The following is a 57,671-nucleotide window of genomic DNA, read 5'->3' on the forward strand; positions in this document are numbered from 1 at the left end:
AACCACACTCATTAACATATTTAACAATAACAAAACAACTTTAGATTTAATGTATTTTTATTTTGTTTAAAAAATATAAAAGTGTTAGCTTTTAAATGCGCATAGTAGTAATGATTAATTATATGTTTCCTGAGTACATATAATATCTATTTGCGCGTTCAATGAAGGACACTTTTAATTAAAATAAAGGAATAATCATGAGAACAAAATCAAATATAAAAATATTAACCTTATCCTGTTTAACTGCTTTAGGAGCAACCTCTTACTTTGTGGAAGCTGCTATCCCTAATACTATTCCAAAACTGTCTATGGTAGAGCACGCCGCCCCTGATCTTGATTCACTTAAAAATGATGTTATTTCTAACCCATCGTTTATCAGCTCACTATTCTCCCTAGGTCATCACCTTGGGTATGCTTGGGCTGGTGGTACCGCATCACAGTATGTTGGTCAGGATATAGAAGTAAGAAGAGAATCGGGCAACGAGTATAGTCTCAAAGCACGCTATAATAGCAATGATCCACATGCTGGCGGCTACCGCTCAAGTGAGCGTTTGAAGGTTAATTTACAAAATATACATTTTGTAACTAACCCTCAAGACTTACGGTTAGGTTCTCCTCAAGTTTATGATCGCGAAGCTATTTATACTGCTCCCGTGGTGATTTATAACTGGGGAGACACCGAAGATACCGGTGTAGCCACCCTAAATTATGACTACACCACCAGTTGGGCAAAAACTGATAATTTCTCCTTCTCTGAAAAAATTGGTGTCACCAATAAATACGAAGTGGGTATTCCTGGAATTGGCGGAGCGAGTTCTGAAATCAGCGCCGAATTTTCTGCTAGCCAAGGCTGGAGTGAAACCGACGGCAAAAGTACAACGATTTCTAGCCAAGCACAATATCGAGCAATGATGCCGCCTCGTAGTAAACGTTATATATCAATCACCCTATTTAAACAAAAGGCGGATGTTCCTTATACCTCCAGTTTATTTATGATGTACGATATAAAATATGAGAACTTCTTAAAATGGGGTGGTAATGCGCATATTGATCATCCGACAAATAGACCTAACTTCCCTTATACTTTTGGTGGAGCGAATGCGAATAATCTTAATGGGCCAGAAGCCTTAGTTGATCAATATCTTCATCAGGATATTAACGGTTACGGTGTATGGGATTGGCCTACTGCAGTTAACTCCGCAAACAGTAAAAACAATTTCGAATGGATATTGGCTAATATTAGTAGACAACATGGTGCGCCTATTAGTGGTAAGTTTACCGCTATCGATTCGAGTCAATTTAATATTGATGCTAGTGAAGCATATCCACTAACAGCTGAAGATATCGCTAACCGTCCCGAAAATTTACAAAGATCAGGACTTAATAGCAATATTCAGATGACTGTCGGTGACATCCAAAATGATGACTACGACGGTTTAATCAGAAATCTGAATATTTCGAAATCAAACCAAGTCATGTTAAATAATTAAAGTACCTTATACTTTTACCTAGTCAATGCGTTACAAAAAAGCTACTCATTCGAGTAGCTTTTCTTTAGCAGTTATTCCTGCATAAGTTAGTTATTCAATAAAGTCAGTAAACTTTTATACGATCCGCTTAATATAAAATCAAAGTGATAAGTTAAGCCTAGATAAAAATGATTCGGGCTGAAAGTTACCGACTGAGTATCACTAAGTCCACAACTTTAGGATGACAAATTTGAGAGTAAGCAGGCGACGTTATGTTATTAAGTGTAAAAGATTTCACAAAACGATGCATTTACAACTTATGTATGACGGCATAAAAACTTACTCAACCTAAAGGCTGACAAATTTCAAGCTAACTGAAAAAATTTAACATCAGAATACTAACCCATAATAAGCAATTCATTGTCATTATTGATCTTTTTTGAGTATTTCGTTGCCACCTACTTTTGTACTAAGACTTTTTTTACCGCGTTTATCCTAATAAGGTATTTTAAGCTCGAGATGTAACTAAATAGTTACAATTGATAATCGTTTGTCATTTACTAATCAAACCATTTTTAATAAAAATATGGCTGCATATCCTACTTTTTAGAGGTCTCGTCGTTTATGGAGACTATAAAAAAAATGGAGAATCGTATGGAACACAAACATAAAATAGCCCTCGCAGTATTGGCAGCCCTGAGCACACTTCCAATGCAATCCCAAGCAGCACAATTACTTCCAGTGAACAGTAACAAAGCCATTAAAGATACCTATATAGTGGTCTTTAATACCCCGAGTATTTTAAATCTACAAGATACATCCGCGTTAGCTAATTTTTCCACTCAACAAGCCAACATTCTCGCTAATGATTACAATATTAGCGTGGTGAAAAACTTCGGTAACGCACTAAATGGCGTATTGATTAAAGCCAATGCCAAGCAGATCGCTGAACTTCAAGATGACCCTAAAATTAAATACATAGAACAAGATCAAATGATGTCGATCTCCCCTATTATGTCTGCCAGTAGCGATCAAGGCAGTCCAACGTGGGGCTTAGACAGAATAGATCAGCGAGATCTGCCTTTCGATAACAACTACCATTACGATTATGATGGTACGGGGGTCACCGCCTATATTATCGATACAGGGGTACTCAATAGCCATAATGAATTTGGTGGACGAGCCACCAGTGGATATGACTTTATCGATAACGACTCAGATACCACAGACTGTAATGGCCATGGTACTCATGTTGCGGGCACAATCGGTGGTGCCAGCTATGGGGTTGCAAAAAATGTCAATATTGTTGGGGTACGGGTACTCAGTTGTAGTGGTTCAGGCAGTAACTCTGGAGTGATTGCAGGCATTAATTGGGTCAAAAATAATGCCTCTGGTCCTTCTGTAGCCAACATGAGCCTAGGTGGTGGTGCATCACAAGCAACAGATGATGCCGTTAATGCTGCGGTTGCTGCAGGGATTAGTTTTGTGGTTGCTGCAGGTAATGACAATAGCAATGCTTGTAATTACTCTCCAGCTAGTGCCGCCGATGCGATTACTGTGGGATCAACAACCAGCTCTGATTCACGCTCAAGCTTTTCAAACTATGGTACTTGTCTTGATATTTATGCCCCAGGCTCAAGCATCACCTCGGCTTGGTACACTTCAAACAGTGCAACTAACACCATTAGTGGTACTTCAATGGCCGCGCCACATGTTGCGGGGGTTGCTGCGCTATATCTTAATGAAACCCCCAGTATGACTCCAACACAAGTGACTAACTTGCTGGCGACAAGAGCAAGTAGCGGTAAGGTATCTGATGCAAAAACTGGATCGCCAAATTCACTGCTGTTCTCACTGGATGGCGATGGTGGTTGTGGTGATAACTGTCCGCCGCCGCCTTCTGACACTGAACTTCTTGATGGTCAAGCTATTGCAACAAGCGGGGGCCAGGGCTCAACAAGTTACTATTTCATTGATGTGCCAACCAATGCAACCAGCCTTGCGGTTACCTTAGCTGGTGGTTCTGGTGATGCCGATATGTATGTCAGCCAAGGGGTTAAACCGACCATTAATAGTTATCAATGTCGTCCATTTCAAAATGGTAATAATGAAAGCTGCGACTTCACTAATCCTGCTGCTGGTAAATGGTACGTTATGATCCAAGGTTACTCAGCCTTCGCTAATGCTAACCTTACTGCGGACTACAATCTAGGTGGCGGAAGTAGTTGTACAGACAGTGATTGTCTTGTTAATGGTGTTCCAAGAACAGGATTAAGCGGTGCAAGCAGTTCACAAACCTTTTATAAGGTCGTCGTACCAGCTAATAACACCCTCAATGTGACCATGAGTGGTGGTAGCGGTGATGCCGATATATACGTCAAAGCCGGCACACAACCGACCACAGGCAGTTTTGATTGTCGTCCCTACAAAAATGGTAACAATGAAAGCTGTTCTTTCACCCCAACGGTTGAAACGACTTATCATGTGATGCTAAGAGGTTACACTAACTATTCGGGGGTAAACCTAGTAGCAAACTATGAGTAAATAACCTTAAACGAGAAGTAAAAAATACCGGCTATTTCTGATTGAAGTAGACGGTATTTTTTTCACTAAACATTTGCCGCTTTAGCGCACGTTTATTCGTCACTATAAAAGTCTTTATCCGATTTCACTCTGCACGATTATGCTCAAAATATCGGCTTGAATAACCGATAATCATCCATTTTAACTATTATTCATAGCTGTAATTTAATTGTGGCCAAATACCGCCCAGATGACATTCAGGTGGTATTTATACCGACAATATAGAACAAGCATTCTGATAGACAATGTCGATAATAGTTAGCGAGCAACCGCTCAAATATAGGCTTAATAATTGGCCATAACTGTCGTTATGGCCGATTATTTATCTCAACGCTACGCGCATTAAGTCGATACATCTAGCCAACACTGCCGTTAGCATCAGGCCAAGCCTAAACCACTATTTACGGCAGTAAACTAACGAAATTGCATTGATTAGTTTTAACGTAAATCAACCTGCAGTGCGACTCCTGAACTCTGGGGTTCACTCTGCACTGTGATGTAATACCACCCCACGTTTGGTGCATCGACTGTGATACTTTCTTGAGTGTTAGCAGGCGTGACAGACGCTGCATCGAAGTGTTGAGCATTGGCCCACGTTGTCCCCGAAAACAGGCTCACATCACCACTGCCGTGGGCCGAGTTGATGCTTAACTGACTCGTACCTTCTGGCACCCAAAGATAGTAATCGCTGCGACCATCGGTGGTGCAGATGGCTTTGCCTGAACTCAGCTCACCATGACTCAAGGGTGATTGTGTCGCGCAGGCATTGTCGATTATAGCTGGCGTCGGCGTGTTGCTCGCGCCTGTATTGAGGGTGAGTGTTACGCCGCTAAACTCAGTGGCAGTATCCACTGTGATATAACGCCAGCCGCGATTGGCACTGAAGCTAAGCGACTCTTGATTACCCACTTGAGTGCTCTTGGCATCGGCATTATCGGCGTCGGCCCACTGGCTGGCATTGAAGTAAAGATTGGCATCCCCAGAACCGCCCTTAGTGGTGACGGTGAACTGAGTATTATCTTCCTCAACCCAGAAGTAGAAGCTGTTGCGTCCACCACTGATACACTCGTTTTTGCCCAGTGTGAGCTGGCCGTAATCTAAGGTCACTGCACCGCAATTTGCTGGTGGCTCAGGATCTACGCCGCCATCTCCCAGATCGGGATCAACATCAGCGAACAGCTCAGTGGTGCTAACTTGCATATCGACGCCGCCAAAATCCCCCGACAAGGTAATGTAGTGCCAATATTCGTCAGGGTTTAACTGCACTTTAATAACTTGATAGTTACCGTTGCCGATCCCCGCGCCTTGGTTTTGTTCTGGGCTTGCCCAACTTTTAGAATTGAAATAAATGTCGGCATCACCCCAACCGCCGCCAATCTTGATCCACAGATCTTGGGCCGAGCGCTCGGTATTAGTGAAACTGAAACTGGCGCGGCCGAGTTTGGAATCAATACATTCCATCGGCACATCGATTTTAAGGCTGGCCGATTCTGTGTAACGGTAGGCTTCGTTCGTCACTTGGCAAGGGGAGTAATCTTTACTGATAGTGCCCGCAGGACCAGTCCAGTTACCTTCACGGCCACTGGGCTCAGCATCGACATCACTTGGGCCTTTATCGACAATGCCATTGTCAGCCGTGCTCAAGCCGCTGGCGAGCCAACCTTTCCACTCGTTGTCGTAACGTGTACCGATACCATCCATAAAGGTTTGATATTCCGCGTATTGGTCGTTACGTAGGTAGGCGAGAATCTGTCTTACATCGTCCCTGTGATGCTCAAACATAAAGCGCACCGCAAGATAACCCCAACGGTAGATACGGTCTTGGCCCGATTCATAGTTGTTTTTGAATATGGTCGACAACATAAACTCACCGGTTTCGCCCATGGCAATCGCCGCGGTATTGGCATCACGGTAAGAAATGTATTCCGCTAGACCTTCAATCCACCAAATGGTATTGGCCGACGTGCCGCGACTAAAGTCACCAAACAGGTTATAGCGCCCGTCTAGGTAGTGCACATATTCGTGTTGCAGGTTCCAGACATGGAAATCCGGCGTGCGCCATTCGGCTTCATAGGCGATAAAACGCGCCTGATTTTTGAATCCGGCGGGCGAGCCTTCAAGGTACATGCCGCCGTTGTCGGTATTGATACCAAAGATACTGTTGGCTAAGGATTTATACTCAGACGAGCTGCCAAATATCACTAGCTCTAAATCATCGTTGTTATCTTGCCCTACAGGTTGCATGCCCGTTTCAAGTTTGCTGTGGAAATAGCTTTCTTGGCTGGTCAACACATCACAGGCCCACTTGGCTTGATCTTGATAGAGATCTTGGGCGCGGATCTTGAGACTGTCGGAGCATTTCCAGTTGAAAGGTAGGGTATCGGCCTCTAACTGCGCCTTAAAACCACAGATATTGTAATCGTTACAATGGCTGCGATCGTAATAGTCGGCCATTTCTGCCGTCGCGTACCAAAGCACTTTGCTCGGTTCGCTTTTACTGGTGCTGCTGAGGATGTTTTTAACTAGCTGAGTCACTCGCGGGCGCATGGCATCAATGTAATACAGCCGAGATAACTCTTTGACTGAGTTGACTAACAGATACTCTGCACTGGTGCCTAACAAGTCGCGGTGTTCGAGTTGAAAGTTATTTAGCGCATCTAAAATGCCTTGGTCACGTGCGAACAGCGCCTGCATGTCATCATTCCACTGGGCGCGGAATAAGGTGGTAAACACTGAGTTTGCTGCGGCGTTCATGGCGAAACTGGCTTGCCAGTTAGCGTCGTAGTCCGTTAGCACTTTTATGGTGACATGATTAAAATCGGCGCCGATCTCGGCAGAGTCAATCAGGATTAAGGCTTCTTTCAACACGCCAGCATTGTCATCGGAAACAGTCCAAATCGCAGCGTTCGCAAATAAAGCGTTGAGGGCCGATTTTAAGCTGGCCTTAGCGGCGCTGCTGTAAGCGGGTACATCATTTGGGCTGTAAAACTGCACATAGAGGGCTGCGCGGACAAAGTAAATATGCGATTCAAGATGCTGAACATCGACCCCAGTGTAGTCCTTGGCTTTAGTGGCAATGGCGTTGGCGACACTGATCACATTGGCCTCGCTAAATAGCGCGGTCGCAGCACTGCCTTTGAGGCTATAGAGCTTACCGACGCATTCGGGTGTCGATTGGCTCAATTGATCCACTAGGGCTTGGCCCGATTTACCGACAAAGTCACTGCAGTCATTGCTCTGCACTGCGGCGCTGCGACTCTGTAACTTAAGTGGCAGTTGCTCCGAGACATCTATATGACGTTTTTGACGCGAATGTACCTCAAGTGAATCTATTGGGGTGGGCTCATTTGGTGATGCCATCAATGGCGTCTCCCGCAGCAGCGCTCTATGGGATTCAATTTGGCTAATGGGCGCCGAAGGCGGTAGTGGCAAAGGTTGAGCTTGTGGTGGGTTTAGGTTTAGTTTGTTAGTGGCTAAGGGGTTATTTGTATGATTGTCATGGGCAATAGCGGGAATCGAAACGGCTAAACTAATAGTCGCGAAGAGTAATATCTTTTTCATTGTGTATCCATTTTTATCTTGTCTGCAATGCAGATCTTCCTTGGGCGTTATTTGATGCGTGTAATATAAGCTTGCATCAAACCTCATTGGCCTTTTTACTGAATAAACAATGCTATAACTTGGTTAAACCGTAAAAAGTACCCAGAAATAATGGCGGTAATTGGTCAAAACATCCAGTGTTTGCCAGACTATTTTCTGCTTCGCTCCATTTTATCGCCCTACTAGGGTTTGCTCTATCTGCACGTTGCTCCAACATAATGACGCCTTAGGCGGCATGGAATAACCAATGACGTTGCTAACCTCACCGGACAGTAAAGTGACAGAAACAGACATGTATCTAGGCATCAGCATTGAATCTCAATTGGATAGCATTTTATGTAAACAAATTGCTGCTGACATATTTTCAAGTAAAAAAGGTTTCCACTTGGTAATATGTAGCTTGATAAGAATAATCATTCATTTTACTGCGAGAGCATTATGATCAATCAACTACAGCAAAAATATCAACTGTCATTATTTTTGCTACTGGGTACTGTGGCTATAATGGGTGTTTTTCCATTTGTAGTAATACGTTACCTCGATGGTAACTTTATTGCTGCTAGTATTGATATAACGCTCATACTAGGCATAGTCGCATTGGTCGCTTATGCATATTTCTCTAAAAAAATCCGCATAGTAAGCGCAATAGCAGCGGTATTTATTAATACCGGTGTTGTAGCCATAGTGATAGCGAATGGAATCGACAGTTTTTTGTGGGTTTATCCTGTCTTCGCAAGTACTTTTATTCTAGTCAGACCGCTTGAGGCCTTATGTATTAATTTCGTCGCTGGCGTTGCTATGGTGGCCTTGTCTGATATTTTTAATACAATTTCATTAAACTCCTTTGTTATAACAATCTTGATGTTATCAATGAGTGCATTTATTCATGCCAGTCATGGCGTGAAGCAGTTTCTCTTACTAAAAAAGCTCAACACTATTGATGAACTCACTGGCGCATTTAATCGCCGCGCCATGAGCTCAGATATAAAAGCGGCTTTATCTAATGCAGAAAATAATGGTATTGAGCAATTATTGGCTATTCTAGATTTAGATTACTTTAAAACAGTCAATGACAAGTTCGGCCATGCTGTTGGAGACCAAGTACTAAAAGATTTTGTAACTATCACCACCTCACATATTGGTAAATACGATCGACTTTATCGGTTCGGGGGCGAAGAGTTTGTATTACTAATTCCCAATATGAGTGATCAACATATGTTTATTGATAATCTTAAAACGGCGATTAAGCAAGAGTTGAAAACACCAGATGGCAAAGAAATAACCGTGTCATTTGGCGTTGCCCCATGGGTACCGGGTACAACGGCTGATACTTGGCTACAACGCGCAGACGAGGCACTTTATCTCGCAAAGGGACAAGGTCGTGACTGTGCTGTGTTCAGCAATAAGTAGCTTTTGCTAGACTTAGCGATTAATAGCAATCTGTAACAGTATGCTTGTGACCGCAAGCTACAGTAATGGATAAATATCAATTTATCCTGATAAACAGATTTAAAGCCTTTTTAGTATAAATACACTAGATGTGAATACTTTAAACAAAAAAAATACAAGTTGGATTTATATGTCTTTTTTATATTTACATTAATAGAATTTTAAATTAAAAATTAACATTCAGAATCAGTGAATATTTTATAAACATGACAAAAGCGACATTAATATTGTTATACATTGATTTTAATTTTGTTGCTTTATTATGTGTGCGAAAATAAAAGCAAGATTGAGATGACTCTCCCTTATCTCAATTCATATTCTAAATTCAGCAACCACAAAGCTGCATTTATTTTCGTATCTCAATTTAAATAAACAGTATTAACATCCCATATGAAGTCATATTCACTAAAGCAAAAGATATTACTATCGGTTGTCCTCGCCCTTGCGGTTGTCATTGGACTATTATCGTGGCACAGCTATTCAACCCAAAAAAGCTCGTTACTACAAAGTAGTGTTAATCAGGTAAGTGAATCTGGTAAACAACAGGCAAAACTAATTGAAGGATGGTTGGCTGATCGTAAACGGATCATCAGCTCAGTTGCCACTAAGGTCGAAGGTGATACGCTTAATGCATTGCAACAAGCAAAAATCTCCGGCGATTTTCAGCTAACCTATTTCGGTAACAATAATGGCATAATGATTGATTCAGACCCGAGTATTGATCGTACCGGCTATGATCCTAGATCGCGTCCTTGGTACCATCAATCACAACAAGCACGTAAAACAATTATTACCAAACCTTACGTAGATGTCGCCTTTAATGTATTGGTCGTCACTATCGCTAAACCGACCAACAATGGCGTAGTTGCTGGCGATGTTTCAATTGCTAGCTTAGTCGATAGCGTCAACAGCATGTCCCTGCCAGCCAATGGTTATGCCATCATGATGCATAAAGACGGCACTGTGATTGCTTATAAAGACACAAATAAATTGATGGGCAAAATTACGTCTATTGATAATAAGTTAAGCGGTCAATTGATCCAATCAAGTCGTCAAACAGGCAAATTAGTACCTGTCTATTTTGATACTGAAGGCAGAGATAAATTACTCTGGAGCGAAGAGATACCGAATACTGATTGGCAATTGATTTTTGTACTCGACCAACAAACCCTAGAAGCACCACTTGCCAGTTTAATGTTTACCCAACTAGGATTGGCTGTATTAGTACTGATTATCAGTGTGTTATCAATTTCATGGTTATTAAGCCTGTTACTTGCACCATTAAGCCGTGTATCACAAGCATTATCCCGCATCGCTGACGGCAATGGTGATTTAACCCAACGCATCACTGTCGACAGTCAGGATGAAGTCGGGGTGCTAGCCGATAACTTTAACCGCTTTGTGAGTAGTCAACATCAGCTGATCAGCCATATTCGTCATCTGGCGCACGAACTGCATTTAGATGCAGAGCAGAGTTTACTTACAAATCAAACAAGTGTTGATGAGCTACAACGCCAACAGCAAGAAGTCGCAATGGTTGCGACTGCAGTGACGGAAATGTCATGCGCAACCCATGAAATTGCAGCCAATGCTGAAAGTACTGCTGCGGCGGCACAACAGTCAACCCAAAGCAGTATTCAAGGTAAAGGTTTAGTTGATAAAACTCGCACGACCATTAATTCGTTGGCATCAGAAATAGATGAAACCACTACCGTCATTGGTAAATTAAGCCTACATGCACAAGCCATCTCTAGCATTTTGACAACAATTCAAGGGATTGCTGAGCAAACTAACTTATTGGCATTAAATGCAGCCATTGAGGCTGCTCGTGCGGGTGAACAAGGTCGTGGTTTTGCCGTAGTGGCTGATGAAGTGCGAGTATTATCTCGTCGGACTCAAGACTCAACGGCAGAGATTTATACCACTATCGAAACCTTACAAAGCACAACCAAACAAGCTGTTTGCTTGATGGACAGTAGTAAAACATTAGCCAATAACAGTGTTGATGATGTTAACGCTGCGGCAAACGCTCTGGAAGAAATCACTGAAGCGGTCAATATGATTTCTGATATGGCGGGTCAAATAGCCATAGCAGCAGAAGAGCAAACACAGGTGACGAACGAAATAACTAAGAATACTGTCGCGATAAAAGATGTCACCGATGAGATCACCTCATCGGCGATGACTCATTTAGACCAAGCGACAATGCTCAAAGACCGTGCGACAGATTTGAGTAACAAAGTCGCCACCTTTATTTTGTAACCATGATTTATTAGTCTGGTGCAGGCATATTGCTAAGCAAGAATATCCTACCGAGTTCCAACGACATTGGGATGAGTCTTTTGAGGTAAAAGCCAGTTAGCTTTCCTCAAAGGCTCAACAAAATCAAGATTCGTAATCTAAAGCCAATAGTAATAACCTAAAACACTAATATTCGATGTTCGACTTGATGCTATTTCATCGCGGATTTGATGTATAAATCGAAGCGATTTTTTTTAGTTTCAATCACAGAATGCGGCTTTACACCGTCTAAATCCTCCGCGTAATCAGGGCGTTTTACAACGACACGCTTGGTGGCTAATGCGATAGCAGGTGCCAGTAATCCATCGGCATCAAGATCAGCCCCAACTAAGGTTTGGAATACTCGCATTTCTTTTTTTACCAGCGCTGACTTTTCACGGTGTGGGTACATGGGATCAAGGTAAACCACATCAATCTCGCTGACGTTAGTGCTCGTTTTCACCGCATCGGCTAATGCATTGAGGCTGGAACCATGGAACAAGCTCATACGCTCATGCATCCATTGGCCAATTTCAGCATCATCATACGCGCGGCGTAAACCGTCTTCGAGTAGCGCGGCAACCACGGGGTTTCGTTCAACCATAATGACTTTACAACCTAGGCTGGCCAATACAAATGCATCACGGCCTAAGCCGGCAGTTCCATCCACAACCGTTGGCGTTAAGCCTTGTTTTAATCCAACCGCTTTGGCGATAGATTGACCTCGCCCGCCACCAAACTTACGCCGATGAGCAACCGCACCAGAAACAAAATCAACACTAATGCCGTCTAGTTTAGGCTCATCTCGTTTATGCAAACTTAGGCAGTTTTGCTCAAAGCGCAATTCAAAAGCAGCATGCTGGTCCCACACAAGCTGCCAGCGCTGGGCAATATCGACTAATGAAGGATACTGCTGATTAAAGAAGATAGGTGTCTGCAACAAGATGATTACCATGCCAATATAAGAAACTACGCCATTATGCCAAAAGCCATCACCAGTGAACACCTATACCTCGCGCGCTAGAAAACTTATAATGTCGTTATTACACAGTTTTTGCTGTCTCATTTAGTAAATGGAAATGCCCATGCTCAGTTATCGCCACGGTTATCATGCAGGCAATTATGCCGATGTGCTTAAGCACTCAATGCTTATTCAAGTATTAAAAGCGATGCAGAAAAAAGATAAACCTTATGTGTATATCGATACTCATGCAGGTGCCGGCGCCTACTCATTGACCGATGAGTTTGCTCAGAAAACGGGCGAGTATTTAGACGGCGTGGCTAAATTATGGGACCACGCAAATTTACCTACTGCATTGGCTGATTACGTTGAGACAGTAAAGCACTTTAACGCTGAGTTTGATGGTGAATTAACGGTTTACCCTGGTTCACCTGCGATTGTCGATGTCGAACTGCGTCCGCAAGATCGTATGGTATTGCACGAACTGCATGTTACTGACCACGAGTTACTGGAAAATTATTTCATTGACGACAAGCAAGTAAAAGTCATTCGAGGCGATGGTTTAAAAGGATTAATTGCCGCGGTTCCTCCATTAGAGCGCCGTGGAGTCATATTAATTGATCCCAGCTATGAAATGAAAACTGACTATCAGGATGTGGCTGAAACCATTATTAAAGCTCATAAACGTTTTGCGACTGGAACATTTGTTTTATGGTATCCAGTGGTAAAACGTGAGCAAACAGAAGCTATGTTAACCTTGCTAAAAAACAGCGGAATTAAAAAACAGTTGCGTATTGAGCAAGCCGTTAGCGCTGACAGTGACGAGTTTGGCATGACAGCTGCTGGCTTATGGGTTATTAACCCACCTTGGCAATTAGATGTATTAGCTAAAGAAGCATTAGATTATTTAACCCCATTATTAGGTCATGCCGATGGCCGTACGACTGTGAAATGGGAAGTCGGCGAATAATTTAGCCTCTGCAGGGTTTATGTTGCTGTGGCGTGTAAATGATTAATGATTTAGTGGCTAAGATTATTTAACGCCGTTATTAAATCTAGATCATGCCGATGGCCATACGACTGTGAAGTGGGAAGTCGGTGAATAATTTAGCCTCTGCAGGGTTTATGTTGCGGTCCAATGTGAAGAATGATTACTGATAGTAGATAATAGAAAATGCCCAAACCGCAGCAACGGTTTGGGCATTTTTGTTGGTTATCTTCAAAGCTGTTACTGAGCGTTATTTAAAGAATGCACCTGCTGCACCCGGAAACACTACTGGGCTGACATTGCCATTCGCGGCAACGCTGGCCACGCCATATAAGTAATTATCGATAACCATATTATCCAACGTGAACTGATTAACCTTGCCGACATAGCGACTGTGAGTCCATTGTGGCACTGTGGTTAAACGCCAATAGACGCGATATCCAACAACAGTTTTATCATCACTTTTTGCCCAACTTAAAGTGGTACTTGGTGATACTTGCCCTGCAATGGTAACCTTGGTTGGCGGTGCTGGTGCCCACGCTTGTGACGCTAAGCTCAGTGCATTAAGTGCAGTCAATTTGGCTGTAAAGTCAAAATCGACACCTTCAATCACATCACCATACGCAATGCCATCTTCAACGCGAATATCTTGATGCTGACGATTATAGTTCTCGTTGGTTTCCATAATCCGTACGGCAGGCAAGCCAGCCTGATTAAACGGTAAATGATGTCCACCACGACCAAAACGGTCGAGGCGATACACTAGCATCACCTCTAAATTAGTCATGTACTGGTCTGCTAACGATTTAATTTTACGGGCTAAATTACGTGAAGCAGAATCATTTTCGCCGCCACTAAAATAGCGTTCTTTGGCTTCATCTGCGGTTTCGGCAATACGTACACCTTCAGAAAACACCCGCACACTACTGTTATTCACCACGCCATTAATGCCTGATATATTGCCAATCATGTCATTATTTAATACTGCTTGAACCTGCCAATTTTGCGCTTTAGCATAGTCAGCTAAAATATTACCGCCATACAGGCCTTGCTCTTCGCCCGACAACGCAGCATAAACGATAGTGCCGTTAAATTGATATTTTGATAATACGCGAGCAGCTTCTAGCGCTCCCGCAACCCCCGACGCATTGTCATTAGCGCCAGGAGAAATTGAGCTGGCATCTAATACATCACTGACACGTGAATCAATATCACCGCTCATCATCACTACGCGCTTAGGATCTGTTTGACCACGTTGAATAGCAATAACATTAACCACTTCGGTTGGGTTCGCAATTCGTTTACCTTGAACGGTATCAGCCACAGTCACCACTTCTAAACAGCCGCCACACTCTTTAGATATACGATTAAATTCAGCTTCAATCCAACGTCTTGCAGCACCAATACCCTGGGTATCAGATTGAGTATCAGACAAGGTATGGCGGGTTCCGAAACCGACTAAAGTGCGAATATCTTGCTCAATCCGCTGGGCTTGTGGTGCAGTCGCGATGTCGTATAAACGCACATCTTCTTGCGATGGCGCAGCTGATGATTTATCGGCAGCAACGGCGGGGACAGCTACAGCGCCCAATATCAGTAATCCGGCCATACTAGCAAGGCCATAGCCCTGAGTGCGACGGAACGGGATACGCTTGGAGTGAAGTTTATCAAGTAAATGATTCATTAATAATTACCTTAAATTAACTGGCTAATGCCTTTTGATAGCGTTTTAATAATATTTTTACACGCTTTACATAAGCTTGTGTTTCAGGATAGGGCGGTATGCCGCGGTATTGCATCACAGTAGTCGGGCCAGCATTGTATGCTGCACACGCAAGGTCAATGTCGCCGTTGAATTGGCTGAGTAACTGTGCAAGATAACGACTGCCACCGCGAATATTTTGCTGAGCATTAAAAGGATCATCAACGCCCATATCGCTGGCGGTCGCTGGCATTAACTGCATCAAGCCTTTGGCACCCGCTTTTGATAGTGCACCCATTTTGAAAGCCGACTCAGCATGAATAACGGCCCGAATAAGTGCAGGATCCAGCTGATATTGGCGCGCTGCTAAAGCAACATCGGCAGCAAAAGGTGAAGTAAATAATGGAATTTTATACCAATCGATAACCGAGTCGACACGACATGCAAAACATTCATACAACAGCACTTGGTAGTCATCACCCTGCGGTTGTACATCGCTAAATACCATCACGCCATTGGTTTGCTTATATTGGTAAACTTTACGTTTTTCAACGCCTAAATCACTCACGATACCATTGTCGGAATAACTCGCCTTAATGCGCTGCTTACTCGGTACACTGGCCGACGGCTTTAACGGGTAGTCATTCGTTAAGGTGCGCGGCTGCGGTTTTTCATAGACATAGCCTACTGTTAATGACAATGGATCTTTGATTGAATCAACCTTGCTTCGACTCGTCATCTTATCCATTTCTGATGCCGGAGCGGTGTTTTCTGCAACGGGTGCAGGTTGTGTAGGTTGTAACGATAACTGTTTTTTAACTGCGGCTTGTTCAGGCAAGTACTTAGCTTTGAGTTGTGGCTTGTCAACTTCTTCTACGGCGGGATAAATCACTTGTTTGGCTTGCACCTGCATATGTAAACCAGCGCAAGCCAACAATCCCATGATACCCAATAGCGTCTGTCGATTACCCCATATCATTGGGTTAGTCCTGCACTTGATCGAATATTGGCATCGGCGCGATACGCGCAAATTTAGCCACAGCAGATCCAGGAAAAATTTTAACACCGCTGTTTAACTCGTCGACGGCTTTGCGGTAAAAATCCTCTGCATGGACAAAATCGAGTTCTAACTGTAAATACTCGGCAAGCTGGTCAGCACACAGTTTGTCTTTATTTACCGTTGATAATAACGCCTCTAAACCTTGATCAATCTGTTGCCACGCAGCAATAGATACCGACAAGGAACCGCCCGCTACGTTTGATTCTTCTATGGGTTGTTCCCAATCATGTTGGGGCTGCATTTGTTTAAGTTGCAACAATTGAGCTTGTTGATCATCAGTTAGGGGGTGTTGATACGACTTTTTTTCCTGGCACAGTTCAGTGAACAACATTAATCTTTTATCAATTTTTGCGTCGATCACTTTCAGCGCTTCAATGGCTGAAGTGCGCTTTTTAAGTAAACTGGCATACCAAAGATAAGCCAGAATAGCGGCTAAAGTGAGGCTAATAAATAGCGCCTGCATGGTGACATCCTTTATTATTGTTATTCACTATCATAATCATAATTTAATCAAAAGTTCATCTTTATCGATGATAGCTTAGCTAAAAAATAACCATTAAAGTATCAGTAAAGCACGAATAGATGTTAATAAGCGGTTTTAATTAACATTTTGACTATAACACAACAAATCTGCACATATGTGACCTAAAACTGTACCATTTAAAATTAAATAGCTAACTTTATCAGATACCTAATATAATTTTAACCAGAGTGTTTTTTAAACACATTTTCAGTTTTCTATTGAATATAAATCAAAATACCGTTTAATAATGCCGACTTAATACCTTTTGAGTCAGTTTTCACTCTCTGTATCTTTTAAAAAACAATAGTCATAAAAAAGCCCAGTTAAACTGGGCTTTTTACAATCAATAATGTAAAAAATTAAATATTTTTTCTATCGTTATCGACTTGTTCATCTTCCTCTTCCGTTGGTTTTTCACGCTTACTGAAAATGCGCTCAACCACCACAAAGAATAACGGCACAAAGAAGATACCTAAGAAGGTGGAGGTCATCATACCGCCCAATACCGCAGTACCGATGGCATTTTGACTACCAGAGCCAACTCCAGAACTAATCGCTAATGGCACAACACCTAAACCAAATGCTAATGAAGTCATTAGAATTGGGCGTAAACGCACACGTACCGCATGTAATGTTGCCTCAATTAGCCCAGATCCTTTTTCGTAATATTCCTTGGCAAACTCGACAATTAGAATGGCGTTTTTAGTCGCCAGGCCCACCGTGGTTAACAGACCGACTTGGAAGAATACGTCGTTAGGTAAACCGCGACCATTCATTGCCAATAGCGCCCCAATAATCCCTAGTGGTACCACTAAAATCACCGATAAAGGCACTGACCAGCTTTCATACAGAGCAGCCAATACCAAGAACACAATTAGGATAGATAAAGCATACAAACTAGGTGCTTGATTACCCGACAAACGTTCTTCGTACGACAAACCATTCCACTCTAAGCCGTACCCTGGAGGAAGCTGCTTGGCCATCTCCTCTAATGCATCCATCGCGTCACCAGTGCTATAACCCGGTGCTGTTGAGCCTTGAATATTGACCGCGGGTACACCGTTAAAGCGCTGTAATTGTGGTGAGCCAAATTCCCAAGTACCGGATGCAAATGCCGAAAACGGTACCATTTCACCATTATTGTTACGTACATACCAAGAGTCTAAATCACCAGGTTGCATACGATATTTAGCATCCCCCTGAACATAAACCTTTTTAACTCGGCCACGGTCAATAAAGTCATTCACATATGACCCACCCCATGCGGTACCCAGCACGCTGTTGACGCTATTAATATCAATATCTAAAGCACGCAATTTAGCGTGATCAATATTAATTTTGTATATCGGCGCATCTTCCTGACCATTTGGACGAACCCCAACAAGATTCGAGTTTTGTGAAGCCATGCCTAATAATTGATTACGCGCTTCAATTAACTTGGCGTGTCCTTGACCATTTAAGTCTTTCAGGTAGACATCAAAACCATTTGCAGTACCAAGCTCGATCACTGATGGCGGTACAAAGGCAAACACTAACGCCTCTTTAATTTGCGCAAAGTGACCCATGGCTCGTCCTGCCAATGATTTAACATCTTCACCCGGTGCTTCACGTTCAGACCAATCTTTTAAACCCACAAACGCAAGTCCCATATTTTGCCCAGAACCAGCAAAACTGAAACCTGAAACGGTAAAGACTGACCTCACAATGTCTTTTTCTTCAGTAAGATAATAATTAGAAACGTCTTTTAATACCTTAACCGTGCTTTCTTGGGTGGAGTTAGTTGGCAAAATCGCTTGTGTAAACAAGATACCTTGGTCTTCATCGGGTAAGAATGCCGTTGGCATGCGTAAGAAAATCCAACCCACAGCAATAACTAAACCAACATAAATCAGCATGACTCTAAAAGAACGCTTAAGAATACTGCCGACACTTGATTCATAACGCGATGTCATTGCATCAAACTTACGGTTAAACCAGCCAAAGAACCCTGTATCTGCGTAGGAATGACCTTTTTCGATTGGTTTTAACATGGTGGCACATAATGCCGGCGTTAACACGATGGCGACAAACACCGATAAAGCCATCGCTGAAACAATAGTAATAGAGAACTGACGATAAATGACCCCGGTGGAGCCAGACATAAATGCCATTGGTACGAACACCGCCGACAAGGTCAAACCGATACCGACTAAGGCACTGGTAATTTGATCCATTGATTTTCGGGTTGCCTCAAGCGGACTTAAGCCTTCTTCAGACATTACGCGTTCAACGTTTTCAACCACAACAATCGCATCATCTACTAGCAAACCAATCGCCAATACCATGGCAAACATGGTTAAGGTATTAATGGTAAAACCGGCTGCAGATAACACAGCAAATGTTCCTAATAACACCACAGGCACAGCGATTGTTGGAATAAGTGTTGCTCTAAAATTTTGTAAAAACAGGTACATGATCAAGAACACCAACACTATGGCTTCTATCAATGTATGCACCACACCTTCGATTGATTGCTCAACGAACGGCGTTGTATCATAGGGATAAACCACCTCAAGCCCTTGAGGGAAAAACTCTTTCATCTCATTAACTTTGGCTTTAATACCCTCTGCAGTGTCTAACGCATTCGCACCGGTGGCTAATTTAAACGCTAAACCAGATGCGGGTTTACCATTATAATATGAGTCTACCGCGTAGCTTTCTGCGCCTAATTCCACTCTGGCAACATCGGCTAGAAAAACGTTGGCGCCCGACGAATCAGATTTAACAATAATTTTCTTAAACTGCTCTGGTGTTTGTAAGCGGCTTTGTGCTGATACCGTCGCGTTAAGCTCTTGACCCGCAACCGAAGGCGCACCACCTAATTGACCCGCTGATATCTGAGCATTTTGCTCACGTATTGCAGCAATGACATCAATACTGGTTAGTTTGTATTGGGTTAACTTAAGCGGGTCTAACCAAATACGCATTGCGTACTGCGCACCAAAAAGTGTCAGTTCACCCACACCAGGTACACGGCTCATTGGGTCTTGTACGTTGGCAGCAACATAATCGGCAATATCGCTTTTCCCCATTGAACCATCAGCAGACACAAAGCCAAGCACCATTAAAAAGCCCGAGCTGGACTTGTTAACTTGTACACCTTGTTGCTGAACTTCAGTGGGTAATAACGGAGTAGCCGCTTGCAGCTTATTCTGAACTTGTACTTGAGCAATATCAGGATCGGCCTCAGCATTAAACGTCAGGGTAATCTTCGCATTACCAAAACTGTCACTGGTCGATGAGATATAACGTAAGTGATCCAGCCCGGTCATGCGCTGCTCAATCACCTGAGTAACCGTGTCTTCCATGGTTTTAGCCGAAGCACCAGGATAGAAAGCACTGATCACCACTGTTGGCGGTGCAATACTCGGATACTGTGCAATGGGCAAGCCTTTAATGGCTAACACACCCGCGAGCATAATTAATAATGCAATCACCCAAGCAAAAATAGGGCGATCAATAAAAAAGCGAGCCATAATGATTCCCTATTTTTGTGGTTGGTCAGCCGTTAACGCCTGAGCTGAAACAGGTGCACCAGGACGAATTTTTTGCAATCCTTCGACAATTAATTTATCGCCAACAGACAAACCATCAACAATGCGCCATTGATTACCAATCACTTCAGCTGTTTTTACCACGCGCATTTCAACATTACTGTCTTGATTAACTATCATTGCGACAGCTTCACCTTTAGAGTTACGCGTAATGGCACGTTGTGGCACTAAAATCGCTTGTGGATCTTGGCCAGCATTGAGCAATGCACGAACATACATACCCGGTAACAGTATTCCGTCTGGGTTAGGAAACTCAGCGCGAAGGGTTACAGAGCCAGTCGTTTCATCAACGTTAACTTCAGCAAATTGTAGAATGCCTTGTTGTTCGTAGGTGCTACCATCTTCAAGGATTAAGGTTACTTTAGCATTTTCACTTTCCAGTAACTGCCCAGAACGTAAGTTAGCTTTTAAACGTAACAGCTGCGCACTTGACTGCACTATGTCGATATTAATGGGATCAAGCTGTTGAATTGTCGCTAACGTATTGCTTTGGTTTGCCGTCACCAAGGCGCCGGCAGTCACTGATGATTTGCCAATACGACCAGAAATCGGTGCTTTAACTTCAGTATATTCAGTGTTAATTGTCGCAGTATTAATCGCGGCTTTAGCAACCACAACCGCAGCTTGTGCTTCTTTATATGCCGCTTCAGTCTCGTCAAAATCTTGCTTACTGATCGCATTGGTTTTAACTAACTTGTCATAACGCGCTGCTTTGGCTTTAGCGGAAGCTAAACCAGCATTGGCACTCGCAAGATCGGCTTGCGCACTTACCAGTGCAGCTTTATAGGTTGCGGCGTCAATTTGATACAGTGATTGACCTTGCTTAACTTCAGTCCCTTCAGTAAAGGCACGTTTAGTGATAATACCTGTGACTTGCGGTCGTACTTCGGCTTCTAAATACGCACGACTGCGGCCAGGTAGCTCAACTTGAATCGCTTGCGAAATCGCTTCAACGGTCATCACGCCAACAGGTGTAGGTGGTCGCGGTTGTTGTGACTGGGCATTTTCATCCCCTTTACCACAAGCGGTAATCCATAATGCAGCAGAAATAACTGCGGCGACTTTCAATGCTTTGTGCATGAGTGCTCCTACTCCAATTTATTTTCAATATGCGCCACTCGATCTTGAGTAGCCGATTTGAAAATAGCTAATATTAAACTTTAAAATTTTCTGTGTACTTTATCGCATAGGTATAAAATTCAAACAACTTAGCTGATGCGAATAAATTGTAAATAAATAATAAGCTTACGTTATATATACTTAAAAAGTTAACAAATTGTGCTATTCGAGTGAGTAATAAAACAAGCTCGATCAATTATTTCATTCTTAACACTATTTATTAACATCTCAGCTGGATCAATTTGTGGGTTAACAACCGCACCAATGTTCACCAGTAATACACTAACCTAGTGGTTGTTGATGACAAGCTTATTTAAACCATCAATCTTTTATACTGCAAGCATACTATAGCCAGCATTACTCGCCAGCTTGATAATTAGCCAACCATTTGAGTATCATTAAAAGTCAGCAAGCTCATATTATATTTAGTTAATTGACTGATACGCCCAAAAGACTCAAACCAATCATGTAATGGTAAATTAAACGGGCTATTTTACTGACTTTATCACCTTAGCGTTAACATCAATATGAGTCTGTGAGCATGGCAATGACAACATCTGGATATCGCGTGGTAATTTATTATAGGCGCCCATAGCAAACATGCTGAGTCAAACAGCCAAAAAGAGTTATCAATTTGTAAAAGCCATTAAAATAGCCACTGTTAAACAATACATTATGCCATTAGCCTTACATGCCATCAGGCGATTTAATTTCAATGCCCTTTGTGGCTGACTAAGATGATCCTCTGCCACCACCAATAGCTCAAAGCAGTCTGATTAAAAGTTTGAGGAACATAATGATAGTGTTTATCACCCTTAAATCTGCAACTATTTTTAACTATTGCTTCAAAAAGTAAACTACACAGTGTAGTTTAATAATCCATTGTTGAAAAGTAAACTGCTCAGTGTAAAATATTACAATAAGATCGCTTAGATGAAACCAATGAACTCAGAAAAACAAACACGTAGCCAATTAAAACGTGCTGCGATTATAGAGGCCGCCAGAACAACCTTTAAATCATTAGGGGTTACGGCTACCAGTATGGATAAGTTAGCCGAAGTGGCTGGGGTGTCTAAACGAACAGTCTATAATCACTTTGCGACTAAAGAAGCGTTAGTCATGACTTTAATGACTGATTTGTGGGAGCAAGCATTATCTCAACCCACTGTAGCGTATGACGCGCATCAACCTTTAGAAGCACAATTACAGCAGTTAGTACGTGACGATATGGACTACTTACAATCAAAAGAACACATTGAAGTGTCGCGTATGTTAATTGGTCATTTGTTCTATACCACTGAAATGCAGCAAGAATTACAAAAAGTGATCAAAGAAGAGAATGCCATTTTACGTTGGATTAAAGCGGCCACGCAAGATGAGCGATTAAGCGTGACAGATGTCGAGCAAGCGCAAGCAGAATTGCAGAGTTTGATAAAAGGCCAATGTTTTTGGCCATTAATCTTTCAAGTTGAAGAGCCACTGAACGACGAACAAAAACAACAGATTGCCGCCAATATTACTGCCATGTTTTTATGTCGTTATAAGGTTTAACCGCATCGTTTAAAGCATGAAAAATTAAACGCGATTATCGCCCACGCCCAATGAAATAGTCCGGCTAATTTGCGCCAAGCTCATGCCCGACTCTTGTTGCCAATGATTAAAAGCCGCTTGGGTTTGGCGTAAAGCCGTTTGCGATGTAAAGCCAGCATCAACCACGTTATGGCCAGTTAAATAGGCTTGAACATCTTGGCTTAATAAAAAGGTATCTTTACCAATTGCCCGTAAAAAATAGGGCCCAGTATTACCGCCTAAACGAGTGCCGCGCTTTTTAAGCACTTGCCATAAACCGGTAATATCATCGCTTGGCCAATGAGCAATAAACTCCGCAAAACTTCCATGCTCTTGGTTAATGTGTTGGATCATATAGGCATTATCAACAATCGCCTGTGTTTTCTTTTGATGACGAATAAGCTCAGGGTCGGTTGCACGCTGTTGAATTTGATCGGGTGAAAGCATCAGTACCTTCATCGGCTCAAAACCAAAAAAAGCTTTCTCATAGGCAGGCCATTTGTTATCAACCACTCGCCACACAAATCCACTTTGAAACACCCGCTTGCTCATCACAGACAGCAATTGAGCATCAGTATATTGGCTGATTTCGTCAATATCGAGAGTATCCGGTAACATCGACTTCACTACTGCAGGTCCGCCTTTACGCTCACAGGCTCGAGCCCAAATATCGCTGAATTTTTCTAACCTTGCCACGCTTCACCCTCACTACAATATCAATTATATAAACACTCATCACTGGTACGTAATCTTGTACCATCCAGTTTACTTTAGAATGTTATTCACATAATGATAATTAAATATTACGTTGTTTTTTAAGCTGTAAAAACTGTTTCCATTTAACCACTTCCGCTGGCATCTCTGGCACATCGCCAGTGAAACCGGCTGCCGCAATTAAGGTTTCTATCGGCACTTGTTTACCGCGACACATAAATACACCGCGTACATGAGCAATACAATGTAAGCCGCGCTCGGTGTGCATCCGATGCTCAATATAAAAATACTTTTCATCCCAGCCAACAATTTTGGTGTTTATGGTAAATTTTTCAAATGGCTTAATATCGCGGATATAAGTAAACTCAGCAGCATTCACAATAGGTAACCATCTGTTTTTTAAAAATGCCTTCATCAAGCCCATTTCGGCTATCAAATAAGTGCGGGCTAGATCCATAAAGGCTGGATAGCGGGAGTTAGTCAGGTGTAAATTGATGTCACAATCTAATGGCAACACACGATAATCAATCCGGCTAGTACCTAAAAAACCGATGCGTTTACAATGCCCTATACGCCATATAAACAACCAAATAAAACGAAAATACAAATTCATTAACTGTGACTCCTGATATAAACGCATCAGGCTAACAAAGGTCATACCAGTGAGCAAGCTCGTTCAACTCATTAAACAATAGAGATTTGCATCCAGTGATTAAGATAACTGAACCTAGGTATTGCTGCGCTGTAAAATAAGCATTAGTAATGCTTTATTACATTAATGAGATCGATACCCCTTTTCATCTTAATCTTAACTGATTAACATAGTTGCGTGTTTTGCTGAGCCAGCAGTCTGAGCTTAGATGTTTAACACACACATATTGTTTTTAATTCTCAGGGCGGGGCGCAATTCCCCACCGGCGGTATACTTGAAAAAGTGAGCCCGCGAGCGCTCGATTCGTCGAGGTCAGCAGATCTGGTGACTTAGGTATTTACTCATGAGTAATGTCTAACAGTCCAGAGCCGACGGTTATAGTCCGGATGAGAGAGAATAGAGATACATCAATTAGCCTAGGCTATTGATGCAATTTGTTTTGGATTTAGATCCCTCTTTACAAGCCCTGATTCTGGTCATTTTAGGAGTACAACCATGAATCAGTTATCACTACTTGCCGAATTTGGCGAACCAATCACCCGTGTAGAAAATGCATTAGCAGCGCTAAGAGAAGGCCGAGGCGTATTACTACTCGATGATGAAGACCGCGAAAATGAAGGCGACATTATTTATTCTGTCGAGCACTTAACCACAGCCCAAATGGCATTAATGATCCGCGAATGCAGCGGCATTGTGTGTTTATGCTTAACCGACGAACACGCCAACAAGTTACAATTGCCGCCAATGGTTATCAATAACAACAGCGCCAACCAAACTGCGTTTACCATCTCCATTGAAGCAAAGCATGGAGTGACCACTGGCGTTTCCGCTCAAGATCGTGTTACTACCATTAAAACTGCGGCAAACCGCGATGCCAAAGCATCAGACTTGGCTCATCCTGGACACGTATTCCCATTACGTGCTCGCGCTGGCGGAGTGATGTCTCGTCGTGGTCATACCGAAGGCACCGTCGACTTAATGCAAATGGCAGGCTTAATGCCAGCTGGCGTATTATGCGAACTGGCCAACGAAGATGGCAGCATGGCCAAAACACCAGAAATTATCGCCTTTGGCCTTAAGCACAACATGCCTGTACTCACCATCGAAGACATGGTGATGTACCGCAACCAGTACGATTTAAAACTGGCATAATATGTTACTAATACGTCATTCATAAGCAGACTTGTCTGCAGTGAATGAAGATGAAATAACAAGATTAAGAGGTGCTAAGCACCTCTTTTTTTATGCTTGAAATCATGAAGATTATAGAAAATAAGGCCTTATGAGTTAATCCTCGTATGACTTGTTATTTGCCATCCATAACCTCTCTTCCTCACCCCGAGGACTACCACCGCATAACTCTCATTTGAACTCAACGAGTATGTTTACGCTATGCAACACTTTACATTGCAGACTGAAAAAAGCAGGATAAATAACCTCAAAATATATTGCTCACGGCTACCCTTGAGAGTTAGCCAATATTAAATAAAGGACGCTTATGAGCAAATGGAGCACCACTAGCACACTTTCGCTGTACTTAACGCTAATCGGCTCAATTAGTGTAGCCAGATTTGTGACATATTCGTTGGAAGATAATTTTACCGGGTTATCTGACTTACCCCGTATCGTTGATATCGGTATTTATGCCGCCCTAATGACAGTGTTTTATTATTTTTTCGGCCAATTTTTTAACTGGTTGTACTCTGAAGTTCAAAAAAATAACGACGAAAATTCAACTGAGGATAATAAATTGGAGAGGTAACATTGAATAGTTATACCAAAAATATCACTCCTTACGTGCAAGAGCAGTTATCTAAAGCAGATCAATCCGACCGTTTAGGTAATGTTGCAGATTCATTTGTTTACCTTGAGAATGCTCACGTGCTTGGGCAGGAATCAACCTATTGGCATGTAAAAGTGCATTATTTAATGCTGCGTTGGGCAATAAAACAGCGTGATATGAATGAAGCCATAGGTCAAATGATTCGTATCATTGGGGCGGTTTTATTCACTGCAATAAAAGGCGTACCAACGGGGAACACTGGCGGTAGCAATGTTAGCCTAGTAAAAGTCATGCCCATTAAACCAGAGCATGCCGAGATCATAGCGAAAGTAAAAAAACAACATAACTCAACGAGCGAAAAAGATTAATAGACGCCTAGCTACATCATACTGTAAGCCAATAATGGAATGTTAAATACATTACCGGGTAACACAAAGACATCTCTAAACATGGTACATGGGAGGTTCACATGAAACGAGTCACAGGTATCGGCGGCATATTTTTTAAAGCAAAAGATGAACCTGCATTACAAGCTTGGTACAAGCGTCATCTCGGCATTGATGTTCAGGAATGGGGCGGCACGGCTTTCTCTTGGAGCGACTCAAATAACAAACCCGTAGGTGGAACGACTATCTGGGCGGTGAGTTCAGAGAAAAGCGACCAATTTGCTCCAAGCCAAGCCCCATTTATGATCAATTACCGAGTTGAAGACCTCAAAGCTGTCGTCGCAGCCCTAAAAACTGAAGGCTGTAACGTCCTCGATAAGATAGATGAGTCTGAATTTGGCAAGTTTGCGTGGGTGATCGATCCTGAAGGTAATAAAGTCGAATTATGGCAACCGCCTTTAGGTCAATAATAATGCTGAATGTAGCCATTTGCAGGGTAAAAAATAAATGATGAACATGAAAGCATTTTCGACGTTAGCCGGATTATCTTCTCATACGCTGCGATATTATGAAAAAGTCGGTTTACTCAACAAGATTCAGCGAAACAGCAGTGGCCATCGAGTCTACACAGCTAAAGATTTAGAATGGATTACGTTTATCAAACGCCTCAAAGACACTGGCATGCCTTTAGTAAAAATTCAAGAATACGCCCAATTGCGAGCATTAGGGCAAAGTACAGTGCTAGATCGCCAACAACTACTTGAGCATCACAAAGACCAGTTGCAAGCTCACATTAAACGCCAGCAACAACATTTACTGGCGCTAGAAAACAAAATTAATTTGTATAAAGCTGATAAAGTCAGTTGACTTAGAGTTAACTCTAACTTGTAAGGTGTGACTTCTACTTATCAATAGGAGTACATCAATGTCAAATTCAAGATTCACTTTAGGCATGGAACAGTTGTCAAAAATTGACGGCGAAGCAGGTCATAATGTTATCGAAAGCCTGCAAGATATCTGCCCTGACTTAGCCCGATTTACCATTGAATATCCGTTTGGCGATATATATACCCGACCCGGTTTGGATGTAAAGGCGCGAGAAATAGCCACTGTTGCCGCACTGACCGCATTAGGTAATTGTAAACCTCAGCTCAAGGTTCATCTGAGTGCGGCTTTAAATGTCGGTTGCAGCGCAGAGGAAGTAAAAGAAGTATTATTACAAATGTCAGTATATGCTGGTTTTCCTGCGGCATTAAACGCTATGTTCGCCTTTAAAGAAGTGCTTCAAGAGCGAAAACCAGAATAAACAAGTTGCGATTAATTATGAGTCCATAACAAGGACCAGCTTAAGAGCCGCTTATGCTCCAACACTGACGTTAACGAAATGATTATGCCCAAGACTCTAGCTTATAACTCAATAGAAAGCTGGTTCAATATGGCCCTAACTTGTTCATCATCCTCTGCAAATTGAATACCTACGTTAACTTTTCCGTTCTCAAAGCGACTATTGCACACCTTCGCGGGAATGGTTATTTCAGTATCATTAGGGGAACGCATGATGATGAAAATATCTTTCGGATTGACTTTAACTTTCGAGTTATCAGTTTTGAAAACAAAACCACAGCCTTTGGCAGAAATATCCGAAATAATGCCTTTTAATTGGGATAGTTTTTTTACATCATCATCGTCTCTTGTGACAATAGATGCAGGTATATGAGTCACAAAACGTCGATGAGTGCGAAGCTGACGGTTTTCTATTTTAGCGGGATAACTTAAGAAGATAAATTTTTCAGGGATTTTAGTGATATTTCTAATTGTCGATCGAAATGCATGACACTCGCCTTGCTGGCCCTCCAATAAATAACGAACCACCACAACATTACCTTCCACAAGCACATCACTGTAGTTACTCATATTCTGAGGAGCTGGATGCTTGAGGATAATATATTGACCTAGATCGTACCCGACCAACATTGCTTTAAGACGCAATTTAACGGGATGGTCGATCTGTAAATCAACAATTTTTCCGGGAGTTAACTCGAAAAATATAGCGTTGGGTGTGGTTGTCAATGTTCTGGATCCATGGGAGTTTAATGATAAATTTACAACCGTAAATGTATGCTGTGAATAAAACCAAAACAATAGTTATACACAGTTTAAAACTAAAAAGATGTCGCCAAATTAAATTAATTAATCTTTATTGAATATTCGTTACTCAATAAAGATTAATTAGTCAGTTAATAAGAGGCACGAGTTAAGTACCTCTTATGTTTGAATCCATCCAATTACACCGCAATACCACTGTGACGCAGTAACGCATCAGTGTTTGGTTCGCGGCCCATAAAGCGTTTAAATAACGCCATCGGCTCTTCACTGCCGCCCATCTCAAGAATGTTGTTTAAAAAGCTTCTACCAGTGTCAGCATTAAAAATACCTTCGGCTTCAAAACGCGAAAAAGCATCAGCGGAGAGTACTTCGGCCCATTTATAACTATAGTAACCTGCCGCGTAACCACCAGCAAAAATGTGAGCAAAACCATGTTGAAAACGATTAAAGCTTGGTGGGGTTAATACCGCAATCTGGCTGCGTACTTGGTCTAAAATGCCTTGAATATCGACACCTTTTGCTGGGTCAAATTCGTGATGCATTCTAAAGTCAAATAATGAAAACTCAAGTTGGCGCACCATCATCATGCCAGACTGGAAGTTTTTAGCTGCTAGCATTTTATCCAGCAAGGCTTTTGGTAATGGTTCACCAGTTTCATAATGACCAGAAATTTCCGCTAACGCCTCTTCTTGCCAGCACCAGTTCTCCATAAACTGGCTTGGTAACTCTACTGCATCCCAAGGCACACCATTGATACCAGACACGCCACCAACATCTACCTTGGTGAGCATATGGTGAATGCCGTGGCCAAACTCATGGAACAAAGTGGTTACTTCATCATGGGTAAATAATGCCGGTTTGCCATCCACTGGGCCATTAAAGTTACAAGTTAAATACGCTACCGGTTTTTGCAAACCCGTAGAGGTCATACGGCGACCGCGACAATCATCCATCCATGCGCCGCCACGCTTACCGCTGCGAGCATATAAATCTAAGTAGAAGCTACCGCGGTGGTGTTTTTGATCATCAAAAATATCAAAGAAACGCACGTCTTTATGCCAAGTGTCGACACCTTTCTGCTCACTAATGGTTAAACCGAATAAACGGTTTACAGTATAAAATAAACCTGACAAGACTTTATCTTCAGGGAAGTACGGGCGTAATATTTCTTGTGACACTTGGTATTTATGCTGTTGCAGTTTTTCAGCGTAAAAACTTAAGTCCCATGATGCCATTTCGCTCACGTCATAATGCTCTTTAGCAAACGCACGTAGCTCGGCTAATTCAGTGGCAGCTTGATCTTTAGAACGCTCGCCTAATTCATTTAAAAAGCCCAGTACTTGCGCTGGATTTTCTGCCATTTTAGTGGCTAATGATTTATCAGCGTAGCTAGCAAAGCCGAGTAAATTAGCTAACTCGTGACGCAGTGCGACGATTTCATTCATATTGTTGGTGTTATCAAACTCACCAGCATTAGGGCCTTGATCAGACGCACGAGTCACAAATGCACGGTAACATTCTTCACGTAACTCACGATTTTCGCTGTAGGTCATCACAGGTAAATAAGACGGGAAATCAAGTGTGAATAACCAACCTTTTAGCTCTTTGGCATCCGCCATTGCTTTCGCAGCTGAAATCGCTGATTCCGGTAAACCCGCTAAATCGGCTTGGTCAGTAATCAACTTGGTCCACGCTTCGGTAGCATCTAACAGTTGATTCGAAAAGTGACTAGTTAACTCAGATAAACGTTTAACAATCTCACCATAACGTGCTTTTTGGTTATCGTCTAAGCCGATACCAGACAATTCAAAATCGAGTAAGCTTTGCTCTATGACCATTTTTTGCGCTTGGGTTAACGCAGTAAATTCAGCAGATTGATGGATAGATTTGTACGCTTCGTACAAGCCCTGATGTTGACCAACATAAGTGCCGTAATCAGACAAAAGCGGCAAGCAAGCATCGTGTGCATCGCGTAATTCATCACTACTGATCACTGAGTTCATGTGTGACACAGGTGACCATGCTTTACTTAATTGATCATCGATTTCTTCAAGGGGTGCAATTAGATTATCCCAAGTGTATGAGCTATTTTTAGCTAATAGCTCATCAATGGTTTCACGACATTTGGCAATCGCTTGCTCAACAGCAGGCTGAATGTGCTCAGGTTTGATTTTTGAAAATTCTGGTAATTCTGCGCCACTTAGCAATGGATTGCTCATAAAGATTCCTCGAAATATTTCGCGTGAGTATTTAGCTTATATTGGGTTAAATAATGCCATTTTCAAGCATTGGAGCAATTTATCCTAACAAATATAACCAGCATTTCTAATGCAGCCGATGATATTTCCATTGCCCATTTTCGAGAGTACTCTCGCAGATCCATTACAGCATATGCTTTCTGCTTAACCGATTTATCAAGAGAATAGAATGACCAGGCTCCCACTTTAATTTGCTACTTGAGCAAAATATCTAATATTGAACAGAAGTCTCAAATAAGACTTATTATCATTTAATTAATTTTTAAAAAGGCTAACATACGCGGCATCAACATCTCTCTAGCAACATTGTAACTATGAGCAAGATAAATATGCCCTTTGATTGTTACCTGCCAAGTCAGAAGCATTGTGTCTGCTATTTTTGGGTTGCTCTCTTTATTACAATAACGTTTCCCTTAACATCCGCGCTTGCCATGGCAGACGACCAGCCAATAATGGCGTTCGATGTTGCCTGGAATGATCATTATATTAGCCAAGGACGTAATAACTTAGCCAACGGTGGGATTGTTTGGGGTATCGCCAGTGTTGCACAAGATAACTTAGTCGCTTTCGCTATCGCTGGACGCGCGACTCAAGTTCACTATATTGAATGGAATGCAGGTCTAGAATACACCCTCCAACTTCATGATGAAGTTGATCTATCCCTGGGTTATCAGCGCGTAGAGTGTTATGGCGCTGAACGCACATCTGACAATGAATTTTTCAGTTCATTAACCTATAACGGTATTCGCTGGCTGGTACCAACCATTAACTACACTTTTGCCACAGAAGCGGCGGGCTACTTTGTGGAGCTCAGTTTACACAGTCCATGGGATATTAACGAGCGGCTCACATTAACCCCCTATTTAGTACATGGCGTTGATTTTCAGTACAGCAGCGAACAACACAATGGCGCTAACCATGTACAATTTGGTTTAGAAGCACTGTACCAATTAACAGCTAACCTAACGGTCTCAGCACAACTTAGCCGCACTATTGCTCTAGAGGACATCAAGCTGCAAGCCCGTACCGAAAATCATCAAGGCAGTCTAGATACAACCTATACTGGCGTGCATATAGGCTGGACATTTTGAAGCCTTAGGCTCGCAATTTAATCATCTTCGACTACAATTAATGACCAAGATTAAGCTATGCAAGGAACGCATATGTTTACCCGCCAAGTGCAATTCGCCACCTTATGTGCCGTGCAATGGATAACCTTATTAAGTGCTCCAATATTGTGTGCTGGAGAACTCAGCGAGTTAACTCAAGCATCGACGAATAAAGCCGTATCACTCACTAATGACAATGCCAAAAACTTACCACTGCAATCTGCCAGTGATAGCCAAGGCAATACGATTAGCTTACCCAGCGACACCCGCTCAGCATTAGAATATCGCGCCGATGAAATCTACCTCAAACCTAGCCTACAAGAGCTTATTAAAGCCAACCAACAAACTAATACCACCTCACGCCAAGCTGGCATCAATGTTGTGGACGATCCTAGCTGTCGTTGGCTAAATAACCGTATAAAGCACTTAACCAAACAACAAAGACAAAATCAAAACAGTCAATTTAGTCATTATCAAGATGAAATTGATATTAGAAAAAGTGAATGGACCTGTCTTAAGTGCGCAACGACCGGTCCCAATGACGTTGACCGAGGGGAGTGCCAACATAAACGCTGACTCATTTAGCATAAAGCATTGAGCTAACGACTAGATTGTAAACACAATCCCCCCTACAATGGACGCATTAACCGTAGTGGAGATCATCATGGCTCAAAATTTTGACTATATCGCGCTTGGCGCAGGCAGTGGTGGTATTGCCTCTGCAAACCGTGCAGCAATGCGTGGCGCAAAAGTATTAATTATTGAAGCAAATCAGGTTGGCGGCACTTGCGTAAACCTTGGTTGTGTCCCCAAAAAAGTCATGTGGTATGGCGCTCATATTGCCGAAGCACTTAACCTTTACGCCAAAGACTATGGTTTTGATGTTACCGTCAACAAATTCGATTGGAACATTCTAGTTGATAGCCGTGAAGCATATATTAGGCGCATTCATGATGCCTATGGCCGTGGTTTTGCCAACAATAACGTGACCTTATTAGACGGCTATGGCCGCTTCGTCAATAACAACACCATTGAAGTCAATGGTGAGCATTACACAGCCGACCATATTATGGTTGCTACTGGTGGTGCACCGACGATTCCTGATATTCCAGGCGCCGAATACGGTATCGACTCAGACGGTTTCTTCGCTTTACGCGAGCAACCTAAACGCGTTGCTGTGGTAGGTGCGGGTTATATTGCGGTTGAAGTTGCCGGGGTATTACATGCCCTAGGTAGCGAGACACATTTATTGGTGCGTAAGCATGCTCCACTTCGCAACTTCGATCCTATTCTAGCGGATGCATTAGTTGATGCTATGGCCGCTGATGGTCCAACGCTGCACACCCATAGTGTACCTAAGTCGGTCAGTAAGAATGTCGATGGCAGTGTCACTTTAGAATTAGAAAATGGCGAAAGCTTAACGGTTGATTGCTTAATTTGGGCCATTGGCCGCTCACCATCTACGGGTAATATCGGTCTAGAAAATACCGACGTGCAGTTAGATGCAAAAGGCTACGTCATTACTGATGAACAACAAAATACTACCGCAAAAGGGATTTATTGTGTTGGCGACATTATGGCAGGTGGTGTTGAATTAACCCCTGTTGCCGTTAAAGCGGGTCGTTTATTGTCAGAGCGTTTATTTGGTAACATGCCCGATGCAAAAATGGATTACAGCTTAATTCCTACTGTAGTCTTTAGCCATCCACCCATAGGTACTATGGGCTTAACAGAGCCTGAAGCGGCTGAAAAATATGGCCAAGACAATATTAAGGTTTATACCTCAACATTTACTTCAATGTACTCTGCAGTAACCGCACATCGCCAAGCCTGTAAAATGAAGCTAGTGTGTGCAGGTGATAATGAAGTCGTCGTTGGTATTCACGGTATCGGCTTTGGTATGGACGAAATACTACAAGGCTTTGGCGTGGCCATGAAAATGGGCGCGACTAAAGCAGATTTTGACTCAGTAGTAGCAATACACCCAACGGGTGCTGAAGAATTTGTTACCATGAGATAAGCATCTGATAATTAATTAAAAACCGTGAATACCTTAATCGATATCCACGGTTTTTTTATCTTTATTTAAACCTAAAAAAGAGCTTTAAACCTATTTGAATCTCTTAATATGATGTTCCGATTTTACAATTCAGTCCATGCTACCGCCCAAGAAGCTCCTACGCCCGGCTCATAACTGGTAGCAGAAGCTGACCACTGCATACAGTAGCCGCCGTATGGGAAAGGTTTACATTGATAAACCTTACCTGTCTTAGGTTGCAAAACCTTAGTGCCGGTAACATAACGCGTCACTTCAGCTGGAAACACGAAGTCGGCTTCTGGTACTGGTCGCTCATCCTTTAAAAACACATCAAAGTTCTGCTGGATGACATCCCCTTGCTGAGGTTCACCTTTAACTTGTAAGTGATAATGGCCAACTTTAGGTGCTACAACATCCAGCACTAAACTCGCATTGGTATTATTAACCGCTTGACTCACAAATCCAGATGCAACGCCATCATGATTAAATAAATAAGCTGACACTTGCATAGCGGAATTGGTTGTCACATCAAAACTCACTTGAGCCGCACCATCGTTGATTTGAATTGCATCAGCAAGCGAGGTCACATCGAGTTGATTCCCTGGGGCAGGCGCTAAATCAAACTCGACTTCGACACGCTCAATACCTGAATCAGTTAGGGTAAAAATATCATTTTTACCGTAAACCGGCATGATACTGCCAGCAGCATTCTTTTGTCCTGCTTTGAGTTGTGATTGCTGCGCATTAATAGTGCTGGCAAGAAGGAAAGGCCAATTCTGTTTATTACCTTGAGTCGCATCGGTAATTGTAATCGTGGTTTGCTTAGAGAGCTGCTCGCCATTAGCATCAAATACCCTGGTCATCACTTTGTCACCAGCCTTGAGATCCAGTGACGGATTAATGTCACCCACATCTTGCCATTCGTTAGGGATTCCCGGGCCTGAACTCAAATTGACATCAATAGCATTATAGAAACTATTGCTGGTGTCACCGACTTGCCATACGGCTAAAATAACGTGGTAACCACTTAGTCCCTCTGGCACGTAACAGTCATGAGTAACTAATTTAGGTGGCTGAACCATGCCACCATCGACCACACAAAAAGGCGCTAAATCGAAACTCGCGCGGCTTAAGGCTTGGTTTTGGTCCCAACCCTGGCGAGTAATATAATAGCGCCAGTTACGGGTGACATGGTTAGCGGTAAACTGCCAAGTAAATTGCTGCCATCCGGCGTTGATATCCGTTTTAGACCAACGGACCGGACTCTGAACATCTAGAGGAGAAAAGGCACCATTTGCAGCGCTCGCTAACTTACCATCTTCAGGGCCTGATTCAGGGAATCCCGAAGGCCCTTCAACACTTTGTGGCTCCCACTGAACGGCGCCACAGCTTGCATTATTGCCAGTTTTACAAGCGTATGAGCGTGACTCTGGCGATAGCACATAACCATGCGCTTCAACAGACAGACTGACGAAAGAATTTGCAGCCATGAGTGAGGCTGCGAGTAGGCTTAACTTAGAAACATGAGGTAAAACAGGAAGATTTGCCACTTAAATGCACTCCATTGGTTACCTATTACTTAAAAATAAGTGATAGGCCTCGATATCAATATCAAAGTGGTATTTTGGCAAACAACAGCGTTAAAAAAACGGCTGTTCGTTTCACGCAGAACCTGAGCTCTGCGGCAACTCCGCTATCTTAGTTTCGTAAAAATTAATTTACCACCTTAGACCGGAAGCTTTGCGTCCTAACTTTTCAATTAGTTTGCCAAATACTATGAGTGTTAGCTTGGTGATAACGTTATTTATAACAAGGTATCAACTAACACGACTAACCTAACAACAAACATCAACCGTGTCAAAAAATATAAAAACAATAAATACAAACACTTAAAAAGTACATTCAGTGTTGGCGTGGGCTCAAGGCGACATGATTTTTATCTGCTACTCTCTAGCATTTAGGGACTCAGATTCATGCTGTTGTAAACATAGCATCGATGACATTGCCATATTTTACTGATGTACTAAAACACGATTGTGTGAGTAGATAGGTAGGTGGGCCATTATCGATTTTAGTTTAGAAAACGCTTAAATGACTGCGATTAATAATTGTCCCAAGCTGGCCAAATGCGTTCCAGAGCAAGCCGTTAACTGAAGTTAAGAGATCCATGGCATTTAGGGTTCAAGAGCGAGGATAAATTATTTATGCGGGTTTACCGGCTAGCCACTGCAGGAATGTATTAATCGTGGGCATGCGTTTGTGTGAATGGCCCATGAGCTGGGTCATGGCAAAACTAAACTGGTAGTACATTTCAGCATCGTCGGGATGCTTTTGTGCATCGTCACTGTTGATCATAGCACCGCGTAAATAGTCACAAAGCAACTCGCCACGATTAAAGCCACCAACCTCACCAATCTCTGTCAGGGTTTGTGCATTCCATTGTTGATATTGTTTAAGTACTAGCTCAAAACGGGCACGATAATAATCGCTGGCTTGTATTAGTATTGACTCGTTGGGGATCACTCTAGCAATAACAAATGATTGTTCTGATAAAATACGGTACAAACGTTGGCAATGATGAAAAATAAACCGTAAATAGGGATCACTATATTGCTGTGTATCTTGTTCGGCTTGAATTAACCAATGACGATAATCTGCACTGGCTACGGCCACAATTAAATCGGCCTCTGAGGTAAAGTGATTATAAATAGTGCCCTTGGATATCTGGCTGGCTTGAACTAGATGCGAGCGGCATAAATCAAAGGTTTTATGGCCTTTTAAACAACGTTGTGACACTTCAATCAAGTAGTTCCCACGATCCTCCCAGCTACCCATTCCTTACTCCAAGATATTTTAATTAAATAACCATTAACACCTCACAGTTACACTATAGCAAGCTTTGTGGATAGCCTAAATTGAGTAATACTTATACCACTATGAACTTACTCAATAGCCCATGTTAAAAATTGACTTACTTGAAAGTTTTATCGCTGTTGCTGAATGTGGCAACTTGTCAAAAGCGGCTGATAAAATTTGCCGAACCCAATCAACGTTGAGTCTACAAGTTAAAAAGCTTGAAGAAAGTGTCGGTCAAACTTTGCTGATTAGGGACAACAAAGGCGTCACCTTGACCGAGTCAGGTGAAACCTTGCTGAGCTATGCCTATAAAATGATGCAACTTAACTTACAGGCACTTGATGAGTTAAAAGATTGTCAAAATCGCGAAGTGATCCGCCTTGGTGTGCCAACCGATTTTATCAAGTGCTACCTAAGCAGCTGCTTATTAGAGTTTATTCGTGAATTTACCAATATTGAATTAGTTATCGATACCGATGTAAGTGGCAATTTATATAAACGACTCCATCAAGGCGAGTTTGACGTGATAGTCGCAACTCACTGGCAAGCCCCCGTCAACGGCGAACTGTTATTTACGCGCCGCTTTCATTGGGCCGCAGCAGCTAACGGTAACGCCCATAAAAACAAAACCATCCCCGTGGGCTTATACCCAGAAAACTGCCCTATTCGAGCACAAGTATTCGCCAATCATCAATTGTCTATGCGTCCGATAAGGGTATTACTGTCAACACCATCCCCACAAGCGTTATCGATGGCGGTCGAAAATGATCTTGTGATTGCGCCGGTAGCCGAATTTAGAATAAACGATAAAATGCAAATTTTAGATCCACTTGAACATGGCTTACCGCCACTGCCGATGTTTAACGAATCGCTTTACCTCAACCCAGATACTCAAACCTATGCGACCTTGCAATTAATTAATTTAATAAAAGCCAATGTTGAGCATAAAGGCTATCAAATCAACTAACATCACTACTATACCAAGCCGCATACTGTGAGGTTACAGAATCAAGCTGCCAAACAAAAAGGCCAATAACACACTCGATACTATGGTCACTACGCCTGGGATTAAAAATGGGTGGTTAAACACCGCCTTGCCAATACGAGTGGAGCCAGTGTCATCCATTTCTACCGCCGCCAATAACGTCGGATAAGTCGGTAATACAAATAACGCACTCACCGCCGCAAACGAAGCAACTGCCGTTAATGGACTCACCCCAATTGCCAATGCAGCTGGCATTAACGCTTTAGTGGTCGCACCTTGAGAATAGAGCAACATAGAAGCAAAAAATAATGCCACCGATAATAACCATGGCTGACTTTGAAGCAAGGTTCCCGCAACCGCTTTTATCTCGTCAATATGATTAGACACAAAGGTGTCACCCAACCAAGCTACGCCCAACACACAAATACACGCTGACATGCCCGACTTAAACGTTGATGCATTAGAAATCTTGCTGGCATCTAAACGGCAAAACCAAGTGATCGCCGCTGCGGCAGATAGCATAAACAACATAATCGCCACATCGCGCGACAGCACTGGGTTCACAATTAAGCCCACTTTGTCAGAAATGGCTGTGGCGTAAGACATTACCGCCACTATCGCGACTAGAAAAATAGCCACCGACCTTCTAGCGCCAGGTTGCAAAGTGACTTGGGTTTCACCCCGAATATTGACGAGTCCGCTGGCTAAACGCTGTTGATAAATGGGGTCTTGCGCTAACGGTTTACCGAGCATCGAGGCAACAGCGGCACCAATTAAACAAGCAATAAAGGTTGAGGGGATGCATACGGCTAATAGCACTAAATAATCCACCCCGAACGGTTCTAAAATACCCGAGAAAAACACCACTGCGGCAGAAATAGGAGAGGCCGTGATGGCAACTTGCGAGGCGACAACTGCGATAGATAGAGGCCGAGATGGTCGTATGCCCTGCTCTTTGGCGACTTCGGCTATAACTGGTAATGTCGAGAATGCAGTGTGGCCCGTTCCGGCAAATAAGGTCATAAAATACGTTACCATTGGCGCTAAAAATGTGATGTGCTTAGGGTGTTTACGCAGTAGTTTCTCCGCTATTGACACCAAATACTCCATTCCTCCGGCCTCTTGCATCGCAGCAATCGCGGTGATCACTGACATAATAATCAGCATCACGTCGATAGGGATCGCACCAGGTGTTAATCCTAAACCGACGGTAAGAATTAATACCCCTACGCCACCAGCAAAACCTATCCCTATACAGCCCATTCTTGCACCAAGGTAAATAGACCCAAGCACAATTATTATTTCTATTATCATCATAGTGTTAACTCTATTCAAACCCAAATACGTCAATGAAATAGCAGCGATTGCTACTTTAAAGATCGCGATATTACTCTGTTGAGCTTGGCCGAATGTAGACCTGGATCAATTAACTGCATTGCAATCCAAAAGAGGTGTTTTGTCTGCAGGTTTATTAGTCAGTTAACTGAAAAAAGTGTGATTGCGCTTAGATGTTAATGTGGGTAAAAATAGAAAAAAACCAATCTATGATTGGCATTTAAGAGGGGATAAAAGTGAAGCGTGACTGTCTAGCGATTAAAATATAAAGCCACATTAAATACTTAATATGTGGCTTACTGAACTAATATAAATTTAAATTAGTTTAGCCTTTATGCTTATCAAACTTAAACGTATGACAGTTACTGCATAATGGTTTTTTAGGTGTATGTTCGCCATGACACTCTTGGCAAGGTACATCTTTGCCATAGTGAAGGTTATTGTGTGGGTTCTGCCACTTGTCTTCTTCACTTCGGGCGGTTTTCTTTGCTAAGTCATCAACATCATGACACTGCAAACAGGATTGATCAGATGGAAACTGCTTGATGCCATTGTCATGACAGGTTTTACAGTCTTTACCGATAACCTCTTCATGATAGTCACGGATCTCTGCTGACTGTACTGATAAACTGGTTAATCCAAGTAGTACCAGCCCAAGTATAATATTAAAGTTTTTCATTAATGATTCCTCTTGTTCACTGGTCTAATTAAACTTTCATGAGACTTCTAGCTGCAGTCATACCCATCACCATACATTCTGGAATAGAACAACTCCCTAGACGACTAACACCATGAATACCACCACACACTTCACCAGCGGCATAAAGGCCAGTAATAGACTTACCAGTAAAACTATCTGTTACTTCGGCTTTGGTGTTTACTTTTACACCGCCTTGGCAGTAATGCACTTTTGGCCACAAGCGAACGACAGTAAATGGCGCTTCGATCATTTTATTTTTCGCCAAGGTCATATCTTTACCAAATTGCTTATCTTCACCCGTTTTTACATAGCCATTGTATTCAGCGATTTGTGCTGTTAAGCCCGCTAAAGGCACACCAAAGTGTGTTGCCAACTCTTCAACTGAATCAAACTTCCAGCCGACATTGTACTTAATCACTTTTTCGGTATTTGGATGCGCTTTAGAATCTTTAAAGCTTGAAATCAACAGTGGTGGTACAGGATTACCTTTTTCATCACGGTTGCTTAATTCAGCATCAGCACGTGTTTTGCGATCGGCAATTTCATTCATGAAACGCTTACCGGTTGTCCGGCTAACGGCAATTGAGTGAGGTAAATTGAAAATTGAATAGTTAGACACATAACCAAAGCCACCTTCATCAGGTGAAGCCCAAGGACCAGATTGAATGTGGGCTAAATGCACAGGAATAGCCCCTAAACGGAACATTTCAAACATGCCCTCGCCTGTTGCACCTGGTGCGTTGGTACAACCCACATCTGCAGTTAAGGTTGGATCTTGCGCCATACGTAAATCAACGTTTTGCGCAAAGCCACCAGTAGCCATAATCACACCACGTTTGGCGCGAATATTGAGAACCTTACCAGGCTGGTCTTCGCCAAAGTGATAGTTTTGACGCATTTTAACACCAACAACTTCGCCTTTATTACCGACGAGGAACCCTTCAAATTTTGAACGATTGTGGGTGTTTACACCAATACGTTTGCACTCTTTGTACAATGGCTGAGTAATACCAGCACCACAACTTACTGAGGTTTGGTATGTACGTGCAACCGAGTGACCGCCTAGTTGTTGTAAGTAAGGATGGTATTCAGAACCCGCATCTAAGGTCATTTGTAACGCTTCAACCGCATGAGATGCGACATGGCGTAATAACCCTTCATCGGCAATGCCACGGCCAGACAATAATTGGTCATGAACCATTCTGTCTACTGAGTCTTCAACGCCTTCTTTCTTTTGCATCGGCGTGCCTGGTGCGGCGAAAAGCCCACCGTTAATTGCCGAGTTACCGCCAAAATAGGACATTTTTTCAAATATATGGACGTCTTTTGCACCATGTTTGGTGGCTTCGATTGCGGCAGCTAACCCCGCAAAACCAGAACCAATAATGACGATTTCAACTTCTTTGTCCCATTTAACCCCTTCTGCCTTTTCAGACACAGCCATTGCTGGTGCTACCATCGCTGCACCAGCAGCAATGCCTAGACCTGCAATAAACTTACGGCGCCCTAATAGATCGATATTGCTCATAGGTTATCACCCCTTTTTATATTATTGACGCTTCATCATATCGATGGAATCAATTCCAAAACGGGAACTATTGTTAATGTTTGGTGAAAATAACAACAAATATCGACTTATCAATTATGAGTAGAAATTTTAGCGGGATCTGTTACCAAGCAGAGATATTGGAATGCAGTCCAAACGTTGAACTCATCTGGCTAACATATTTATGGTTGATATCACCGCCCTATGTTTGGCCTAAGTATTGCGCGGCAAGATAGTGCTAAATCAGTTTCACTGTTGGATGAGGAGTCCTTATGAAACCTTTAACCAAAGCATCATCTATTCACACAACGCCGAATGACCTATCACTAAATACTTGGCTTAATAAAGTGCCCGAAATCACACTGATCTTTTGGGTAATAAAAATGATGTCGACCACGGTGGGAGAAACCGCAGCAGATTATCTTAGCTTCCATCTTCATGTAGGCATGATTAATACCAGCATCATCATGGGGATATTATTACTTGTCGCCTTATTGGTGCAGCTTAAGCAAACTCGCTATCGCCCATATGCTTATTGGGGTGTAGTGGTACTTATCAGTATTTTTGGCACCTTAGTCACCGACATTCTCACAGACAAACTTGATGTGCCTTTGCCAGTATCGACTGCGGTGTTTAGCCTATTATTAGCGGCAACATTTGCATACTGGTTTAGCAAAGAACGTACTTTATCGATTCATTCCATTGTCACTCTTAAGCGTGAATTATTTTATTGGCTGGCCATTCTCATTACCTTTGCTTTAGGTACTGCAGTCGGTGATTGGGTATCTGAAGACATGAATGTTGGCTACGGCCTTTCGGCTTTGATATTTGGTGGTTTAATCACCGTCATTAGCGTGGCTTTTTATCGCTTCAAAGCCAATGCAGTATTGTGCTTTTGGTTGGCATATATCTTAACCCGCCCGCTGGGTGCCTCTATCGGTGATTTATTATCACAACCGGTTCGTAAAGGTGGCTTTGGGTTTGGCACCACCAGCACCAGTATTGTTTTTTTAGTGATTATTGTTGCACTTGTAGCTTACCTTTCAGTGCGCGCCAAACAGCAAAAAAGCCAATAATGGATCAACATAAGTGAGTATCGATATGGAAACACTACAACAGCAGGCGCGGGCTAAAGTGCCACAAGTCACCTTAATATTTTGGCTGGTTAAAATACTGGCGACCACCTTAGGCGAAACGGCAGGTGATGCTTTATCGATGTCGCTTAACCTCGGCTATTTAGTGAGCTCAGTTATTTTTATCGGTTTATTCGCGATAGCGGTAGCAATACAAATTCGCAGTAAACATTATTCTTCGAGTATTTATTGGGCCACCATTATCGCCACAACTACTGCAGGTACTACCATGGCAGACTTTGCCGACCGCTCACTAGGCATAGGTTATACCGGCGGCACATTGCTACTAGTGAGCTTGTTGTGTATGTCATTTTCAATTTGGTACGTCAGTGCCGGTAGCCTGTCTAATCAATCGATAAACAATACCAAAACCGAATGCTTTTATTGGGTCACGATTTTACTGTCACAAACCCTAGGTACAGCTTTAGGCGACTGGACAGTGGATAGCGCCGGTTTAGGTTACGATGCCAGCGCGCTTATCTTTGGTAGTATGCTATTAGTATTATTAGCCGCCTATCTTTGGAGCCCAATATCTCGCACACTGTTGTTTTGGCTTAGCTTTATTTTAACCAGACCTTTAGGTGCTGTAGTCGGTGACTTTTTAGATAAACCCATTAGCCATGGTGGATTAGAATTTAGTCGCTTTACTGCATCGGCGGCACTACTCTTTGGTATGGTGTTGTGTTTAATGCTATTTAAGCAGCAAGCTGCAACAAAGAATCATTAATTAAGACTTTTCACTTTGTGTCATTGTGTTCAATTGAGGTGCTATGCGTATTTTATTAGTAGAAGACGATAAAATGATTGGTGATGCCATGCAAAGTGCCTTAAAAGATGTCGCCTATGCGGTTGATTGGATATGCGATGGCGAAGCGGCGCTGCACAGTTTACGTTGCCAGCAATATGATGTGGTGTTGCTCGACCTTGGCTTACCTAAGCTGGATGGCTTGCAAGTGATGCAATATATTCGAGCTCAGCACCCCGCTCTGGCGGTGATCATTATTACCGCCAGAGATAGCTTAGAAGACAGAGTCAAAGGGCTCGATTTAGGTGCCGATGATTATGTCATTAAGCCCTTTGATATGAGCGAACTACAGGCTCGCATCCGTGCGGTAGCAAGGCGCAATGCCAACCAGCATACGCCTGAATTAACCAATAATATTGTGTGGCTAAACCCTGCCACACATGAAGCCAAAACCCTCGATCAAGATAATATCTTACTGTCTAACCGTGAGTTCGCTTTACTGCAAACATTGCTTATCCGACCCGGTTCAATTCATTCAAAAAGTGATTTAGAAGAACGTATTTATGCCTGGGGTGAAGAAGTAGAAAGCAATGCGGTAGAGTTTTTAATCCATTGTTTGCGTAAAAAACTGGGTACAGAAACCATTAAAAATGTCAGAGGTGTAGGATGGATGGTGTCAAAAAATGCCCCCGTAACTCGTTAAAAACGCGATTATCTTATTGGATTTCAGCAGCAATTTTGTCTGTTGCGATCATTGCTGCCAGCTTTACTTTTAGCAGTGCTTTTGAAGAAGCCCATGAGCTACAAGATGATGTATTGCAACAAATGGCTGTGCTATTTGACCGTTACTCGCTGACCCCAAACGACAGCAAACTAACCCCGTTAAGCCAAGATCAGTTGGAGTTTCAAGTTTCGGTGCAGTTATTGGGTGACAATCCAGCAAGCAATCCTATAGCGAAAAATATCCTAGCCTTGCCGAGCAATTTAACTGATGGATTTCACACGGTTAATTTAGCCACACAGTCATGGCGAGTATTTGTGCGCACCTTATCATCCTCGCAGCGAATAGCCGTCGCCCAAGAGACCGCCATTCGTGACAACATCGCCTTTGAAACCGCGCTGCATACCCTAATGCCATTGTTAGTATTAATTCCGATTTTATTATTATTACTCGGCTATATTCTAGGTAAAATTCTGAGTCCAATTAGCATTTTAGCCCACGATGTAGACCGTCAAACTGAGCACGATTTACAGTTAATTCCCACTACTCAATTGCCGAGTGAAATTGTGCCCTTTGTTGAGGCGATTAATCGCTTACTCAGCAAAAACAGCCAGGTTATTACTAGCCAAAAGCGCTTTATTGCCGATGCCGCCCATGAACTCCGATCGCCTATCACGGCGCTGTCGTTACAGGCTCAACGTCTTCAGCAGACAGAGTTAACCGACGATGCGCGTCAGAAACTAAATGCATTACAAGCTGGGATCAGTCGCAGTATTCATCTGCTAGAACAACTATTATCGATGGCGCGTCAACAAGACAACAGCATCCAACAACATCAACGAACCTCACTAAAAACAGTATTCACTGAGGTGATTGAAGAGCTATACCCACTTGTGGAAGCGAAAGAGATTGATTTGGGCTTTAGCCAAGATAGCGACGCCCAGCTCAACGCCAACCCTGTCCGTTTAAAAACCTTAATTCACAACCTGATCGACAATGCTATCCGCTATACACCTAGTGGCGGTAAAATTGATTTGAGTATTATTGAAACCGAGCAAGGCATAGAGATGACCATCAAAGATACGGGCCCAGGTATCGCAAATACTGAAGTTCAAAAAGTGTTTGAACCTTTTTATCGCATATTAGGCAGTAATGAATATGGCTCAGGTTTAGGCTTAGCGATTGTGGCGAGTATTGTGCAGCAGATGGATGCAAAAATTAGCTTAACCCTAACAGATCCTGTAAACAACTGCGGGCTTTGCGTGACGGTAAAGTTTCCCCTTTAGGTGCATCAGATGTTGCTTGAAGCCGCATCAACTTATGTTGATGAGGCATACACCAAGGACGACTTAACCTTGGTTTTCTTCACATAAATTACGCCCGGCGGCATAACAACTTGGCTGACGCGGACAAACGGCACCACGCGAACAAATTAACTGGGCATCTTTTTTAATCCCACGTTCAATCCAATTAATGTTCAGAATTTTTGCCACACTGGTGAGATCTTTTTGGATGTGTTTAGGAATAACGATAGAGCCGCCGCCCGTAGCACAAGCCTGTTTCAAATCATGAGCAATCGACTGAGCGTCTTTGCCTTGCGCTTCAATCGCCGGATTTAAATCTATTCCAGCACATAACACATGTGCATTGCCCGCCGAGTCGTCCACTTTAATCGATTCACAGCAATAAATACGTGGTTCATTACCAACATTTAAAATCGATATTTGTGCAGAGGTACCCTCGACTTGCTCGTTAAGCATCCTAAATACAGCCCAATGCTGACAAGGATCTTCCACTAGGCGCATGTTGCCCCAAGGCAAAGGAATACCATTACCGCGATACACAGCTTTTAACTTACCCGGCGCATAGGCATCAAAATAATGCCAATGAGGATAAGGTGATACCACTGTCATGCGGCGCATAGCCACTGAAGCTGACACCTGCAATTGCTTATGCACACTAATCTCATAGCCATGACGATCCAGTAACTGTCGATACGGCACTTTTGGACACAATAAAGCACCGGCAAAGAAGCTTGATTCAAAATCGCGCCATGCATGTAAAATATCTTGTGCATTCAATGTATTGGATTGAGGGACAAGAGCATCATCAAAGTCATCACGGCGACCCGACATCATCACACTCTTTAAGCCATCTTTGTTGTGTAATACACAATGACCTATGTGCACGGCCAAATCATAGCGCAATCTACTGGGTCTGTTTTTCAACATATTACTAATGTAAATAGTCCCCGGCGGCTCAAAAAATGAAGTCACTAACTGCTTAGCACTGACACCCATTTCGTTGATCACTTCTTGTGGAACCCGGTCGATCCATTTAATTTTTAAGCCCATGCCTTTGGCGATATCGATAATATCTTCAGTGGCAAGCGGCATGCGTTTTAAGCCGACCTCTTCGGCGGCGCGCTCTAAATCAGGAAAATGATTTTGATGATGCTCTTGGTGCGCGCGGATGAGTAAATGAGCAAACTGGCGGCCACTAGTGCCGGTTTGCGACAACATTTCAGGAATAGCAATTTGCAGAATGTCATTTGAAAACAAAAAACTCGGCTCCAGCGGCATACCACTAATGCCACCTTTGTTGCCTTTTTCCGGCGTAATGGCTTCATCTTCTGGCACATCATCAAGAAACCATTCCACTTCTTTTTGAAAAACGACCGCAATAACCGCCAACATATCTGCACTCGGAACACGCTTTCCGCGTTCGATCATCGACAAATATGACACTGATGGCGAATTACCTGAATCAACACGTACACAACGAGCTGACAAGTCTTCCATGGTTAAGTTGTTGCGTTTACGCAAGTTTCTTATCTTTGTGCCCAAAAAATGGGTCTTTCGCATTAGGCTTTTTTCATTTCTCATTTTGTATAATTCACACTGTAAAATTTTTATTGTGAAATTGTTTGTAAAAATAGCATAGACTAAAAATCAAGCTGCTAACAGAGCTTAATGATAAACAATAATGACAAAGGTTTCTGACCGACAACAACACGAAGAGGAATAAGGCGATGAATATGTCTACTCAAGCAAGCGCAACAGCCACCCAAAACCTTAACCGCTTCATTGGTGAGCAATTTGTGGCAACGACCAATCCACAGGATCGCAGCACAAATGCAAAAGACTTTTTGGATGCACAATTTCCATTAGCCGAAGGCTCACACCAAGATGTCAGCAGCTATGTTGTTTACTACACCCACTTATTAGCATTTTTGAAAGATGGTTCTCAGTGTGGTTTACAAAATCCATGTCAATTTGTGGCATTGACGGGTCATAAAAGTGAACCGACTTCAGTGGTGTTAAAGAATAATGATACCCATGTTGAGATTAGCTTCGACCGCCAAGGACAAATGGGCACCACAGACCAAGCTAATATTGAAGACATTCAGGTTGCGATTCCAATTAAGAATTTACCTACGCCATACAAACAATGGATTAGCTTAATCCACACAGGCTGTCAGCCAACAGAAGGCAACTGTAAAGTGTTTACCGCTAAAGACGGCAGCGACTACGCACTGCATCAGCGTTAATACGTTAGCGCGATAACACTGCGACCATTTAGCAAAAAAGGCTTGTCCCATTAATAATGCGACAAGCCTTTTTGTTACTTAACCATGTTACTGTGTTGCATCGAGTAAGGTCAGCACGTCTTTATGTCGTCATACTGAGATACAGAGATTACGAGATTATGGCCAAAAGAACCGTGATGTTTGCGAGGTCTGGTTCGCTGGTTCCGTTGGCGTTGGATTTTCCAAGCTTTGAATTTGGGTGACCCTAAATTGCACTGTTTGTTGCGTACTCTCACTCGCTCGGTTACTTAAGCGGCCACTGACGGTCAACGGATAATCCAGTTGTTCTGCAGGTTTTATCGCAATCAAGCTGTCGGTAACGATTTGCAATACTTGCTCTTGAGCATCGTCACTGTGGATACTGATTTGATAAAAAGCCATTTGTTGCGTTTTATTGCGAATTTTGAGCTGATAGCTGTTTTCAACCTGGTCGACGCCCACTTGACGATACAAGGTTTGGCGATCGCGGATCACATTAAGCTGTATATGGCTTAAGTGGCTTAAATCGCTAATGATCAGAATAATCATAATCAATAGTGCACTGGCATAACCGAGAGATTTTAGTGACCACAAACTAGCTTTTGCTTGTCCTGTTAAGGCATTCTCGCTGGTAAAGCTGATTAAATTAGCGGCATAACCAAATTTTTCCATGGTCTGATTACATGCATCAACACAGGCACCACAGTTAATGCATTCGTATTGTAAGCCGTTACGAATATCAATCCCAGTTGGGCAAACATCAACACACAAATTACAGTCTACACAGTCACCTAGCTCCGTTTTTTGTGAACGTTTACGTGGCCCACGAGACTCACCTCTAGCAGCATCATAGCTAACCGTTTTAGTATTGGCGTCAAACATCACCGCTTGAAAACGTGAGTAAGGACAGCAATGCAAACACATCATTTCACGCATCCAGCCGGCATTTAAATAAGTGCAGATGGCAAAAAACCACACCCATGTACCAGTCCAAAAGCCACTGTTTGCGCTAAATATATCAACATACAACTCGCGTGCAGGCATAAAGTAACCAATAAATCCGCAGCCGGTCAGCAAGGCAAACACCATCCACACCGCATGCTTAGTCACTCGTTTACGTACTTTACTCAATGACCATGGGGCTTTATCTAACGCCGCCCGATGATGATGATTACCCTCTACTTTGGCTTCAACCCACATGTAAATAAAGGTCCACGCGGTTTGTGGACACAAAAAACCACACCACACCCGCCCCCAGTAAACAGTAACAAAAAACAGCCCAAAAGCAGCAGCCATAAAAAACCATGCAAATACGGTAAAGTCTTGTGGCCACAAGGTGATATTGAAGAAAAAGAATTGCTGTTCGGTTACATCAAACAGAATGGCTTGCCGGCCTTGGTAATTGATAAATGGGATCAGGAAAAAAATCGCAATCAGTAAAGTATTACTGTGCTGACGCAGTCGTTGAAAAACACCCTTCTGTTCTCGAACATGAATTTTTGTCGACGGCGTAGCAATTTGCACCACTGGGATCCGTTGTGAAACGGCAGCGTTATCGACTGACATAATCGCTGCCGGAGTTTGAGATGATAATTTAGGCATGAAGATATTCCTATAACACAATATTGCCCTGTTATAGCAAAGACTAAGCCAACTCAAGAATCACCTTAATTGCATGATTTTAAACAACTAAAATAAAATCCCCATAAATAAAAATCACGATATATCATCTTTTACGCGATATATCGCGACTTAATAAAGTGAGTAATAAAAATTAGCGCGTAATGGCTAACTTTTTCATCCGAGATCGCAAGGTACTCGCAGGCATATCTAACATTGCAGCAGCACCAGACGGGCCAGAAATACGCCAATGGCTAGCATTTAATACCGTAATAATATGCGCGGCTTCGGCTTGGGCCATGGTTAACGTGCTAGCTGCCAATGGAGGGGCAACCACTGCGGGCAAAGTATTAAACAGTAAATGGCCACTTTGCGATAAAATCATTTCTCGCTCAATCAGGTTTTGTAACTCACGTACGTTACCTGGCCAAGCATATTGCTGTAAGTTCTTCAGCCCTTTAGCACTCACTTTAGTGATTTTTTTTCCAAGCTTTTTACTCAGTGATGTGACTAAATCACTGACCAATTGTGGAATATCTTCACGGCGCTCTCGTAAAGGAGGCACGGTAATTGGAAATACGTTCAGGCGGTAATATAAGTCCATGCGAAACAAGCCCTGTTCTACTCGTGCGGCTAAATCGTGATGGGTGGCAGCAACTAAGCGAATATTAACCTTAATGGTTTCACTACTGCCAACACGCTCGAAGCTTTGCTCTTGAATCACTCGCAACAATTTAGATTGTGCCGATAAACTTAGCTCGGCAATTTCATCTAAAAATAAGGTGCCATTATTGGCTAATTCAAATCGGCCTTTGCGACGCGCTGTGGCACCAGTAAATGCGCCTTTTTCATGCCCAAACAGCTCACTTTCTAGCAAGGCCGTCGAAAATGCAGCGCAGTTAACACTTACCATAGGCTGGTCTTTACGATGACTTAGCCTATGTAAGTTACGCGCAACTAACTCTTTGCCGGTGCCGTTTTCACCACAAATTAATACCGTACTGTCGGTATTTGCGACTAAGTGGATCTGTTGAATGAGTTGATTGATAGATTGGCTGTTACCCGATATTCCTGAGGCGCCTTGCTGACCTTGAAGCTCAGTGAGTAAGTATTGATTTTCTGATGCTAAACGTTCTGACAAAGCCTGCACTTGTGCCAATGCTTGTCTCAATGATTGCTCGGTATGTTTTTGCATGCTTACATCACGAAATATCGCGATAACACCGACGAGTTGTTGCTGATCATATACTGGGGTTGAACTGTAATACACTGGAAAGCTGCTGCCATCTTTACGCCAAAATACATCGTCGGTCACTTGCCGAGGGATAGCATCATGTAAGGTGCGATAAATAGGGCAATCATGCTGAGGATAATGACTGCCATCTGCATGACTATGATGATGACAGTCATGAATATTTCTGCCAATTAATTCGGCACTTTTCCAGCCGGTCATTTGTTCTGCCGCGGGGTTGATAAATACTGCATTACCCGCTAAATCAAAACCATATACACCCTCTGTCATGGCATTAAGCAATAGAGTATTTTCGGGTAGAAAATGATCAGAGCCAATATAGTCAGTGGTTGTAGAGTCAGTCATAGTCAATCTTAAGGTTACCAATGCATATGCTCATTATAACCATTGCAAAACATAAGTCGCGAAATATCACGACTTTGAATATCCAAAACAATAATGACTTATTTTCGTGTTATTCACGACTCATCAAGATAATGAGAAACTGATTTACGCTCTTTTTATTTTAAGGTCGATATTATCGTCGTCAGCCCAAAAACCCAGCAGCATCAGTCGTCAATATTAACAAAGGTACTCTGTGACTTTCGCGTTTGTGTCATGTCGATCATCATCTGGCTGGCGATTGAAAAAATACAGTAGCCTAGAAAATAATAGAAACCGATTTCAAACTGAGATTGAGTCTTAAGCATATCGCCCATACCGGCTGAAGCATTACCTGCCATGTAGGTCACGATAATAGCAACCACAAAAACATCGGCCATAGACCATTTGCCGATAGCGCCAATCATACTGTTAAGCTGTTGTTTGATTCGCTGGGGCACTGGCAGTAGTAATATCAGCATAGTGATTAACTTCACTGCGGGGATCACAATACTAAATAACCCCACTAACATGGCGACGATTAGATTATGAGACTGGTACAGAGCCACTATAGTATCTATGATACTGCGGCTATTGCGAAACACCTCCACCTCTCCCTCAAGTGTATCTAGGCCAAACAGACTGGCCGCAACATCGAGTATTCCACGGGTATTAGCACGAGAATCTTCGGTGAGGTTTTGGGTTAACATGTCTTTACCCGTATCAAGCAACTGTGACTTTTCAATCGTTCCTGTCATCGTTAACATGGGCTCTGTTACACCGGGAATGAGTAATATTAACGATATCAATACTAAACTAATCGATAAATACACTTTCATGAACACCTCGGTTAATAATTTGTAGCAAAACAAATGGTCGTATTTTACTGCGATAATGATGTATTTTGAGTATGCTAGGTTATGATGTCATATTGTTCATATGATTAGCCATTATGTTGCAACCCGCTCTACTGTCTAATAATGAGGCGAATACATGCCAATGTTCCGGTTTACGACATACTTACTCTGGTTAACTTATATTATTTCAGCATCAGTGACTGCGGCAACCTTAACGGTTGATGTTACCGATGCTCAAGGTAATATGCTCAGTGATAGCGTGGTAGAACTTATTTCGACTGCGCCACTTGAAGCAACCTCGACAACAGAAATAACACTGCCTGCTACAACCCATTACGAAATGCGTCAACAAGATCGCGTATTTTACCCTTTTGTGTTAGCTGTGCCACAAGGGGCAAATGTTGATTTTCCTAATTTAGATCGTACTCGACACCATGTTTATTCCTTTTCTGAAGCCAAACAATTTGAGCTAAAATTATACGTAGGCACGACCGCAGATCCGATTACCTTTGATAAAGCGGGTCTAGTCGCTATCGGCTGTAATATCCATGACTATATGCAAGCCTTTATTTACGTTGCTAAAAGTCCTTACTTCTCGGTAAGTGATGCGTCGGGAAAAATACAATTAACGGATGTACCGCCAGGTGAATATCAAGTTAAGATTTGGCATCCTTGGCAAATTGTTGCACCAGCATCATCTTCGATTATCCTTAATGATGGCGCCAATCAATTAGCGCTTAGTGTCGATATAGAACACCAAAATAAACCATCATCGCCACCTAGCGGATTTGGTGCTTCTGATCATGCCAGCCATATGATGGGACAACATGCCAAATAGTTTTCGCAGCAGATTAATCATTGCATTTTTACTCATATTAACTTTAATGCAGTTAACTACTGCCTTGTTTGTGTTAAGCGCAACTCAACGAGATTTCCGCCAACAACAAACTCAAAATCTTAAAATTGGCTCTAACGTTTTTGTCGAAATGTTGTCAAATCGCAACAAGCAGCTTAACCAAAGTTTGTCATTATTAAGTGCTGACTTTGGCTTTAAGCGCGCGGTCGCGACCGGCGAGCAAGATACAATATCATCCGTTTTAGCGAACCACGGCCGTCGGATTAATGCCGATGCCGCTATTCTACTCTCTCCGCAGGGAACCCTGCTGTCATCTAGTTTACAAGGCCTGACTAAAGCGAATATTGATGAGTTATTTGCATTAACAAAAAATCGCTCAACCACGTTCGAAATTTTTAATTATGATCACAGTAGCTACCAATTTGTTTTGCAGCCCGTTAAAGCACCTACATTAATCGCTTGGGTTGGTATGGGCTTTGCGATGGATAAAAACGTCGCCGACCAAGCAAAAACCATTACCGGGATCGATATTAGTTTCATTAACCAGTCGGCTGACAGAGTTGAAATAGTCTCCACCCTGCCAACCGCTCAGCAACAAGATGTTTTAGCGCAGATGGATCAATTAGACCAAACTATCGATGTGGTCAGCGACGACGTCCCACTGGGCTATTTATCTACCACCATTGCATTAGACAACAATAGCGATAATCAATTAGCGGTATTACACCAATCGAATATTAAGTGGCAGCAAAATTACGATGCATTACGCAATAACATGTTACTTGTATTTGCGATAACCTGTTTACTGGCCTTTATGATTGCAGCCTGGTTTGCTGGCGGCTTAACCAAACCTATTTATGGATTGGTTAATTTTGCCCGCAAAGTGGGCCAAGGCGAAAATCCTCCGCCAATTAAAGGTGCTCCCGCAGAGTTACAAGTATTAGCCAACACCCTATCGATAATGCGTGAAAATATTGAGTCACGCAAAAATGACTTAGTGTACCAGTCACAGCACGATAACCTCACAGGCTTGTATAACCGCGTAGCAGCTAAACAACTCCTTAGTCAGCTGCTAAGCAAAATGCATGGCAACTTAGTGATGATAGACATCAAAAACTTTCGTCATTTGAATAACATTATTGGCTTTGCCAATGCCGATGATCTGTTGGTATTGTTTGCCAGTCGCTTAGAAAGCTTATCTCCAACAGCACAGTTAATATCGCGCTTAGATGGCGACTCGTTTTTATTGTTATTCCAACCTGGTATTGATGAGCAACAGCTTGATAATTATTTACGCTTATTAACTCAACCCTTTGCCATTCAAGGATCAAAAATCACAGTCAACGTTCGCGTAGGGATGGTAGATTTATCCCGAGGCTATGACAGTAATGATATCGATACCTTGATTCGCCATGCTGAAATTGCCTTAAACCAAGCCCGCATGGAATCATTAAGTATTGCCACTTATCAACAAGGCGAAGATGAGCGCTATCTGCGTGAATTAATGATCATCCGCGATTTACCGATAGCCCTAAGTCAAGGGCAACTGCATTTAGTGTTTCAGCCCAAAGTTGATATTCAGACGAATCATTGCCATGGAGCAGAAACCCTGATCCGTTGGCTGCATCCTGAATTAGGGTTTATTCCACCGGATGAATTTATTCGCTTAGCTGAAAACTCAGGTAATATCTCGATTATTAGCGAGTGGGTGCTCAATACCACCATAAAACAGCTAGCCAAATGGCAGCAACAAGGTATTTCACTTACGGTCGCGATAAATTTATCCGCCCACGACTTAACCAATCCTCAGCTACCACTGGACATTGAACAATTACTCATTAGCAATGATTTACCCATTACCGCCCTATCGATAGAGGTCACTGAAGGTGCGGTGATGAAGGATGCGCAAACGGTGATTGCGGTTTTGCAGCAATTTCGCAATATCGGTATATCGATTGCCATCGACGACTTTGGCACAGGACACTCTTCATTAGCCTATTTGAAATTATTACCGGTCAATGAAGTGAAGATTGATCGCAGTTTTATTAAAGATATTCATACCGATGCCACTGATTTAATGATCGTTGATACTAGCATTAGGTTAATTAAGGGACTTAACTTATCCGTAGTGGCTGAAGGCGTAGAATCCGCAGAAGGAATCGATATTTTGCGCAAGCTTAATTGTGATATAATTCAAGGCTATGTGTATTCTAAGCCATTAAAAGCGGATGATTTTATTGTATGGTTTCAACAATTCAATCAATCTAATGTCCCATTCTAATGAAGATACGGTGCGCTAATGTATCAAATCATATGCATTATATTATCCGGGCTATTAAGCCTAATCGTGACGCAGGCCCAAGCTGATACGAGCAAAATTATCGCCACTGGCGGCGCAACCACTATTGAAGGTAGTGCCGGAGGTGGCATAGTACCTTGGGCGGTAATTAATGGTTATGCAAGCTCTGATCAATGGTCTTTAACCGCGATGAACTCCGCCGTTTACGTTGACGACTTTACCCTACATTCTATGGGAGCATCGTTAAGCATTGATAATCGCTTTGAACTGAGTATTGCCAAACAAACTTTTGATTTAGACACTCTGGGCGGCAAACTAGGCCAAGATATTGTAGGCATAAAATACAAACTGGCTGGTGAAGTACTCTATACCGCAATGCCGCAAATCAGCTTAGGATTACAGTACAAACGTGTTGACGACTTTGCCTTACCACAAGCGGTGGGAGCAAGAGATGATTGGGGGTTAGATGTGTATTTGGCCGCTAGCAAGGTCTATTTTGAAGCCATTGCAGGCCGTAACCTTGTAACCAACCTAACCCTGAGAGCCACCAAAGCAAACCAAACAGGTTTACTCGGATTTGGCACTGCAACCAACAACGATTACACCTTACAAGCCGAAGCTTCTATTGCGGTGTTATTAACTGATAATATTGCTCTGGGTTATGAGTACAAACAAAAACCAGATGAGTTGAGTTTTGCGCAAGAGCAAGATTGGCAAGATATTTTTGTCGCCTGGTTTGTTAATAAACACCTTTCGGTTGTCGGCGCATATGTCGATTTAGGCAGTATTGCCGGATTTAAGCAGCAACAAGGGTGGTATTTATCCGTAGAGGGAACACTGTAATGCTGAATGCTTTTAAACATCATCTACTGGTATTGGGCGCACTGTTATTACTGTCTACTGGCTGCGCAAGCCAACCAACAAGCCTTTACCAGCAGCTGGGGGGGAACAAAGGCATCAGTATGATCACCGACGATTTCCTGGTTAATTTGTCCCAAGACAAACGCCTCTTGCATCACTTTGAACAAACCGACATCAGTGTTTTTCGTCAACGGCTGATTGAGCATTTATGTGTTGTCACTGGCGGTGAGTGTCTTTATCAAGGAGCATCTATGTATGATGCCCATATCGGACTGCACATTAGCCAAGCCGACTTTGATGCCTTAGTGGGCCATTTGATTGAAGCCCTTAAACAACAGCATATTCCTATCGCAACACGTAATGCGCTTCTAGCTAAGTTAGCACCCATGTACCAACAGATTATTGGCCATTAGTTATTGCTATTCACTCACAGGGCTTTACTGGCATTTAGTAAAAAGGGCTAGGATCGACATCGAGCATACTTGGCGATACGCCTCGCTCAATATTTAACTCAGATTTAAGTAAATCCACCATAGTCACTTCGGTATAGTGCTTATGCTTGATTGAATAAAAGCACTTAACGATAGGATGCAAGGCATCGCGACCTTTAGCATCCCATACAATTCCTACACGCAGGTCCGATAGCTGTACTAATGAACCGACAGGGTAAATACCCACGCAGCGGATGAACTCATATACCAGTTTTTGATCAAGATGAAATGGTGTCAAGCTGATCAATATTTTAAATGCTGCCGCGGGGCTCATGGCTTCTTTGTAACAACGAGCAGCAGTTAACGCATCGAAAATATCTACAATACAACTCATTCGCCCATGCTGAGGAAGTTGCTCATCTTTGAGGCCATTAGGATAACCGCGGCCATCAAGCTTTTCATGATGCATTAAGCACACATCTTTACTCACTTGTGACAGCCCTGTTGTTTCATTCATGATTTCAATTGCATAAAATTGATGCAATTTCATGTGTTCAAATTCTTCTGGGGTCAGCTTACCTGGTTTGTGTAATATTTCGTTATCAACTTTAATTTTGCCGATATCATGTAAAATCCCCCCAACCGCCATTTGCTTAAGCAATTCGCGGTCAAGCTTAAGGTGCTTGCCAAAGGTGACGAGCAAAAAGGCAACATTGATAGAGTGTTCAAGTAAGTAAGCATCTTTGCTACGCAGTGCTGAGATACACTTAAATGCGTCGGCATCATCCATAACCGACTCAATCATTTTATCAGCAACATCTTCAAATTGACCCACTTCGATAGCTTTACCTTCGAAGGTTTCAGACATTACTTTTTTGATAAGCCCCTTGGCTTCAGCAAGTAACTTTTTAGCTTGCCCTCGCTGACCATCTCGAGTGACCGTCGCTTTACGCATTAATAGGCTGCTAGCAGAGCTTGCTCTTTCTGCTTTTTTTAATCCACAGGTGTCTGAAGAGCGTTCAATATCAACCCACACCAATGCAATATTGTTGGCTTTAAGTTTGACAATTGCATCACGGTATTTAATTTGTCCGGGATTACGGATGGCTACTTTACCGTTCTGATGATCTATCGCGGTAACAAACATGCCTAAAGCAAGTTTATCGATAGGGACTTTAATGACATTGCTTGATTCGGCAGAATCATTCATTGTACAAATTACTCCGGGAGACGAAACTAAAAAACGAAATCTGACTTGCAATTTCTAGTGATATTTTGAACTACTTTACTCAATTCAGCTAATTTTTACTTCAGATCATCACACAAATATCGATGGTACCTTAACAATGACTCGACGAGATGTTCGACATTGCTTTTCATTCTATAACGATCCAATAACACTAGCCAATAGCTGAATTCTTTAACATAGTTACCTAACAGACGCATTACCAAAATCTCATGGCTATATTAGCAATTCAGATCACACACTTTAATCTTGCTAATTGACACTTTTTCATCTGTTTATTAACGTTAACGCTTATGTTGATGTACGAGAGGCACAGATTGAAAGGTCACTTTTTTTCACCACAATTTAGCGAGTTGAT

General features: G+C 42.5%; 47 protein-coding genes, 1 pseudogene and 2 riboswitches (1 of these 50 running past the window's edge). Of the genes and pseudogenes, 26 read left to right on the top strand and 22 right to left on the bottom strand.

What is annotated here, in order from left to right:
* Window positions 1-197: 197 nt before the first annotated feature.
* Together H5185_RS01255 and H5185_RS01260 are read left to right on the top strand one after the other, a co-directional pair.
* Entirely contained in the window at window positions 198-1,490 is a 1,293-nt protein-coding gene (locus tag H5185_RS01255; protein WP_124016751.1) for an aerolysin family beta-barrel pore-forming toxin, read from the top strand.
* A 633-nt stretch (window positions 1,491-2,123) separates the two neighbouring features.
* Window positions 2,124-4,013, top strand: a complete 1,890-nt coding sequence (locus H5185_RS01260) for a S8 family peptidase (protein ID WP_182741119.1) — start codon at window positions 2,124-2,126, stop codon at window positions 4,011-4,013.
* A 477-nt stretch (window positions 4,014-4,490) separates the two neighbouring features.
* Here H5185_RS01260 and H5185_RS01265 read toward each other — a convergent pair whose 3' ends face one another.
* Together H5185_RS01265 and H5185_RS01270 are read right to left on the bottom strand one after the other, a co-directional pair.
* Complete coding sequence (locus H5185_RS01265; protein WP_182741120.1) at window positions 4,491-7,613, bottom strand: M9 family metallopeptidase; 3,123 nt, start codon at window positions 7,611-7,613, stop codon at window positions 4,491-4,493.
* Window positions 7,614-7,725: 112 nt separating this feature from the next.
* Window positions 7,726-7,869: a hypothetical protein gene (locus H5185_RS01270; RefSeq protein WP_165870101.1), complete on the bottom strand. Its 144-nt coding sequence runs from the start codon at window positions 7,867-7,869 to the stop codon at window positions 7,726-7,728.
* Window positions 7,870-8,090: 221 nt separating this feature from the next.
* On the opposite strand from H5185_RS01270, the gene H5185_RS01275 reads away from it, so the two are divergent.
* Together H5185_RS01275 and H5185_RS01280 are read left to right on the top strand one after the other, a co-directional pair.
* The gene (locus tag H5185_RS01275) at window positions 8,091-9,062 is read left to right on the top strand and encodes a GGDEF domain-containing protein (protein WP_182741121.1); all 972 of its coding nucleotides are present in this window, start codon (window positions 8,091-8,093) and stop codon (window positions 9,060-9,062) included.
* A gap of 429 nt (window positions 9,063-9,491) precedes the next feature.
* Window positions 9,492-11,363: a methyl-accepting chemotaxis protein gene (locus H5185_RS01280; protein WP_182741122.1), complete on the top strand. Its 1,872-nt coding sequence runs from the start codon at window positions 9,492-9,494 to the stop codon at window positions 11,361-11,363.
* Window positions 11,364-11,553: 190 nt separating this feature from the next.
* Here the strand turns inward: H5185_RS01280 and H5185_RS01285 are convergent, their stop codons facing one another.
* Window positions 11,554-12,336, bottom strand: coding sequence for a class I SAM-dependent methyltransferase (locus H5185_RS01285; protein ID WP_182698301.1), 783 nt, complete (start codon window positions 12,334-12,336; stop codon window positions 11,554-11,556).
* A 130-nt stretch (window positions 12,337-12,466) separates the two neighbouring features.
* On the opposite strand from H5185_RS01285, the gene H5185_RS01290 reads away from it, so the two are divergent.
* A complete protein-coding gene (locus tag H5185_RS01290) occupies window positions 12,467-13,312 on the top strand; it encodes a 23S rRNA (adenine(2030)-N(6))-methyltransferase RlmJ (RefSeq protein ID WP_182741123.1) in 846 nt (281 codons plus the stop codon).
* Between the two features lie 268 nt (window positions 13,313-13,580).
* Here the strand turns inward: H5185_RS01290 and H5185_RS01295 are convergent, their stop codons facing one another.
* The 5 genes and pseudogenes from H5185_RS01295 to H5185_RS01315 form a co-directional block, all read right to left on the bottom strand.
* Window positions 13,581-14,939, bottom strand: a complete 1,359-nt coding sequence (locus H5185_RS01295) for a M28 family peptidase (protein ID WP_404948437.1) — start codon at window positions 14,937-14,939, stop codon at window positions 13,581-13,583.
* A 91-nt stretch (window positions 14,940-15,030) separates the two neighbouring features.
* A pseudogene (locus tag H5185_RS01300) lies at window positions 15,031-15,654 on the bottom strand (lytic transglycosylase domain-containing protein); the annotation flags it as partial.
* Between the two features lie 361 nt (window positions 15,655-16,015).
* Window positions 16,016-16,555: a hypothetical protein gene (locus tag H5185_RS01305; protein WP_124016744.1), complete on the bottom strand. Its 540-nt coding sequence runs from the start codon at window positions 16,553-16,555 to the stop codon at window positions 16,016-16,018.
* A gap of 419 nt (window positions 16,556-16,974) precedes the next feature.
* A complete protein-coding gene (locus H5185_RS01310) occupies window positions 16,975-20,130 on the bottom strand; it encodes an efflux RND transporter permease subunit (protein WP_182741125.1) in 3,156 nt (1,051 codons plus the stop codon).
* A 9-nt stretch (window positions 20,131-20,139) separates the two neighbouring features.
* Window positions 20,140-21,288: an efflux RND transporter periplasmic adaptor subunit gene (locus H5185_RS01315; RefSeq protein ID WP_124016742.1), complete on the bottom strand. Its 1,149-nt coding sequence runs from the start codon at window positions 21,286-21,288 to the stop codon at window positions 20,140-20,142.
* Window positions 21,289-22,260: 972 nt separating this feature from the next.
* On the opposite strand from H5185_RS01315, the gene H5185_RS01320 reads away from it, so the two are divergent.
* Window positions 22,261-22,878 (top strand): TetR/AcrR family transcriptional regulator C-terminal domain-containing protein, encoded by a 618-nt coding sequence (locus tag H5185_RS01320; protein WP_124016741.1) that lies wholly within the window; start codon window positions 22,261-22,263, stop codon window positions 22,876-22,878.
* Window positions 22,879-22,902: 24 nt separating this feature from the next.
* Here the strand turns inward: H5185_RS01320 and H5185_RS01325 are convergent, their stop codons facing one another.
* Both H5185_RS01325 and H5185_RS01330 read right to left on the bottom strand, forming a co-directional pair.
* Window positions 22,903-23,592: a DNA-3-methyladenine glycosylase I gene (locus H5185_RS01325; RefSeq protein ID WP_124016740.1), complete on the bottom strand. Its 690-nt coding sequence runs from the start codon at window positions 23,590-23,592 to the stop codon at window positions 22,903-22,905.
* Window positions 23,593-23,692: 100 nt separating this feature from the next.
* Window positions 23,693-24,223 (bottom strand): thioesterase family protein, encoded by a 531-nt coding sequence (locus H5185_RS01330; RefSeq protein WP_182741126.1) that lies wholly within the window; start codon window positions 24,221-24,223, stop codon window positions 23,693-23,695.
* A gap of 270 nt (window positions 24,224-24,493) precedes the next feature.
* Window positions 24,494-24,664, top strand: a riboswitch (FMN riboswitch).
* Between the two features lie 93 nt (window positions 24,665-24,757).
* Here H5185_RS01330 and ribB point away from each other — a divergent pair.
* From ribB to H5185_RS01360, 6 genes are all read left to right on the top strand, one after another.
* Window positions 24,758-25,414 (top strand): 3,4-dihydroxy-2-butanone-4-phosphate synthase, encoded by a 657-nt coding sequence (ribB, locus tag H5185_RS01335; RefSeq protein WP_011639277.1) that lies wholly within the window; start codon window positions 24,758-24,760, stop codon window positions 25,412-25,414.
* A 346-nt stretch (window positions 25,415-25,760) separates the two neighbouring features.
* Complete coding sequence (locus H5185_RS01340) at window positions 25,761-26,024, top strand: hypothetical protein (protein ID WP_182741127.1); 264 nt, start codon at window positions 25,761-25,763, stop codon at window positions 26,022-26,024.
* A 2-nt stretch (window positions 26,025-26,026) separates the two neighbouring features.
* A complete protein-coding gene (locus H5185_RS01345; protein WP_124016738.1) occupies window positions 26,027-26,413 on the top strand; it encodes a DUF3703 domain-containing protein in 387 nt (128 codons plus the stop codon).
* Between the two features lie 101 nt (window positions 26,414-26,514).
* Window positions 26,515-26,901 carry a VOC family protein gene (locus H5185_RS01350; protein ID WP_182741128.1) on the top strand — a complete coding sequence of 129 codons (387 nt, stop codon included), beginning with the start codon at window positions 26,515-26,517 and terminating at the stop codon, window positions 26,899-26,901.
* 40 nt (window positions 26,902-26,941) lie between these two features.
* Entirely contained in the window at window positions 26,942-27,298 is a 357-nt protein-coding gene (locus H5185_RS01355; RefSeq protein WP_182741161.1) for a MerR family transcriptional regulator, read from the top strand.
* Window positions 27,299-27,356: 58 nt separating this feature from the next.
* Window positions 27,357-27,737 carry a carboxymuconolactone decarboxylase family protein gene (locus H5185_RS01360; RefSeq protein WP_182741129.1) on the top strand — a complete coding sequence of 127 codons (381 nt, stop codon included), beginning with the start codon at window positions 27,357-27,359 and terminating at the stop codon, window positions 27,735-27,737.
* A 101-nt stretch (window positions 27,738-27,838) separates the two neighbouring features.
* Here the strand turns inward: H5185_RS01360 and H5185_RS01365 are convergent, their stop codons facing one another.
* Together H5185_RS01365 and prlC are read right to left on the bottom strand one after the other, a co-directional pair.
* Window positions 27,839-28,501 carry a PilZ domain-containing protein gene (locus tag H5185_RS01365; RefSeq protein WP_259396138.1) on the bottom strand — a complete coding sequence of 221 codons (663 nt, stop codon included), beginning with the start codon at window positions 28,499-28,501 and terminating at the stop codon, window positions 27,839-27,841.
* A gap of 215 nt (window positions 28,502-28,716) precedes the next feature.
* Entirely contained in the window at window positions 28,717-30,756 is a 2,040-nt protein-coding gene (prlC, locus tag H5185_RS01370; protein WP_182741130.1) for an oligopeptidase A, read from the bottom strand.
* A gap of 470 nt (window positions 30,757-31,226) precedes the next feature.
* Between prlC and H5185_RS01375 the strand changes: the two genes are divergently transcribed.
* The 3 genes from H5185_RS01375 (at window position 31,227) to gorA (ending at window position 33,924) form a co-directional block, all read left to right on the top strand.
* On the top strand, window positions 31,227-31,886 hold the full coding sequence (locus tag H5185_RS01375; RefSeq protein WP_259396139.1) for a hypothetical protein: 660 nt from the start codon (window positions 31,227-31,229) through the stop codon (window positions 31,884-31,886).
* A gap of 72 nt (window positions 31,887-31,958) precedes the next feature.
* A complete protein-coding gene (locus H5185_RS01380) occupies window positions 31,959-32,480 on the top strand; it encodes a hypothetical protein (RefSeq protein ID WP_182741132.1) in 522 nt (173 codons plus the stop codon).
* A gap of 88 nt (window positions 32,481-32,568) precedes the next feature.
* Entirely contained in the window at window positions 32,569-33,924 is a 1,356-nt protein-coding gene (gene gorA, locus H5185_RS01385) for a glutathione-disulfide reductase (RefSeq protein WP_182741133.1), read from the top strand.
* A 122-nt stretch (window positions 33,925-34,046) separates the two neighbouring features.
* On the opposite strand, the gene gbpA is transcribed toward gorA, so the two are convergent.
* Together gbpA and H5185_RS01395 are read right to left on the bottom strand one after the other, a co-directional pair.
* The gene (gbpA, locus tag H5185_RS01390) at window positions 34,047-35,492 is read right to left on the bottom strand and encodes an N-acetylglucosamine-binding protein GbpA (RefSeq protein ID WP_182741134.1); all 1,446 of its coding nucleotides are present in this window, start codon (window positions 35,490-35,492) and stop codon (window positions 34,047-34,049) included.
* A gap of 130 nt (window positions 35,493-35,622) precedes the next feature.
* A riboswitch (cyclic di-GMP riboswitch) is annotated at window positions 35,623-35,721 on the bottom strand.
* A 423-nt stretch (window positions 35,722-36,144) separates the two neighbouring features.
* A complete protein-coding gene (locus tag H5185_RS01395; RefSeq protein WP_182741135.1) occupies window positions 36,145-36,777 on the bottom strand; it encodes a TetR/AcrR family transcriptional regulator in 633 nt (210 codons plus the stop codon).
* Window positions 36,778-36,898: 121 nt separating this feature from the next.
* Between H5185_RS01395 and H5185_RS01400 the strand changes: the two genes are divergently transcribed.
* Window positions 36,899-37,765, top strand: a complete 867-nt coding sequence (locus H5185_RS01400) for a LysR family transcriptional regulator (RefSeq protein WP_124016730.1) — start codon at window positions 36,899-36,901, stop codon at window positions 37,763-37,765.
* Between the two features lie 33 nt (window positions 37,766-37,798).
* Here H5185_RS01400 and H5185_RS01405 read toward each other — a convergent pair whose 3' ends face one another.
* From H5185_RS01405 to H5185_RS01415, 3 genes are all read right to left on the bottom strand, one after another.
* A complete protein-coding gene (locus tag H5185_RS01405) occupies window positions 37,799-39,100 on the bottom strand; it encodes an anaerobic C4-dicarboxylate transporter (RefSeq protein ID WP_182741136.1) in 1,302 nt (433 codons plus the stop codon).
* A gap of 343 nt (window positions 39,101-39,443) precedes the next feature.
* Window positions 39,444-39,797 (bottom strand): cytochrome c3 family protein, encoded by a 354-nt coding sequence (locus H5185_RS01410; RefSeq protein WP_182741137.1) that lies wholly within the window; start codon window positions 39,795-39,797, stop codon window positions 39,444-39,446.
* 28 nt (window positions 39,798-39,825) lie between these two features.
* Window positions 39,826-41,346 (bottom strand): flavocytochrome c, encoded by a 1,521-nt coding sequence (locus H5185_RS01415; protein ID WP_182741138.1) that lies wholly within the window; start codon window positions 41,344-41,346, stop codon window positions 39,826-39,828.
* 290 nt (window positions 41,347-41,636) lie between these two features.
* Between H5185_RS01415 and H5185_RS01420 the strand changes: the two genes are divergently transcribed.
* Genes H5185_RS01420 through H5185_RS01435 form a run of 4 tightly spaced genes read left to right on the top strand, consistent with a single transcriptional unit; the run spans window position 41,637 to window position 45,249 of the window.
* On the top strand, window positions 41,637-42,440 hold the full coding sequence (locus H5185_RS01420; RefSeq protein ID WP_259396140.1) for a hypothetical protein: 804 nt from the start codon (window positions 41,637-41,639) through the stop codon (window positions 42,438-42,440).
* A gap of 25 nt (window positions 42,441-42,465) precedes the next feature.
* A complete protein-coding gene (locus tag H5185_RS01425) occupies window positions 42,466-43,224 on the top strand; it encodes a hypothetical protein (protein ID WP_124016724.1) in 759 nt (252 codons plus the stop codon).
* Window positions 43,225-43,267: 43 nt separating this feature from the next.
* Window positions 43,268-43,945 (top strand): response regulator transcription factor, encoded by a 678-nt coding sequence (locus H5185_RS01430; RefSeq protein ID WP_182698253.1) that lies wholly within the window; start codon window positions 43,268-43,270, stop codon window positions 43,943-43,945.
* A 35-nt stretch (window positions 43,946-43,980) separates the two neighbouring features.
* A complete protein-coding gene (locus H5185_RS01435) occupies window positions 43,981-45,249 on the top strand; it encodes a HAMP domain-containing sensor histidine kinase (RefSeq protein ID WP_220494390.1) in 1,269 nt (422 codons plus the stop codon).
* A gap of 63 nt (window positions 45,250-45,312) precedes the next feature.
* Here H5185_RS01435 and H5185_RS01440 read toward each other — a convergent pair whose 3' ends face one another.
* Window positions 45,313-46,848: a DUF3612 domain-containing protein gene (locus tag H5185_RS01440; protein WP_124016721.1), complete on the bottom strand. Its 1,536-nt coding sequence runs from the start codon at window positions 46,846-46,848 to the stop codon at window positions 45,313-45,315.
* A gap of 152 nt (window positions 46,849-47,000) precedes the next feature.
* Between H5185_RS01440 and H5185_RS01445 the strand changes: the two genes are divergently transcribed.
* Window positions 47,001-47,513, top strand: a complete 513-nt coding sequence (locus tag H5185_RS01445; RefSeq protein ID WP_259395664.1) for a malate synthase — start codon at window positions 47,001-47,003, stop codon at window positions 47,511-47,513.
* A 156-nt stretch (window positions 47,514-47,669) separates the two neighbouring features.
* On the opposite strand, the gene ccoG is transcribed toward H5185_RS01445, so the two are convergent.
* The 3 genes from ccoG to H5185_RS01460 all read right to left on the bottom strand — a co-directional run bounded on the left by ccoG (window position 47,670) and on the right by H5185_RS01460 (window position 51,602).
* Window positions 47,670-49,133: a cytochrome c oxidase accessory protein CcoG gene (gene ccoG / locus H5185_RS01450; protein WP_182741140.1), complete on the bottom strand. Its 1,464-nt coding sequence runs from the start codon at window positions 49,131-49,133 to the stop codon at window positions 47,670-47,672.
* Between the two features lie 172 nt (window positions 49,134-49,305).
* Entirely contained in the window at window positions 49,306-50,748 is a 1,443-nt protein-coding gene (locus H5185_RS01455; RefSeq protein ID WP_182741141.1) for a sigma-54-dependent Fis family transcriptional regulator, read from the bottom strand.
* A 203-nt stretch (window positions 50,749-50,951) separates the two neighbouring features.
* Window positions 50,952-51,602, bottom strand: a complete 651-nt coding sequence (locus tag H5185_RS01460; RefSeq protein WP_182723175.1) for a paraquat-inducible protein A — start codon at window positions 51,600-51,602, stop codon at window positions 50,952-50,954.
* Window positions 51,603-51,756: 154 nt separating this feature from the next.
* Here H5185_RS01460 and H5185_RS01465 point away from each other — a divergent pair, with 154 nt between their 5' ends.
* Genes H5185_RS01465 through H5185_RS01480 form a run of 4 tightly spaced genes read left to right on the top strand, consistent with a single transcriptional unit; the run spans window position 51,757 to window position 56,049 of the window.
* Entirely contained in the window at window positions 51,757-52,458 is a 702-nt protein-coding gene (locus H5185_RS01465) for a methylamine utilization protein (protein ID WP_182741142.1), read from the top strand.
* On the top strand, window positions 52,448-54,757 hold the full coding sequence (locus tag H5185_RS01470; RefSeq protein WP_182741143.1) for a bifunctional diguanylate cyclase/phosphodiesterase: 2,310 nt from the start codon (window positions 52,448-52,450) through the stop codon (window positions 54,755-54,757). The genes H5185_RS01465 and H5185_RS01470 overlap by 11 nt, the downstream gene beginning before the upstream one ends.
* Window positions 54,758-54,775: 18 nt before the next feature.
* Window positions 54,776-55,618 (top strand): DUF3034 family protein, encoded by an 843-nt coding sequence (locus H5185_RS01475; protein ID WP_124016714.1) that lies wholly within the window; start codon window positions 54,776-54,778, stop codon window positions 55,616-55,618.
* The gene (locus H5185_RS01480; RefSeq protein WP_124016713.1) at window positions 55,618-56,049 is read left to right on the top strand and encodes a group 1 truncated hemoglobin; all 432 of its coding nucleotides are present in this window, start codon (window positions 55,618-55,620) and stop codon (window positions 56,047-56,049) included. The genes H5185_RS01475 and H5185_RS01480 overlap by 1 nt, the downstream gene beginning before the upstream one ends.
* 34 nt (window positions 56,050-56,083) lie before the next feature.
* Here the strand turns inward: H5185_RS01480 and H5185_RS01485 are convergent, their stop codons facing one another.
* Window positions 56,084-57,277 carry an HD-GYP domain-containing protein gene (locus H5185_RS01485; protein ID WP_124016712.1) on the bottom strand — a complete coding sequence of 398 codons (1,194 nt, stop codon included), beginning with the start codon at window positions 57,275-57,277 and terminating at the stop codon, window positions 56,084-56,086.
* A gap of 353 nt (window positions 57,278-57,630) precedes the next feature.
* Between H5185_RS01485 and H5185_RS01490 the strand changes: the two genes are divergently transcribed.
* A protein-coding gene (locus tag H5185_RS01490) for an isochorismate synthase MenF (protein ID WP_371697336.1) crosses the window boundary here: on the top strand, window positions 57,631-57,671 show its 5' end (the start). 1,318 nt of this gene lie beyond the right edge of the window; only the first 41 of its 1,359 coding nucleotides appear in the window; its start codon is at window positions 57,631-57,633; its stop codon lies beyond the right edge, outside the window.

This window comes from Shewanella sp. SG44-6, assembly GCF_014164185.1.
Lineage (GTDB): Bacteria > Pseudomonadota > Gammaproteobacteria > Enterobacterales > Shewanellaceae > Shewanella > Shewanella vesiculosa.

Bases quoted from the DNA above. Each gene is read 5' to 3' on its own strand.
- H5185_RS01255 (WP_124016751.1), top strand. From the start codon at position 198: ATGAGAACAAAATCAAATATAAAAATATTAACCTTATCCTGTTTAACT.
- H5185_RS01260 (WP_182741119.1), top strand. From the start codon at position 2,124: ATGGAACACAAACATAAAATAGCCCTCGCAGTATTGGCAGCCCTGAGC.
- H5185_RS01265 (WP_182741120.1), bottom strand. From the start codon at position 7,613: ATGAAAAAGATATTACTCTTCGCGACTATTAGTTTAGCCGTTTCGATT.
- H5185_RS01270 (WP_165870101.1), bottom strand. From the start codon at position 7,869: ATGTTGGAGCAACGTGCAGATAGAGCAAACCCTAGTAGGGCGATAAAA.
- H5185_RS01275 (WP_182741121.1), top strand. From the start codon at position 8,091: ATGATCAATCAACTACAGCAAAAATATCAACTGTCATTATTTTTGCTA.
- H5185_RS01280 (WP_182741122.1), top strand. From the start codon at position 9,492: ATGAAGTCATATTCACTAAAGCAAAAGATATTACTATCGGTTGTCCTC.
- H5185_RS01285 (WP_182698301.1), bottom strand. From the start codon at position 12,336: ATGGTAATCATCTTGTTGCAGACACCTATCTTCTTTAATCAGCAGTAT.
- H5185_RS01290 (WP_182741123.1), top strand. From the start codon at position 12,467: ATGCTCAGTTATCGCCACGGTTATCATGCAGGCAATTATGCCGATGTG.
- H5185_RS01295 (WP_404948437.1), bottom strand. From the start codon at position 14,939: ATGGCCGGATTACTGATATTGGGCGCTGTAGCTGTCCCCGCCGTTGCT.
- H5185_RS01305 (WP_124016744.1), bottom strand. From the start codon at position 16,555: ATGCAGGCGCTATTTATTAGCCTCACTTTAGCCGCTATTCTGGCTTAT.
- H5185_RS01310 (WP_182741125.1), bottom strand. From the start codon at position 20,130: ATGGCTCGCTTTTTTATTGATCGCCCTATTTTTGCTTGGGTGATTGCA.
- H5185_RS01315 (WP_124016742.1), bottom strand. From the start codon at position 21,288: ATGCACAAAGCATTGAAAGTCGCCGCAGTTATTTCTGCTGCATTATGG.
- H5185_RS01320 (WP_124016741.1), top strand. From the start codon at position 22,261: ATGAAACCAATGAACTCAGAAAAACAAACACGTAGCCAATTAAAACGT.
- H5185_RS01330 (WP_182741126.1), bottom strand. From the start codon at position 24,223: ATGAATTTGTATTTTCGTTTTATTTGGTTGTTTATATGGCGTATAGGG.
- ribB (WP_011639277.1), top strand. From the start codon at position 24,758: ATGAATCAGTTATCACTACTTGCCGAATTTGGCGAACCAATCACCCGT.
- H5185_RS01340 (WP_182741127.1), top strand. From the start codon at position 25,761: ATGAGCAAATGGAGCACCACTAGCACACTTTCGCTGTACTTAACGCTA.
- H5185_RS01350 (WP_182741128.1), top strand. From the start codon at position 26,515: ATGAAACGAGTCACAGGTATCGGCGGCATATTTTTTAAAGCAAAAGAT.
- H5185_RS01355 (WP_182741161.1), top strand. From the start codon at position 26,942: ATGAACATGAAAGCATTTTCGACGTTAGCCGGATTATCTTCTCATACG.
- H5185_RS01360 (WP_182741129.1), top strand. From the start codon at position 27,357: ATGTCAAATTCAAGATTCACTTTAGGCATGGAACAGTTGTCAAAAATT.
- prlC (WP_182741130.1), bottom strand. From the start codon at position 30,756: ATGAGCAATCCATTGCTAAGTGGCGCAGAATTACCAGAATTTTCAAAA.
- H5185_RS01375 (WP_259396139.1), top strand. From the start codon at position 31,227: ATGGCAGACGACCAGCCAATAATGGCGTTCGATGTTGCCTGGAATGAT.
- H5185_RS01380 (WP_182741132.1), top strand. From the start codon at position 31,959: ATGTTTACCCGCCAAGTGCAATTCGCCACCTTATGTGCCGTGCAATGG.
- gorA (WP_182741133.1), top strand. From the start codon at position 32,569: ATGGCTCAAAATTTTGACTATATCGCGCTTGGCGCAGGCAGTGGTGGT.
- H5185_RS01395 (WP_182741135.1), bottom strand. From the start codon at position 36,777: ATGGGTAGCTGGGAGGATCGTGGGAACTACTTGATTGAAGTGTCACAA.
- H5185_RS01400 (WP_124016730.1), top strand. From the start codon at position 36,899: ATGTTAAAAATTGACTTACTTGAAAGTTTTATCGCTGTTGCTGAATGT.
- H5185_RS01405 (WP_182741136.1), bottom strand. From the start codon at position 39,100: ATGATGATAATAGAAATAATAATTGTGCTTGGGTCTATTTACCTTGGT.
- H5185_RS01410 (WP_182741137.1), bottom strand. From the start codon at position 39,797: ATGAAAAACTTTAATATTATACTTGGGCTGGTACTACTTGGATTAACC.
- H5185_RS01415 (WP_182741138.1), bottom strand. From the start codon at position 41,346: ATGAGCAATATCGATCTATTAGGGCGCCGTAAGTTTATTGCAGGTCTA.
- H5185_RS01420 (WP_259396140.1), top strand. From the start codon at position 41,637: ATGAAACCTTTAACCAAAGCATCATCTATTCACACAACGCCGAATGAC.
- H5185_RS01425 (WP_124016724.1), top strand. From the start codon at position 42,466: ATGGAAACACTACAACAGCAGGCGCGGGCTAAAGTGCCACAAGTCACC.
- H5185_RS01430 (WP_182698253.1), top strand. From the start codon at position 43,268: ATGCGTATTTTATTAGTAGAAGACGATAAAATGATTGGTGATGCCATG.
- H5185_RS01440 (WP_124016721.1), bottom strand. From the start codon at position 46,848: ATGAGAAATGAAAAAAGCCTAATGCGAAAGACCCATTTTTTGGGCACA.
- H5185_RS01445 (WP_259395664.1), top strand. From the start codon at position 47,001: ATGTCTACTCAAGCAAGCGCAACAGCCACCCAAAACCTTAACCGCTTC.
- ccoG (WP_182741140.1), bottom strand. From the start codon at position 49,133: ATGCCTAAATTATCATCTCAAACTCCGGCAGCGATTATGTCAGTCGAT.
- H5185_RS01455 (WP_182741141.1), bottom strand. From the start codon at position 50,748: ATGACTGACTCTACAACCACTGACTATATTGGCTCTGATCATTTTCTA.
- H5185_RS01460 (WP_182723175.1), bottom strand. From the start codon at position 51,602: ATGAAAGTGTATTTATCGATTAGTTTAGTATTGATATCGTTAATATTA.
- H5185_RS01465 (WP_182741142.1), top strand. From the start codon at position 51,757: ATGCCAATGTTCCGGTTTACGACATACTTACTCTGGTTAACTTATATT.
- H5185_RS01470 (WP_182741143.1), top strand. From the start codon at position 52,448: ATGCCAAATAGTTTTCGCAGCAGATTAATCATTGCATTTTTACTCATA.
- H5185_RS01475 (WP_124016714.1), top strand. From the start codon at position 54,776: ATGTATCAAATCATATGCATTATATTATCCGGGCTATTAAGCCTAATC.
- H5185_RS01480 (WP_124016713.1), top strand. From the start codon at position 55,618: ATGCTGAATGCTTTTAAACATCATCTACTGGTATTGGGCGCACTGTTA.
- H5185_RS01485 (WP_124016712.1), bottom strand. From the start codon at position 57,277: ATGAATGATTCTGCCGAATCAAGCAATGTCATTAAAGTCCCTATCGAT.